The organism is Mesorhizobium sp. M00.F.Ca.ET.216.01.1.1, from assembly GCF_004010325.2.
Classification (GTDB): domain Bacteria; phylum Pseudomonadota; class Alphaproteobacteria; order Rhizobiales; family Rhizobiaceae; genus Mesorhizobium.
The window spans coordinates 229,629-287,062 of the sequence record NZ_SADR02000004.1 but is presented as its reverse complement, the minus strand read 5'-3'; the positions used below and the strand labels follow the sequence as shown (position 1 = coordinate 287,062).

Here is a 57,434-nt window from a genome sequence, read left to right as displayed (position 1 = left end):
ACTCCGCACACCTCTTGCCATGGCTTATCCTCGGTGGTCCGAAAGCTCTCCGATCCCAGGATCCACCAATGCACGCTCTCCGCGTTCTCCTCAGCGGCCTTGATTGCCGTCGTCCGATCGAATTTTGGCTCCAAATCCAGGTCCAAATCGTCATAATCGGCCGCCAGATGATGGACCGGCGCCTCCCACAACAAACTGTCGACAGCCAAAGAGAGACAGCCCTCCGGGATGATACCGCGCCGCCGAAACCCTTCTATGATGGCGAGCCGATAATTAAGCACGTCATCGGGCACCAGGTCATAGTCCGCCGTTATGATTGCCCGGAGAAAATCGCCAAAGCGGACGTCTACTGGCGGCAGGTAGTCGAGGGCGCGGATGCACATTCGCATCACGTGTTCCGCCGCCTTGCTCGCCTCCCGGGTTAATCGTTTGACCAGGTCTGGATGGAGGTTCTGGTCGGGACCAATGCCGGGTCTGATGCCGGCGATTCTGAGCAGATCAGCGGTGCGGTTCTCATAGATCGACAGAAAAGCATCGAAAACGGCCGCCACCAGGACCGCGCCGCGTTCGTGAGGCTCCGTCATGTCGTCGCGCAAGATCACGGGCGCAGCGCCACTGTGATCGTCAATCGCCTCGCGAAGGGCTCCGTCCCGGCCGGTAGCCTCGCCGAACTGCCGGGCGAGGCCGCTGAGGAGGGAGCGGTTGTCGAGGCTACCGCCGTCTTTCGCAATCTGGGCGCTGACTGCTTCCTCAAGCGAAAAATGTGAGAACAGAGCGACGATATCGGCAAAGGCTTCGTGGAACGCCAAGCTGTCTACGCTGGTCGGTTCAGCAAACCGCCGGTGAAGTCCATCCAGGATAGCATGCGTGACCTCGTGAACGATGATGTCATGCGAAAGCGCGGTAAACACCCATTTGGCGCCGGCGCTGTGCGCGGACGTCTGAAAATAGCCGAACAGGAGGGCCTTCTTTTCCCGGCTGTAATAAGCATTGGGCTCGCGAAGGGCATGGGGATAGATACGCAATTTATAGACCGGCTCGTATTTTCGCCCGTTGGGAACGCGACGCGGAGCCCAGAAGACTCTCCTGCCAAGCGCCCGTTCGAAAGTTCGAATAGTCTTCATTGCAACGGCGAACACCATCTGCTGGTGAAAGCGGGGATCGCCTTCCGAGGGGGCCAAGCCGTCCTGAGCCAGGAGGTAGGGGTGATTGAGGTCCACCGGCTCATAAAATTGGCCGCTGACCGGATCGATATCAATAACTTCAAGGTAGTCATTGATGGGGCCGGGCTGAATTTCTTCCTCCCAGCTCTGCTCCCAAGGTATTTTAATTGTTGCAACATTAACGCCTGCAGTCGCAGCCGACGTAGAAGCCTGCGGGTCGAAGGCATAGACCCGCAACCGGCGAACAGGCGGAGCCGTATATTGCCCCGACATGGCATTTCCCCCATCCCTAGTATTTCAAACACTACCGATTGAAATACTTACCGAGATTACACCCTCACTCTATTAGAAACATGCTCGAAACATCGGGTCAATGGCCGGCGCGCTTACAGGCATAAAAAACGGAAAATGTTCTTGCCGTATCGGAATAACCGGAGCACTCGATCACCAGACCCTGCCGGTTTACTTTCTGAAGAACGGTCGCTTTCGGGTCGTCATCACCGGGCTAGCGCGTCGCCGCCCGTCCGCACACTTCTTCTAAACCGTTCGCACTCCTGGGCTGACCTGTAGCATCCCATCTGAACGCTTGTTCAGGACGTTCAAGCCGCTTTATCAATCCCCGAAACCGCAGGCATCGTCTTCCCTAGCTGCTCCGTCGGCGGGTGACGCAGCAAGGCCGTTGATTGCTGGATCAAGGCAAGCCTGGCCACCGGGAGACGACGTAGGGGGGTCATGGCTGAGTTATCGAGTCCGTCGACATCTCAACTGTCAGAAGATGAGCGCGCCAGGATCTCAGACAATCAGCGGCGCGCCAGGCGTGAAAGGGGAAAATGGGGCGATGGCTCAGATCTTATAGTCGGTTTGATCGCCAGTATCCTGATTTTTGGATGCCTCTTTATGTTCGCCAAGAACTACGATGCGAGTAGGCCTGAACTGTTTTACCCATGTCTCCTCAGCGGCACCCTCGGGGCATCCCTTGGATGGGCAGCCGGAATATTCATATCACCTTACGGGGATGGTGAACGCGAAGCGTTTGCCAGCTTAGGAAAGCTCGTTTACGGATTTCTGAGCGGATACGCGTTCAGCAAAATCGATCCTCTGGTCATCGCCCTCCTGAAGCCGGAAGCGGCCGCGACTTCCAGCCCTGCCCTCATCTATGCGACAGTTGCGCTGGTGGCGTTTCTCACAAGCCTTGCACTCACCTACATAAGCCGCTCGTATTGGCGTTAAATGGCGATCCCTCCCGGCGTCACATTTTCCGAGGTGGGCGACATAGCGTTCGTTCATCAACATGATTGGTTGAGCCGGCTGATTGTTATCGGGCAGAAAGCGCTTGGAAGGCACGGGGCCCGATTCTCCCATGTTATGGTCTGTGTCGGTTCCGGGATTTGGGCCGATGCAACGCCAGAAAGCGGCGTGATGATTGCCGCCGAGTCAGCTATTTTCGACAGCTTAGCTCCCGGAGAGTTCCGCATCCTACGTCGACCCTCCATACTTCCGAGAGCGAGGCCAAAGCCGTCATTCAAGAACGCGTTGGACGCCCTCCAGCACGAAATCAGCAAGCAAAGTGCTTGGTTTTATGACTTCTTCTATTTTTGCTATCAGCGATATGACTACCTGCTGGGTTTTTCGCAATACGCGGCAAGTCGAACGTCATTTTGCTCAGATTTGGTCGAGAAGATCTATGCTCGCCGTGCCCCCGGATTGTTACAGGCCGGACGGCGCAACCGCATCTTCCTACAGGACTTATTTGCGATGGCTACAGACGCGAAATTTGATGACATAACTCAAGCGTTTTCCGAAGGCCGCCGGACATTCCCCTCTACCACGGACAAAGAGCGGGTTAAGCACATGCTGAACGTCATGGAATTTCGCCTGGGTGCGGCTTTGGACAACATCGCGGCGCTCGAACAGGGTGAAAGAATAAGGGTCGTTACCAGCAAAATGCCTGGAGGGGATCGTTTACCCCAGACCCCAATCGGTGAATCATTTGGCCCCGCCGAGCAACTCACCTGGAGTACAAAAGCGGCTGCAGTTGCGGCCCGAAAAAGGGTGCAAAAGCTAAAATTAAGGTGGTGAAGCTAAATCCATGGAGCACAAATGGCCCCATGCAGATTAGCCTACCTTGGCATCACGACACGGGCGACGGCATCGCCGACACGGATTCATTGACGCCGTGACGGAAGAAGACAAACCCAGTGTAACGGTCACCCTCAACGGCGACGGCGTGATCGCGCCGGCGCTTCAGGCCATCCGCTTGGCGACTGAAATGGTGGCCGTATGCACGTCAGCGATCGAGGCTACAGATCTCAACGATCTACCTCGGGACGGGTTTTCCGGGCTGAGCTTCGTGCCTCACGCCGATCAAGCCAAGGCCAAGCTAGCTTATCGCGCGTGGATATTGGGGAAGGCGTTTCAGGAACTGGCCAGGGGGCTGAGGGCTACGCTCGAGCAAGCCTACATCTACACGCTTGGTTTGAGGGAAGGACGCAAGGTCGAGACCTGGGGCGAGTTCGAGGACATTTATCTCGCGGCGGAAAAGAAGGCGTCGAGTCTCAATTTTCCAGATTTGCTGCTGGCCGTGCAGGCGCAATTGGCGACGAAGCTCGATTTCTTTGAGGAGTACCGCTCGCTTCAGAGGGCTCGGAACTGTCTGGAACATCGCAATGGCGTTGTAGGTCATATTGACTGCGACGAAGGCGCGGGGGCCCTTAGCCTGAAGTTGCCCCGTTTGAAATGTTCTACCGTCAGCGACGGGGAAGAGATCGAGGTTCACAAGAACCAGTACTTTGAAAAGGGCGCGACGATCAAAATCAAAAGAGACTTGCGTATTCGTGTCTTCGCCTTGGGGGAAACGGTCTCTTTCACCGCGGAGGAATTCAGCGAGATCGCCATGGCGCTTCGCTTGTTCGTCGCCGACATTGCGCCGAAGCTGCCGATTTAGACCACCGGAATGGCGGTGGGTTGTCGGAGTGCATGCCTGCGAGATGGGCCATTCGAACTGGCACTGTGTTCTCCGGATTCCTATATCTAACCGGCGCTATCCCATGGGGACCATGACTGATGAGTGACGATTCTCCCGACTCTCCCAAGCCCATCAAGCTTGAGGACCTTAAGGTAAGCACCGGCAGTGGTGCCAAGCCATTGAGCGAGATTGCAAAAACACTTGCAGGTATTGGGTCACACGTAAATCCTGCTAAAAACTTGGCCATCCGCCTGCAGGAACAGCAAGACAAGTTCAGTGATTTGCTCCGGCCCTCGAAGGAGGCGGAGGCGCTTCGGAAGCGCTTTGAATCGCTCACACAGCCGTCGCCTGCAATGAGGTCCATACTGGATCAGGTGGAAGGCCAAAGGCGACTGCTCGATTCAATCTCGAAGCCGGATGCCGGGGGGCTATTGACCGAGCGAGCTATTTCGGCCCCTAGAATGCCGGATTTCCAGATGCCCAGAAACCCCATTCTGGACACGAATGCGCAGCTGGCAGAAATCGAACGGAAGTTTGAAAGCATGCTGGATGTCATGACAAACGCCGCGCGGATCGGCAACGATATTCAAGCCCAGGCAACGACCTTTATAGGAAAGTTCGAAGAGGCCTCCAGCCAGACCGACAGTTCAGCCAAAAAAGCAATTCTTGTCGGCGTATTTGCGCTCGTGATCGCCACGCTGAGTCCCTTCGCCCCGATGGTCGTTGATTACTTTTCGCCAAATCGCACCGTTCCGGCGATCGAGGCTCTCACGCGGGAGGTGGTTTCTGCCGATCGGGCGGCTAGCGCTGACAACCAGAAACTAATTGAGGCGCTCAAGGAGCGCGACGATCAGGCGACCGGAAGAATTGTCGAGGAAGTTCGCCGCAGGCAGGACGAAACGAATGCCATTCTGCGGGAGCTCATTGAGACCCTGAAAGATCGCAATGTGCCTGCCAACCCCTGAGAACCGGGCTCTGGCGCAAGAGTAGCTCTATGCGAACAGCTCACGGTCTCGGATCTTGAACGGGTCTGTATAGTCCTCAGCCCACCATGGGTCTTCACCGGCCGTAGGCGCCTTTTGCAAGGACGATGTCTTTTTGGCCTCTGCAGCGTCTTCCTGGGTGACGCGGAAATGGTAGTCGTCGAAGATGCGTATCCCTTCGACCATATACGATGTCGCAATTTTTTGGTCGCGGATGAGGAGCAGGTTCTCTCCGTTCTGAAGGTCAGCGGGCTTGCTGAAGTTGTAAGAACCGGTCCACACGCGGGCGTCAGGTGTGTTGAAATCGATTACCAAACTTGTGGTGCAGATTTGGCCCGATGCCGGTGTAAGGTTCGACCTTAAACGGCGTCGGCACGTGTTTGTTGAGGCGAGCGAAATAGACGGGTGCAGTGTTGCCATTGGGCTTATGAACGGTGACACCGGTGTTGTTGTCGGAAATGCCGTAGGTGAAACCGGGCTGTTGGTAGCCGCTTCCACGGCGTCGGTTACAGCACCGCCTGTGATGCTCAGGAAAGCCAGGGAATAGAGGAGGCAGGCCTGGGCCTTTTCGACATCCTGGCCGATTTCCGCAAGGCGGGCACGGGCTGTGTCATGGGGAGAAAAGGTGATGCTGGCATCAATGCCCGCCAAGCCGAGCGGATGCCAGTCGGGTGAGGGACCGTTGGCGAACCCATCCTTTTTCCAATAGGCCTCGAACGCAGCCTTGAGGGGGGCGACGGCTTGAGCGCCCGTTAACAGCAAGGCGTTGTTCGATTGAACATAGAGCCCGCGCCAGCTGAAGTTTGTCGAACCGCAGACGGCGCGCGGGACGGCCGCATCCACGATAATCATCTTATTATGTTGGAGACCTCCCATCCGTTCCCGCTTGACGTTGTCCTCGCCAGCGGAAGCCTTGAGCAGTGTCTCGGACTGGGTCTCACCACTTGTCTTGAGCCCATGCTTATCGCTGTCGTCGATGATCATCCTGAGGCGCGGACCGAGCGCGAACAGGCGGTCCATGATTTCGCTTTCGCTCATGTCGTAGGCGACCATGCTGACCGTTGCGGCAGGATCGGCTACTGCTGCATCCAAAAGCGCAAAGATCTCTTTTCGGGCCTCCAGTCCCATCCATTCGTAGGCATCGTCCGCGTCCGGATGCGTCGGCTTGAACGTGGTGCCCTGAGCGACGCGGGCGGGCAGCAATGTTTTGAGCGGCCCGCGAGCCTGATATTTGTCCACGAATGGTGGCGCTGCCGTCCGACGTTTCCATGCTAGGGCACACATGCGACGGTGAAGCTTGCGCCTCAAACGTGGCCTGTGCGCAGCTGGAGCTTCACCGACCTGGCCCTCGACCGAGCAACGTGAAGCGCGACTTGCGTTCTCGGGTCCCGCTACCATATGTAAAAAGACATACCTGCCATGCATCGCCGCCTGCGGCGTTTTGGTCCGATTGGCCTGTTGACAACTTGCCAAATAATCGTACCCTCAGTGCAACGCGCTGCACGAACGTATTTACTTCATTTTAACGCTGTGCCATAAAAAAGGCAGACGGTGATTCCACCGCCTGCCTTCTGTTTGTGCGTACCTGCGGACGTGGCGCCGTAAGACTGCCCAGACCACAGGTCCGTACCGTTGCAAGTCGGTTCTAGTGCCCCAAGGCTCCATTGACAAGCCACAGGCTAGTTGCCGGCGGCGCGCGCACACGGAAATGATCCGTTGCGTGCCCGTTCCGGCCAACCATAGGAACCGACACAGATGCCTGCAAAACTGACCTTTTCCCCGTGGGCAACGGGGACATGGCGCTGATCAACCTCGACAACAAGCGAAATCGGGCTTGTAGTAGATGATTGCGGCCGCGGCGGCGATGGTCAGCAGATTGAGCACGATGCCATAGGGCTTCAGCGCCAGGAGATTGCGGTAATAGCCGTAGGCGATGTTCTCGTTGAAAAGAATCCGAAATTTCTCGGTGTCGCGGGTGTTCTCGCGCAGCCAGTTGTAGCACTGCACATAGAACGCAGCCGCTTCGTCGGGGTCCTCGACTTCCATGTCGCGCGTCGGCGCCGGCTGCTCGAGCTGCTTGGCGAGGAATTTGCGGTAGCGGTCCTTGGTCCGCTCGTCGAGTGTCTTATCCAGGTGGTTCAGTTCGCGATTTTCCGGTCTCCCGCCGGTCGTCGCGAACAGCTGTCTCTCCTTCCTCTTGCCCAGGCGGCGGGCCACATTCGAGGCAGCGAAGAACAGGACCATGACGGCGAGACCGATGATGGCCTCGGGGAGGCTCGGCTGAACCCAGTTGAAGGCCAGCACAATCAGGACAATGACCGGGGCAATCGCCAGAGCTGCCGGCGCGAGGCGCGCCTTGATGGAGTAGGCGTCGAGGTAATCGTTCATGGCGCGTCCTGATGCATGATGGCATGGTACGTGGCTGGAGTGGCAATGAGAAAGGATGGCCGGCGGCGCTCGCTCCACGGCGACCTGCTTGGCCGTCTTGCGGTCGGTGGGCGAGGGACCTTGTTCGGCGAGGTGGCTGTGCCAGGTACCCACATCAAGCAGCGAGCGGCCGCTTTCCTCGAAACGGGCATCGATCGATTCTTCATGCCCTTCGTTCCAAGCACGAACAGCGTCGGCGTCCTCACGCTGTCTTCTGGCGCCTCGATCAGGTCGACCACCGTGACAGTCTTCATGAGAGAACTGCAGGAGCCGATCAGAAGGCCTCCCGTCTCGACATTGGGAAACCGCGCGGTCTCTTCGCGGATCATGCCGGCGACGTGCGACGACAGACGCAAAGTCCATTCGCTGCCCTCGACCGGGATTTCCAGGAATTTTGACACGGAGAGGCGGCGCCAACTTGTCGATGGGCTATCGGGCTCTGCCACCCCCACGACCAGTTCTCCGCCATCGGCATTGGCGCCGGCGAGGCGCATGAGTTCCTCGGTGGCCATGGCGGTCATCGCCGAAAGGCGCGCGTCGGTCATCGGCATAGTCATGGAGCCGCAGCCTTCCCCGATCTGAATTTGCGTCAGCCCGAACTCGGGATCGAACAACAATGTCCGTTCATAAGGCGTCACGGTCGCGGACAGCACCGCCTGCAGGTCGGCGAGGCTCGGATTGCGGTTGCTTCCCTTATGAAATACGAAACCGCCACGGCCGCGCCCGAAAAGGGCGATCTCCGCCATGCGTGCCGGCAGCTCGGCAGGGCTCACCATTGACAGGGCATCGCGCACCAGGCTCGATGCGGTCGTGTTGAGCAGCGTGCCGGTCCCGGGCGGCGAAATCAGCAGGCGATTGTCCGCACGCTTCAGGCCCCTAACCACGTCAATCAGATGGGCTTCCGGTTTCTGCCCGAGCAGGGCCAGCTCGTCAGACAGTTCAAACGCCTTCGGCCACGGCAGGGGTGGCCGCACGAGGGCGTGCCGGGCCATGTTGTGGGGCCGCAGCTCGTTGCTGTCGGAGACGGCCAAGATCTGGGCGCCGGCACGGGCCAGATGCAGAGCGGTTTTCGATCCGACGCTGCCGCAGCCAACCAGGCTGAATGGCGGATAAGAGGGAGCTGCCGACACGGCGCGGAGAAGCGCGGGCGTCGTGCGACCCAGTTGCTCCATGGCAACGGCGGCTCTCGCGTTGGGCCCTTCGAACAGCGAGGCCCGCTTCTGCGGAGCCGTGATTTCAATCAAGAAGCAACTCGATCGTCGACGCCCGCCCGATCAGCCGAAAAGGTCGCCGCACGCCAAACAAAACGGCGATCGGGAAGGTCGCGTCATCGGTTTTGCCCGCCCAGCGCCGCTGGAGCCTGTCGAGGAATTTCGCAAACTCAACGCCGCAGCCGAAGGCCTCAGCGCGTTGTGCCAAGTCGTCAAGGTTCGCTACCGTCTCAGGCAGCACCGCACTTGTGATGGCGCCATTTGGCGGCCAGATCAGCACCGTCGCGGTGATGCCGCTGTAGCGTCCTTCGCTTTCGGCCTCAAAGGGGAAAGCAGACATGTTGCCGACGGCAGCGGCAAATTCATTGTGCGCCGAGAGGGTGTAGGACCTTTTGCCAGCGAGATCCTTGCCCTTCATGAATTTGGTAGCAAGCCATACCGAGCCGGACTTGTCGGTGATCTGGCTTCGGGCGAAGTCCGCATCGATAATAAGCCGGTCCGGCAGGCCTTGGCGCATCACGGGTTCCCAGCCATGATCCGGATCCATCAAGGTGCCAATTGCTGCGCGACCGAGCCAAACGCCCATCTGGTTGACGATGGCCCCGATGCCGAGTTCGATCAGGCCGTGCTGATTGAAATATTCGTCCTGGTTGCCATCCACAAGACAGGGGGTTGGACACACGTTTTCCGAGCCGGGCGTCAGATGGTGCAGGTTGCGCGGAAAGCCCTTGCGCAGGGTGAAGGTGGGGCACCGCCACGGGTAGTCAGCGCCAAGCAGGACCTCAACGCGTTCGACCGGCAGGACGCCGTTAGGGGCGGTGCCCTTGGCGTGCCAGTGCGTTGGCATCTCCACGGCCAGATCAAGGAACAGGGTCGCCACGTCGTCACCGACGGCGATCAGGCCACAGCGCTGGCATTGCGGAATCTCTGTTGCGACACGCAGAAAGTGTTCCGCGTGCCGCTTCATGTCTGCCGAGGCCATGGCTCAGCCGTGGGATCTGGGCGTCGTCGTCACTCCGGTCACGCCGGCGATCGAGGCGGCCTTTTTCGGGGTCAGCGCCAGCTGCTTGGATGTGCCGACGCCGGTGATGTTGAACTCGACCGGCCCGTCGTGCTCATCGGCATACTCGGTCGTGCAGATGAAGCGTTCGGCCGAGGTGATCGAGACATATTCCCGCTTGGCCCGCTCATGAGGCGGGTTGTCGTCGTCCTTTTTGATGGGCTTGCAGGAGGCGACGATGATGGCGCCGTCACGGGTCTGGGAGAGTGCGTTCCTGGCGTCCTCGGACACCTTGACCTTCTCGCCCATCTCGGACCAGCGGTCGTGGCTCAGGGTGCGCCAGGAGCAGTGGTGCGGCGTCTCCATGACATCGTAGCTGAGCCAGTCCTTGTTACTGTCCTTGTGGCGCTGCCACAGCCGGTCCCAGATGGAGACGTCCGCGTCGCCACCGGTCAGGAAGCGGCAGCGGTCGGCCACGCCGTCGCCGGCGATGGAGAACCGCACGATCGCCGAGGAGTTGTTCTTCTCGAGGACTTCGATCAGCTCCTTGTCGTCTTCGTCGACGTACATCGGCGCCAGCAGGCGGCCTTCGAACTGGCCCGTGTTCACGCGGTCAGCTGCGGTCAGCAGGCCGTCCTGCTTGACCGGGATGTCCGTGAGATCATCGGTCTTGCCGTCTTTATCCTCACCGAGGATCAGGATGCGGTCGCCTGAACCGGTGCCGGTCAGGCCCTTCTCTTTGAACAGCGCGACCCGGCGCCGCGCTTCGGTGGCCCACGCCTTGGCCTCGTCGCAGAGCTTGTGCTGCTTGCTGGCGCGCCGGAACACGATCGGCGACGACCACATTTCGCGGATCAGGATGAGGTTCTCGTCACCCTCCGGGAAATCCTCGGGCGGGCCGAGGTGGAAATGCGTCGTGAGCCCGGTCACGTGGTCGGAATCCGGGTGCGAGAGCAGGAAGGCGTCGACGTAGAGCCGGCCCTTGTCGTCGCGGGAGAGGCGCCTCTTGAGATCCTGGGCAACGTCGTAGGTGTCGTCCTCGGGATCGTCGGCGGCGGCGCGGATGTTGATGTCGACGAGGATCGTTTGCCGAGCTAACCCATGGAAAGCTTGCGGCCCTCGGCATCCTCGCCGCCGTGCATGCGGGCTACCTGATCTTTGCGTCACCAAGCGAGCCACGCTTGACGCCTCGAAGGCATATGCCCGCCAACTCACCCTCAGCTGCGAGACGCTGATGGTGCAGATGAAATCGGCCTGAGCTGCAACGTTCCCTGTGGCGCGCACGAGTGTCGCCAAGCTGTACAGGTTCAGGTTTTTGAGCCAAGCTGGTGCGGAAATTGAAAGCCTGCCCGTGACCGACCGCGAAATCCACCTTTACCTCGATGACAGCGGCAGCCGTGAGCCAGACCGAGAGCCCAGAGAGAAGCGCCGGGACGAAATGGATTATTTCGCCCTCGGCGGCATCCTCATCAACGAGGAAGACGTCGATGAGCTCTATGCCCGCCACAAGGCCTTCTGCCAGAAGCACGGCATCACCTACCCGCTCCACTCCTGGGCGATCCGGGGCGGCCGTGGCGACTTCGGCTGGCTGAAGAAGCCGGAGTCCGCTTTTGAATTCCTGGGAGACTTGCAGGGGATGCTGCTTGGGCTGCCCGTGATCGGCATCGCCGCGGTCATCGACCGACCGGGCTATGTTGCCCGCTACCGCGACCGGTACCGGGACCAGCTCTGGTTCATGTGCAAGACCGCCTACTGCATCCTGATCGAGCGCGCCGCCAAATATGCCCGCAGCCAGGACCGCAAGCTGCGCGTGTTCTTCGAGCGCGCCGGCAAAGCCGAGGACCGCGACCTGGTGGCCTACACGCGGATCCTGAAGACGCAGGGGATGCCGTTCGACGGCGCCAACTCCGCCAGCTACGGGTCGTTAACTGCCGAGGAGTTCAGGGACATCGTGCGCGGGGAGCCCCGCGGCAGAACCAAAGCCACGCCGATGTTGCAGATCGCCGATCTCTACCTCTATCCGATGGCCAAGGGCGGCTATGACCCGTCCTACCGGCCCTACAGGGCCCTGATGGACCACAAGCGTCTCATCGACGCGCACCTGCAGCCCGAGGACCTGGCATCCTGCGGCATCAAATACAGCTGCTTTGAACGGATAAAAAACAAAGACCCGGACTAGCCGGGCCTTCGTTTTGAAAAGTTCGGCTGGCGCCTGGCGCCAACCCCGGAGCGATGCTCACGCCCAAAGTATGGGTATTGACGCTCTCTTTGTCAACACCCCGGGTGAACCTCTGGTCGGGGGGTCCCTATCTTATCGCTTGCATATAGCACGGTTCGTCTGATCGGCACTTCATATTATCAAGTCCTCTTCTTTGGGTGCAGCGCGGTTCCCCGGCCCCTGAATCCAGGGACATAGGCCGGGCGAACCTTGAAACACCCTCCCCCTGAATGCAGAACCGTCCCCAATGCCCTTGCGTCATCACGGGAAACCACCATATCTAGGCGCAGTTCATCACAGGGAGCCTCAGATGGCCCAGCCAGAAACCGCCAAGGCAGACGTCGACAAGCTACGCACCAACGAGAAGAAGTGGACCAAGGCACTCATGGCCACGGGCTGGAGCGCTTTCCCCAACATCATCATCGAGAAGCAGCAGGCTCTCGGCCTCGATGCGCTCGACATGAACATCATCATCCACCTGGTCCAGTACTGGTGGCTGCCCGACAACCTTCCCCACCCCTCGGTCGAAACCATCGCCAAGGCGATCGGGGTGACGCCCCGCACCATTCAGAAACGCATTGCCGCCCTCGAGGCCCTTAAACTTCTTGGCCGGGAGGAACGGCGCAACACGCCCAATGGCAGCATGACGAACCGCTATCATTTCGATGGCCTGATCGAGGCCGCCAAGCCGTTTGCGCTGGAAAAGGCCGCCGAGATCAAGAAGGCGGCCGAGGAGAGATCGAACCGGTTGAAGCGTAAGAAGCCGCAGCTGGTCGTGGACAACGATGCATAGGCAGATCGTGGCGTAGCTCAGAGGATAGAGCGCCTCGCTTTCGACCTGGGTGGTGCGTGACACCGCTATCTAGGGGCGAGGAGGTCCCAGGTTCAAGTCCTGCCGTCACGTCCAAGGCCCACCGGGAGTCGTGCCATGCACGGAGAATCTCAATCGAACGGCGTCATATCGGTCGGGGGCACTTCGACTTGAGACTCCAGAACACCAAAATCAACTGGACTGCATGATCCCAGAATCGGAAGGCGCCACCCCGTTCGGTATTTTCCTGCTCGCCGACTCCTTTTTGCAGGCCGCGAAGGCCGTTGATGCCGGTCGCCGCGGTCTGACGTCGGGACCGACCAGGTTGCTTTGCTACCATGCGTGCGAACTCTTCCTGAAATGCTACCTCCGCAGCGCGGGCCGAGACATTGAGGCTTTGCGGGCCTTGGGGCACAATCTGCACGAGATGGCTGTGGCCGCTCAAGGTTCAGGCCTGGTCCTGCCTGCCAGAACTGTCAGCCAAGCCAAAACTCTGGCCGACAAGAACGATTATGTGCGTGTGCGCTATATGGTGGTTGAAAAGCCCGGAGACATCCGACCGGAAGTTCTGCTGGCGATGACTGAAAGCATCCGAGAGAGCGTCAGGCTGGCGCTCGGCATGGATCCGCTCGGCAACCCACACCCTTAAGCGCGCCGCCCCAGCGAACTATTCTTTTCGTCAGGCCCCGCTTTTTTCGGTGTCTCGCCCACGAAGACGCCCGGTCGGTCCATGCGAAGGAGTACGGCGCAAGGGAATACGCCGATTGGCGCCTCCGGACTGACGAATTCCAGGCCGACCTGCACCGCCGTGGCGTGCCGTCAGGCCGATCGCCTGGTAGCCCGGCGTTTGTCCGCTTCCGTAGGCAATCTCTGCTACAGTTCTCCCATGTCCCTGTTCTCCCATCTCGATCCGTATCTGCTCAACCCAGCCAACGATCCACTGGTGTTCGACGCCACGCTGGCAGGCCACGGGAGCTACACGACGGAACATTTCGTCTTGCGCCTCAGTCCCCGCGCCCATGAGCTTGTCGACGCGCTCACCCAGCGCGACACCGAGGGTCATGACGCAGCCGAACTGTACCAAGCCTACTCGACCTATCTGCACGAAACCGTGCATTGGTGGCAGCACATGGGGTCCACTGCGGGACTCATCCTCAGCCTGGCGTACCCGGCGCAAATCTATGGCAGCATGACGTCTCTTCAGACCTTTGCGCGGGGCGCCGGCGTCGCCAAACCTGTAAAGGCTTGGGCGCACAGGGCGATGCTCGACGGTCGGACGCACTCTGATCCGGTGCTCGCCGCCGCCAATATTGCCGTCAACAACGCGCTCGACATCAAGTTCTACAAGCAACTTGCCTGGTCGCCGAAGTCGATCCTCTCGCTGGAGCAAACGCCCTATTTTCAGAGCGTCGGGCACAGCTACCTCAAAACCTATGGTGAGATCGTCCACGCGATCAACGGGTCCTGTGACTTCGCGGAAGGGCAATTTCCCGACCCCGGTCGCTGGGATGCACAATTCCTCAAACTTCAACTCAGCCGGATTGAAGGCTTCCATCGCGGTGCGCGCCCACCTTACGCCGACATCGGCATCCAGCAGATATTCGAAGGCCAGGCCCGCTTTTGCCAAATTCAGTATTTGGCATCGTCAGGCGGTCCCGAGCTGCTTCAGACGTATCGCGAGCAAGGCTACTTTGCGCCCGTCTATGTCGACTCGTTTGAACTGTTCCTGGTGCTTACTGGGACAGAATGGCCCGAACGGTATGACAGCCCGATCGTCGGCCTGTTTCTGCTGATCTGCGATCTGGCAATCAACCCGACGAGGGGGTTTCCGCTCGACATCGAGTTCTTCGAGGACTTTATCCGCGACGTTGATCCTGGCGCGCGCTTCACAAGACTTTGCCTGGCCGCAGCCGAAACCCCCGAGCTCGCCCAGGCGGTGCAAAATTTCTCCGCTCAGGAGTATGAGCACGTCGCGGCGCGACTGAGCGAGCGATGCGGATACGATGATCCGCGGACGGGACTTGCTGCCGTGGTCGGGCTGCTCGGCGACAAGGGCCCTGTCGATGCCCTGATGGAGGAGCATCGTACGTTCAACTATGCCGGTGTGAACATGCCTGTCCGGGTCCTGGTCTCGCACTTCATCGCTTTTTGCCGAGACAAGCAGCGCAGTCCCGAATTTTTCTGTTGGCCGGGCATCTGGATGGCGGGAGACAACTTCAACCCTGAGGCCGGATCGCTGTTCGTCACCCATCTGTCCCTCTTCCAGGACAGAGGTGACACCGAGCAGATCTTTCCTCGCGCCGTGCGCGGCCGGAGCCCCGAAAACATCAAGAAACTGGTCAACACCTTCTTTGGCGGAATGCTCGTGTTCGATCTCGCCCTGCAATGGGTCCTCGAGCCGGGACCTTTCCGCTACGATTTCAAATGGCTTACCGGGAAATCCGAAAATGCTGCACTGATCGCCTTGGCGAGCGACAGTTCGCGCAGTACTACGGCCCGGATCCTGACACCTGCACTCTGATCGACTCGCCTGTTCCCTGAGGGTCCCGACGAGCGCCTAGCCACATGCCGGAGGTGCAGGCACCGGCCGGCATGCCAGCCGTGGGGGGTGTGACGCGCCCCCGTCCTGACCCAAGTAACGACATGCGAGATGGCGATGCTTGCCTTTCACCGTGTCTTACGTACAATGTCCGTACGATATGGATTCGGTACGGACTTGATTGGAGGTAGAAATGGTGAAAACCGAGCGATTCGAGCTCAGGCTCGATGAAAGCACGATTGACCGGATCGATGCTTGGCGGGGAGAGCAGCGTGACCTCCCTTCGCGGGCAGAGGCCATCCGCACCTTGGTGTATACTGGGCTTGAGGCTGGTCGGCGCAAGGCCTTCCGGCCGACCAGCTCTGAAAAACTGATCATGTGGATGCTAGCCGAAGTCCTGCGCCAGCATAAAGGCTACGAGGACATGAAGTCAGTCGAGTTGATTCAGAGCGCCATCTACGGAGGCCATTTCTGGGGCCTGGAATGGGAAATGTCGGGCATCTTTCACGATGAGGTCGACGACCCCGAGGCGCTCGACTTCGTGGTCGACACGATGGCGATGTGGCGAGCCATTGAATGGGGATATGAGAAGCTCAGTCCCGAAGACAGGCAGCGCGTCGAGGACCAGGTGAAGTACTGGGGGAAAAACCCCAAGTTTGACGGCTTCGACGGGAACGAAGAGGGACGCTACATGTCGATGGCCAAATTCATGGTCGAAAAGCTCGGGCGCTTTGAGGAGTTCAGGGACAGATCCCTGAACGCTCACGCCAACACGGTGTCGACTTATCGCGAGATGCTGCAGAAATATGCCGAAATCGAGGCCCGCCGCGGTTCGCCGGCATACAGGCGTGCCGGCCAGTTGCTCAACGCCGACGAGCTCATCGAGCTCCTCAAGCTCCGGTAGCGAATGGTGCAGAGTCGCTGGCCACGATAAGCTCGGGTCGGCGTGGAATCGTCAGTTTGCGGACCGTTCCAAAACTGCCTTTAGATTATTCAAAATGGCGCGCCGCATCTCCTCGGCGCCCAGGCCCACAACGTCGCCAAGCATGCGAACGGCCTCGTCCACGCCGCCCGGCGTGACGGGGGAACCATCTACCTCCACGAAGGGACCATCCGTCTCCGTGAGCAGCCGGTCGAGCGGCAAGGTCCCGAGGAGAGCCACTGACCGCTCGGACCTGAACATGGCCTGGTTGACGGAAAAATAGCACCCGAGAGCCGCAGCCCGCCGCGCGTCTGCGACCGATCCGCTGAACCAGTGCAGCACCACCTTGCCACTGCCCTTGGGAAGCAGCTCCTCGATGTGGTCGAGAACCTTCGACGCCGTGCGGACGCTATGCACGGAGAGGATCTTGTCCCCCGCCCTCTGGCAGGAGGTTAGAATACGCCTGAAGACGTCGACTTGACGATCGATCGAGCGGTAGTGTGCGGGGCTCGCATCGAGACCGACTTCGCCGACATACCTCGTCTCGGGCAACAGCGCCTCGAACAGGGGCAGTTCGGTCCAGCGCTGCTCGGCAAGATGCGGGTGAATGCCGAGCCCAATGCGCACAAACTCGGCGCCCTTTGCAAGGTTCATGTTCTGCCTGAACGCCTTCGGCGTCGTCGTCACCGCGAGCGTCGCCACCTTAGCCTCTTCGCAGGCTCTTATAGCCGCGGCCGGATCTGGATACAGGTCCAGGTGACTGTGGAAATCGACGAGGCGTGGTGCAGACATGCTCAGCTAGGCTTCGCCCTGACGGGTTCGAGGAAATGGGCCACTTCCTGCATCCCTCGCACGAAGACGTCAACATAGTCGTCAATCTCGGACGGCTCGTCGGTCAGCGGACCGGGGATGCGCGCGAGGGCCTTTGCGGCCCGCGGATTCCGCCGTAACCGCTCCGCCATCAGCTGAAACGACCTCACATGTTCGCCCTCGGCCTCGAGCGTATCGAGACGACGCGCCGCCAAATCCTTCACCACATAGGGTGTCGTATCCGACTCGTTCGCGTCCAGGCCGGCTGCCAGGGATGCTCTGCGGATCAGACAGGGGACGCACGTTCCGCAGTGCTGCGGTGGCAGGCCTCTGTAGCGGGCTTTCGCCGGCGAGGAACACGACATCGACGAGGGAATGGCCCGTCGCAACAGCGCCGGATCCTCGCAATCCCTGACCATCTGACCCTTGGTCACGTGGCGATAGGGGTTTTCCAGACGCCGGGCGATGCCAAGCCCCCGCATCAACTCGTTGAAGCGCGCCATGTAGAATGGGTGAGTGGTGCGGGTGCTGAGCGAACCGAGGCGGAGCGGGTCGAGGGGTACGTTGAGGCCGATCAGGCCGTTCTCGGGCACGCGGACCGGGGCGTCAGACGTCAGCCCCGAAGCCGCCAAAATGGCCAACGCGAAAAACAGGAAGGATCTCCCCCTCTGGCTGTTTTCCACCTCGCCGGTGTCGACATGGTTGCGGTCGAAGCCGAGGCGCGCCCGCAGGGACAACGGCTCGTTTGTTTTGTAATTCTTGCGCAGCAAGTCCAGCAGCAACGTCTGCGCCTTGCTCGTCTCCGAATCCCAGTAATGGCTCACCAGAAGCGGCTTCCCGCCCCCGGCCAGGAAATCCAACGCCCCGACGAGACTGTCCAGACCGCCGGAGAACAGACACACTTCGTCCGGCTCGGCGAGGCCCAGCGACGGCCGCGCCGTTGCGATCGTCGCAAAGGGTGCGGGCCGTGCCCTGAACACGATACGCCAATGGTCGCCCGTCAAGAACCTGAGAGTGCGGGCGAGCAACGCTCCCTGCGCCGCCCACAAGTCAGGCTCACGCACCGGCACCACTAGGTCCAGCTCCCGGGTCCAGCCGTCCTGTGCATTCGCGGAGCGCGAGACGCGGGTGTCGGCCGCGTTGACCATGGCGGCGACGATGACGAGGTCGATCGCGGTTTCCGTCCGCCGGAGACCGAGGTCGGCCAACGTCTGCAGCGCGTTGCCGATGCCGTAATCGAGCCGCTTGTTCGCGGCCACGAACTGGACCGTCACCGGCGTCGCGTCCGGCTGGACGACCGGCACGGCCCCGTTATCCGCCGCACCCAGGCGGCCGACAAACACGAAACGTCTCATGCGCTATCCCCCAGGATGCGGATCAGTTCGAAGGACTGCTCGTAGATGGCCTGGACGAAGGCCTCGACGCCCGCGTAGGGAACTGACGCCAGCGTGCCGCCCGCAGCCGCGAAGCGATCGCGGACGGTGCCCTGGATGAAGTCGTGCAGCGTCCTCTGAATGATCTCGACCGCGGCAACGTCGGTCGGGAGCCGTATGGACCTGCCCCCGATCTCGTTGAACAGCTTGGTCTCGATCGAGCGTGCGAGCGCACCGGTGAACACGGCGTCCAGCACGTCGGGCGTGGCGCCATCGAAAGGCAGATCTCCCGCCGCGCCGAGCTCGCCCACGGTCTCGAGCATCGCGTTCCTCGCAATGGCCTCATCAATCGTCCCGCCGTCAGGGCACAGGAGGTCCGTGAGGGCGAGGAAGACGTCGGCTATCGGGGCGCCGACGAGGCTCTGCAGGTTGAAGAACCGCAGAGCCGCAGCCGGGCCGTTCTGCGCCACCTGACCCAACAGCTGTCCCAGGCCAGTCATCACCCTGCGGGACGGCGCCATGGCACGGGCAGCGTTGCGTGCACCGCCCATGGCTCTGACGTACTTGCCGGCGGCGCGCCTCAGGTCCCTGCCGCCACCCCCGCGCGAGCGGGCCGCACGGGAGAAATCCGAGCGAGCGGAGCCGAGTGGCTTGCCCGCCGCCGGTGACGCCAGCGGGGGCAGCGGCTGTGGCACGGGAACCGGGTTCGGCGGTGTGCCCGACGGGGCAGGAACCGGAGTTGCTCCGGGCTGCCCCGGCGGGGCGGGCACGGGAAGCGGTGTCGGAAGGGGCGGGGCCGACGGGGTCGACGCGGCGACGTCGTCCACCCAGGTTGGGAGCAGCGCCCGGGGGGAACTGGGCTTGGTGCCGGAGGTTCCCATGTTACTTTCTCTTCGACTTCGGGTTCAGCTGCAGCGACGCGACGACGCTCAGTGGCTTGTTCGAGGTCTGCGTTGCCCACTCTCCCACGAGCTCGGCGAACTCTTGCGCCTGCGGACCCTCAACCGCCACACCCCAGCCGCTAACCACCCACCCGCCGATCTTGCTCACCGGCAGTCGTCCGAGGAATGCAACCAGCGGTTCGCGCAGTTCCGGCCGGTCTCCGCAAAGGCGCGCCAGACCCTCGGCCGCCGGCGGCCGTTTGCCGAGATCTTCGGTCTGATCAATCTTCGTCACGAGGCCCTGGAACACCCGGTTGGCATCTTCGGGCGTGAGCGCAGCCACCTCGGCCTTCGTCACCTGCGTGACGCCGAGAGTCGACGTCGCCAGCCGCTCGATCATGGCTTCCACGGGGCCGCCGGCGACACCGATGCCGGCGGACGTCCTGCGGTCGCGGCTGACAAACACGTAGGGCCGCAGGTCGATGCCGTTCAGCGGCGGGGTGATCGCCGCCCAGCGCTTGACCCACTCGATGTTGGGCCAGTCGGCCATGGGATCATCATCGGCGTCCTTGCCACCCTTCGAGGTCACCTTCCGCTCGAGGATCGAGATGGTCTTGGAGCCGTCAGCGGACGCGTCGCGGGCGATCGCGTTGAACAGTTCCGGGGCGAATCGCTCCGCCAACATCAGCTTGGCCAAGACGGATTGCTTGATATCGTCCTGGAAGCCGCGCTCGCTGGCGATCTCGACGCGCAGGGCCATGGTGTTGACGAAGCGTTTGATCTGCCGGGGATTGCCGTGGGCGCCCTCGGTTAGGATCGGCGTAATCTCCGCCGCAAGCTGCAGGGCGGCATCCAGATCGGAGGGTATGGACCCCAGCCTCGCCTTGATTTTGTCTCGGTCGAAGCCGGTGCCCAGCCAGGGCCGCTGCAAGGCCTTGCGCGCCACCTCGAGCAGGCTCTTGAACTCCACCGAACTGTCGCTGACGCCGGAGGCCAGATAGAGCAGCAAGGTGAGATAGACCAAGGTCTCCGACGCGCCAAGTGCCGGCATGCGGAACGGAACCTGGATCAGTTTTTCCAAGTAGTTGCGCGCGTAGCTTGTAGGCCCCGCCGCCGCCGGGAGATCGGGAAAGTGGTTGCGCACGGCATATTCAATCATGCCCTCGTCAGCGGCGATGACGAACGCCGCGTTCGGCACGAACAAGAACAGGCGGATAGCCTCCAGCGTGGCGATCGCCGTCTGCGGGAGGCATCGATCGAGGTCGTCGATCAAGACGATCAGCCGGTCGACCTTGGCGCGCTCCAGCAGCTCCTCGAAGTCTTCGCGAAAGGCGTGCATCCGTTGCGGCGTCGTCTCGGAAGGTGCGGCCTCCTTAAAATGCTCCGCCGCACCGTCCATGACCTTGTTGAACACGTCGCCGGTCAGGTAGGCCTTGGGATCGCTAATCACCTTGCCCGCGATCGAACCAATCCCCTGGATCAGGTCCGGACCGGGGATCCCGGTCGCCATGGTGAACGCCAGGCTGCCTGCGGTGCGGGCGGCCTTCATCCAGTTGACGGCCTTCAGGACGTCCCAGGCCTTGTCCGCCACCTTGGCGATCCCGGACCTCTCCTTGAGGAGGGCTGCGACGATCGTCTCGATCAGCACCGCCTTCGCGTCGTCGTATCCCTCAAACAGCCAGCCGTTGAACCGGACACACAGGGTGTCTGTCTGTCCCTTGAATGCCGACTCAATCATCAGCAGCGTGCTGGATTTGCCCGCTCCCCAGTCGCCGTGCAACCCGATCGTCAACGGTTCCTTCGACTTCTGCCTGATCAGCTTGACGACCGTTTTAGCGACCGTCTCGTAATACAGGTAGTCGATGGCGGTTTCATTATCCGCGATAATCACGAAATCCCCTCCCCCAAACCCTGGGTATCCTTGCCGTTATAACAGAGTTCAGAATTGCAATCTGTCTCTCGCAATAACCCCCAAAGCACTGAGAGACATGCGCAACCCGCTATTTCGGTCGGCTCAGCAATTAGAAGCGCCGTCTCATGATTTGTCTAGGATTTTTCTTGGGATGATTTGCTTATCCAGGGTCCGTCCGGCGGCTTAAATAGCACTCTCGATGGATACAACTTCACACCAGGCAGCGCGCCTGCGAGTGACCCATCATTCACCGCCACCGGCGTTTTTGGCTCTCCAGAACGGCTCGCGCCGATCAGCGGAGCAAAACCCCATCGATGTGGATGTTCCGTACAATCTTGACCCAGCCGGGGTTCATGCGAACACCGCTGCCGAGATGCGAACGTAGGAAATCCGCCACCTCATCCAAACTGGAGAGGTGGGCTGGATGCACGTTAGATCCAAAGTGATGGCAGGCAAAGTAGCCATCAGAACCGGGCTCGGCCCACGCGGTTACCAAACCGCCAATGACACGTTCAATACGAGCTACAGGCATATTTCCCCCCACCATTTTCTAGGCAACGCCCCACGCCCGACAGCGTCTCCTCACGTCATCTCGCGAACCCCGGTCGTAGATCCTGTTGAGGACGCCGCGAACTGCGGCCACCGGCCAGGCAGCGTATTATTCATCAGTGCCGACGCTAAGCATGCTCTTCCTCGTCGTTGTATAATCCTGGCATGATATCACCTGCGAGTAGCTTCTCCTTCGAGAGCAGTCCAGCGTCCTCGAGGGCTTCGAAATCCGGCAGGTCGCGCAGCGTGTCGAGCCCGAACTCCAGCAGGAATTCTTTTGTCGTCACATAGGTGTAGGGCGCGCCCGGCGTTGGGCTGCGCGGACCGGAAGCGATCAGGCCGGCACCGCGCAGATGACCAATAAAATCGCGACTGATCTCGTTGCCGAAGAAAGACGACAGTTCGGCGCGGGTGATCGGCTGGAAGTAGCCGATGCACATCAGCACCAAAACCTCCGACTGCGTAAGGTCGGCCGTCTTCCCACTTCCACCTACAGCAGCACGGATGGCGTCTGCATAGGCAGGCCGGGTCAAATGTTTCCAGCCGCCGGCGACCGAAACCAGATCGTAAGGGCGGCCGCGCAGCTCCTCGCGGATGTCGTCGATGAGAAGATCAATGCTGCAGCTTTTCCCGACGATGCGGGCGAGCATTTCGCGGTCGACCGGCTCGCTAGCGGCGAAGATCGTTGCTTCGACCCGGTGCATCCATTCACGCCAACGCGCTTCCGGCGGCAGATGATCCAGTTCCCGGTCAAACAGCTGGTCAGCTGATCGACGGTCATCTGGCCGGCTCCCTCCTCGCCTACGTGCACTCTCCGCCATTGTCTTCACAGCCCGTAGATGCGGAAGGTAGCGCGGCCGGACAATTCACGCACGGCACCGAGCTCGACCAGCCGGTCGAACAGGCGGCGCAGGCCGCGATCGCTCATGCCGGCGCTTTGTTCTGAGGCGACGATCGCGTCGTCAGAGAGCAGCTTTTTCCACGACGACGTCCGCCGCCTTGGCCCTGAGTTTCGGCGCAACCGCAAGCAGCCGGTCCGCCCGGCGCTCAAGTTCGGCGAAAAGATCAATGGCGCGCAGCGCAGCGCGCGCCTGCGCGGCCAGCAGGCTTTTGGCCCAATCGGCTTCCGTTTCGGCGCCGGCAGCCAGAGCGGCAGTCACTGGTCGACGCGCCCGGCACGTACCCACAACTAAGGTCGCTTTGGCGCCCAACAAAGGGATTGCATGTGTCCAGCCTAGCCGCTGCGCGAGCAAGACATCGGCAAGCCAGGCTCCGAGAACGCGCCGGAGGCCGTAACGCTCCGCGGCCGCGAAGGCCCCGACCAGCGTTTCGACCGTGCCGGTGTTGGCGGCAAGCTGTCGCAGATCGTCCGTCAGATCGCTGACCGCCTCATCGTTGAGCGTGAGACCTAGATCTTCCAGCACCGCCGCGACATTTTTCTCCGTTAGCAGATCGTCCGCTGGCCGAGATGCCAGCCGCCGCCAAGCAAGAAAGAAAAGGCCGGCGGGACCGACATTGCCGCCCGGTCTTGTGAGCAATACGGCATCGCGCAAGGCCGCTTCGTCCTCGACGCGCCCTGCCTGCCGTGCCGTGACCGCAGCCGCCGAAAGCGCCAGGCGCTGCCGCCAGGCGCCGGCCCACCGCTCCTGCCGGCGGACCACCGCATCGAGCGCGCCGATGGCGGCGCCGGCCGTGACTGCAATGTCCTCGATGCCTTGTCCCGCAACCGTTTGGGTGTCGAGGGCGGCCCCGCGCAACCCAGGTCGGCACCGTTGCCATCGGTGCGATCGAAGAGGCGCCGCCAAGCACGCCACGGCGAGACAGAGAGGGGTTGGGTCGCAGAATCATCGCAAGCACGATGAGTCATGACGGCGCTTTTAGCAATCTATTTGCGCAGAAAGCGCTGTGCTTGTCGGCATCATAAAACGAATGATAATGTTGCCTTATCAGTCGTTTAACTCTTCACGAGTTCGTCCCTGCTAACAAGTAAGTCTCGACAGGGCACCTTTTTGCGCAGCCGGACGAAATTCCGTTCGGTCATGTCACGAAACGCTCGGCCCGCTCCTCTGCCGGCCGATGGTCAACGAAATCCCCTCCCCTAGCTGCGGTTGATCTCGGGGTCGTAGAAGCTGGCGCTGCTGACGCCCGACTTCAGATTGTCGGGAACGATCAGCCGGGGAACGCCTCCGAAGAAACGAAACATCCGGACATGCGAGCCGATCCAGTCCGGGAGCGTTTGCGTCCAAGTTGCCTCCGCAAAGGTGAAGCTGGATGCGCCGAGCACTGCCACGAAGATCTCTGCCTCGCGGATCTCACCGGTCTTGCGATCAACAATCGGGATCTTCTTGCCGGAATAGTCGACGAAGACCTTGTCGCCGGCCGCATGCTCCTGGCGCATCATCGGCGAAAGCCGCTGCTCGAAACTGCGAAAGAGTTCGCAGAAGCGGCTAATATGTTCGGCATAACACTTCACCTGTTATGTTGCGGCCAAATTTATGTTGCGTCTCCGGGGGATGAGCCAAGGATGTCAGTGATTTCCTTGGCCCAAGCCGCCACATAAGAAGAACGGCGATGGTAGTTCGCTACAGGGCTTTCAGGAATGCCATTAATGACGGCAGAGATCGCTGCCGTGGGGGCTCTTTCAAGCCGCTGACTTCAACCTTGGCCAACGCCTTTGCCTTCATTTCCAGATCAACCTCGGCGTAGATGTGCGTGGTGTCCAACGACACATGGCCGAGCCAGGCGCGGATCGTGTCGATATCGACGCCGGCACGCAGGAGGTGGACGGCTGTCGTGTGACGAATCGTATGGGGCTGACGCGCTTCGTGGCCACGGCCTGACGCGCTTCGTGGCCACGGTCGGCACGGTTTTTCTCGCCATGGCGGCATATTGCGTCACGACGCGGTGTATTCCGAACCGTGTCAAAGGTTCCTTCATCCGCCCCAGAAAGACTGCATCGCTCCTATCCCGATCGGTCACGAGGCGAGCCAGCGATATCGCACGACGACGCGACACTTGAGCGGCTGCTGTTTGGCCGTGCCGGTCGTCCGCCGCAAGACCTAAGCGAACCGAACTTTGCGCTGATCGCCAGGGAGTTGAAGCGCAAGGGGGTGACGCTGACGCTGTTGTGGCAGGAGTATCGCGCCGCCAACCCCGACGGCTACGGCTACACCTGGTTCTGCGAGCACTTCGCCGCTTTCGAGCGCCGGACGAGCGCGACATTCCGCAACCGGCATGCGGCGGGCGCGGTGATGCAGACGGACTATGCCGGGCAGACGGTGCCGGTGATCGATCCGGCGACCGGCATCATTTACCCGGCGCACATTTTTGTCGCGGTGCTGGGCGCCTCCAATCTGACCTTCGCCTTTGCCAGCTCCAGCCAGAAGCTGCCGGACTGGATCGAGGGCCAGGTGCGAGCGCTCGCCTTCTTCGGCGGCGTCACCAGAGCGATCGTGTGCGACAACCTGAAGGCCGGTGTCGTCAAGACGCTGTGGTTCGAGCCGACGCTGAACGCGACCTTTGCCGCGATGGCCGAGCATTACGACACCACCATCCTGCCGACCCGCAGCCGCAAGCCGCGCGACAAGGGCAAGGTCGAAGGCGCGGTGCTGATTGTCGAGCGCTGGATTCTGGCGCGGCTGAGGAACCGATCCTTCTTCTCGATCGCCGAGCTCAACGCGGCGATCGCCGAACTGCTCGAGGAGCTGAACAACCGGCCGATGCGCCATGTCGGCCAAAGCCGCCGCGAACTGTTCGGGGAGATCGAGCGGCTGCCTTGAAGCCGCTGCCGGCGGCACCGTTCGAATACGCCGAGTGGAAGTCGGCGAAGGTCCATCCTGACTACCATGTCGAGGTCGACAAGACCTTTTACTCGGTGCCGCACCGGCTGATCGGGCGCACCGTCGAGGTGCGGCTCACGCATCGAGTGGTCGAGATCTTCCACGATCACCAGCGTGTCGCCAGCCATGTCCGTCGCTCACAGCGTTCCGGCCATGTCACCGTCAACGAACACATGCCCAAGGCGCACCAGCGCTACGCCAACACCACGCCGGCCAGCCTGATCAGCAGGGCGGCCAGGATCGGCCCCAACGCCGCCATCCTGGTCGAGCGCATGATGCGCGACCGGCCGCATCCGGAACAGGGATATCGCTCGGCCATGGGCATCCTGTCGCTGGCGCCGCGCTATGGGCCGGAGCGTCTCGATGCCGCCTGCGAGCGGGCGCTGCTGATCAACGCGATCGCCTACTCCTCCGTCACCGCCATCCTCAAAGCCGGCCTCGACCGGGCCAGCTCCGCAGAACCGGCAAAGCCGACACCCCAGACGCCAACATCCGCGGCTCCACCTATTACCGTGAAGGAAAAAGAAAGAATGCTGACGAACCCTACCCTCGACCAGATGCAGGCCCTCGGTCTGGCCGGCATGGCTGCCGCCTGGCGCGAACTGGCCGAACGCAACAACGCCAACGAACTCAGCCGTGACGAGTGGCTCGGCCTGATGCTCGACCGCGAGGTCGCCATGCGGGCCGACAAGCGCGTCCGGAACCGGCTCGCCTCAGCCAGGCTGCGCTTTCCCGAAGCCTGCATCGAGGACATCGACTTTGCCGCGCCGCGCGGACTCGACCGGCGCAGCACCATGGCGCTCGCCCAGGGCAAATGGCTGAAAACTCGTGAGAACCTGATCGTCACCGGCCAGACCGGAACCGGCAAGTCGTGGCTGGCCTGCGCCTTCGGACGGCAAGCGGCACGGCTCGATCATTCCGTGCTCTATGTGCGCGTGCCGCGCCTGTTCGAGGATTTGGCGCTCGCTCGTCTCGATGGCCGCTTCCCACGCCTCATCGACAAACTCACCCGCGCGCAACTGCTCATCCTCATGACTTCGGAACTCACAGCCTCACCGACCAACAGCGCTTCCATCTGTTCGAAATCGTCGAGGAACGCTATCGCCGCAAATCCACCCTGATCACCGCCCAGCTCCAGGGCGACGCGGGCCTTCCGTAACGAGACGAGCAGCCGCTCCAGTAGGACTTCATCCAATTCGGATGCTAGGCCCGAAACGCCGGTCGTGCTCAACGATCCGGTCCTGTATCGACACTACGGTTTCATAACGAGCTACAAGGCTCGTGAGGACTTCCTGATGATCGGAGGTCATACGCTGCCCGTTCTGGGCAAGGAGCGGGCATCAAGCTTAAGGCGTTCATAAAGAACGGCCTCATCGAACTCGCCGTCCGAGAACAGTGCCATTACGCTCACGCTCAGGCGCTCCGCCTGCATGCTACTAACGGAGATACCTGCCTCGGCGCAGACACGATCAAAGACCTGCTTCAACAAAGCCAGGTCGCTGGGATAGGCAATGCCACTCATTGAGCTGGTGTTACTGACCATAGCTGTTCCTCCCATTAGGGCGGAAGGGTGGCCGTCGCTCAACGGCGATGCCACATGTAAATCGCCGATGGAAGCAGGCTACTCCGATTCATGCGGAGAGTCTGGGAAAGGGCTGCTAGAGTTCTGCTCACCGAAGTCGCGCCTCCCGAGACAGAACCCAAGCAGCGATCCTTGGTCAATTCCAAGATATCAAGAGTTGGAAACGTACCAAACAGAGGATGGGGATGTTTGGTATTCAGTGAGGCGCTTTCTATGGACACGCTCAAGTGGCTTCTCAGCTGCTGAACTGCGGCATGCACTAAATCGCCACCTGTGTTCCGATCTCGACGACGCGTCCGGTCGGGATCTGGAAATATTCCGTTGCGTCGGCCGCCGTGCGCGCCAGCCCGATGAACAGCTTGTCCTGCCAGACCGGCATGCCGGAATTGGGCGAGGCCTTGAGCGAGCGCCGCGACAGGAAGAAAGAGGTCGTCATGATGTCGAACTTCCAGCCCTGCTTGCGGCAGATCGCCAGCGCGCGCGGGATATTGGGCTGCTCCATATAGCCGAAGGTCAGCGTCACCCGCATGAACAGCTCGTTGATCGTTTCCATCTTGACCCGGTCACTGTCGGGCACGACGGGTTGTTGCGCCGTCACCACCGAGAGGATGACATTCTGTTCGTGCAGCACCTTGTAGTGCTTCAGGCTGTGCATCAACGCGGTCGGCGCGCTGGCGGGATCGCTGGTCAGGAACACGGCCGTACCGGACATCAGCTGCGGTTTCCTCTTCAACAGATTGCCTGCAAGGGAATCGAGCGGAATCTCGTTCCTGCGCGTCTTGTCGAATAGATACCTGGTGCCTCTTATCCAAGTCCACATGGTCATCACGATCACTGCGGCAATGGCAAGCGAGGCCCAGCCGCCTTCGAATACCTTGACGATGTTGGCTGCAAAGAAGCCGGTATCGATGAAGACGAACACCGCCATTAAGGCTATCGCGACGCCGAGCGGCCATTTCCAGATGCGCGTCATGACGACATAAAGCAGTATGTTCGTCACCAGCATGTTGCCTGTCACCGAAATGCCGTAGGCCGAGGCAAGCTTGCTGGATTCGCCAAAGCCGACCACCAGCAGCATCACCACGAGCGCCAGTAGCATGTTGACGCGCGGCATATAGATCTGGCCGGATTGTCTTTCCGACGTATGCAGGATTTCCAGGCGCGGCAGCATGTTGAGCTGCACTGCTTGCCTGGTCAGCGAGAAAGCGCCGGAGATCACCGCCTGGCTGGCGATCACGGTCGCCGCCGTCGCCAGCACCACCATCGGGATAAGCATCCGGCCTTCGTTCATCTCGAAGAAGGGATGACCGACGACACCGCCATTCGCCAGCACGAAGGCGCCTTGCCCGACATAGTTGAGCAACAGGCAAGGAAACACGATGGCCAGCCAGGCAAGCACGATCGGCTTGCGCCCGAAATGGCCGAGGTCGGCATAGAGCGCCTCAGCGCCGGTGACGGCGAGAAAAACCGCACCAACCGTGACGAAGGCGACTTCGGGCGAGTTGATCAGGAATGACACGATATAATGCGGGCTGATTGCCAGCAGGATTTCCGGGTCGTCCATGATGTGGTTGAGGCCGGAAAGGCCGATGGCCAGGAACCACAGCGCGGTAACGGGCCCGAACACCAATCCTACGCCGCCGGTGCCAAACCGCTGTACCGCAAACACGACCGCCAGAATGGCCAGTGTCAGCGGCACCACATAGGGCTGGAAGGTCGGCGTGACGACATTCATACCTTCGACCGCCGACAGCACCGAGATCGCCGGCGTAATGACTGCGTCGCCGAAAAAAAGCGCCGCGCCGACAATGCCGATGCCGAGGATCACCGCCGAGCGCGTCGGGAAACTGTTGCGCGCCAGCGCCATCAGCGACAGCACCCCGCCCTCGCCGCGATTGTCGGCACGGAGCACGAACATGATGTATTTGATGGTGACGGTGATCGTCAGCGACCAGATGATCAGCGAGAGTACGCCGAGGATGTCGCCACGGTTGGCGACGTTGCCACCGGCCGATGCGTGCAACGCCTCTCGGAATGCATAGATCGGGCTGGTGCCGATATCGCCGTAAACCACGCCCAACGCGCCCAGCATCAGCACCTTGGTGCTGTGCTGCTCGACCTCAGAATGGCTCGATTGTTCGACAGGTTCTGCCTCGTTACCAGCATTGGTAAGGGCCATGGACGACACTCCCATAAGCGGGCGGTGCTCTACGCTTGCTGCACTGCAATATCAAGTGCCGTCACGTAATGTCTGCGTCTCGGTATTGCCTATCGCTCGTCGGCTTCGCAGACTCGTCAGCCCCGAAGCGGCTTGGGAATTTTTGCGAGACTACGCTGAAGCTCCGGGAGCAACGATGCCCCGAGCCAGTATCGGATTAGGTCGATGCTCGGGCGCGCGAGCTCAGATGCCGAGAGCTTAAATTAACGCTGTAGCCGTGTAACAGACTGTGTAACAAATGCCGCGAAAAGTTCAATATTTTCAAGGACGTAAGCGTCAAGTCGAAAGACGCTCTCGCCGCCATCTTCAAGTGGTAAGGGCGATCAGATCTCGGGGAAATTGGAGGCAGCAGCGGACCTGCGACTTGCTCAACGCTCCGCTTCTGAGATAAGGTTGGGATGCGATGGCATTGAGCGAATAGAGCGATTTCCGGGAACCGAACCAATCCACAGAAATATTTTGTTGGTATTTTTGTTGGCTATCCCTGCTCTTGTGTGGGCGTCAACTATTTGGAAACAAAGCCAGATTTCCTTCGCTTCGAATCCGCCTCTGGGCACCACTTTTTACAATAACTTCAGCAACTGCGGTCCCAAGCCTCTGCGCGACAGGGCGCATCAGGCAAATTGCTCTGGTGACCAAAAGAATAGTTCGATGCGGTCGCCAAGCAGCTTGCGAAGGTGACTTGCGGCGATTTCGCCGAAGGCCCCGAAGGTGCCGATGCCCGCTGCCTCCACGGGTGTCGCGATGCCGAAGAAGATGACACGTCGCCGCCGCGCAATTGAGCCGACTGGCAAGACCTGTTTTGAGCTGCGCAACGAAACGCCAGCGTGGAAGGAACACGGCTGGCAGGCAGTAACTCGACGGACGTCAGAGACTGCAGCGCCATGATGCGTCGGCCCGTTGCGAACTGACCACGGCGCATGGCATGTGTCGCTGCCGAGCTTCCCCGAATGCCGACGCAAGACCATGACGCTACGACCGCCATCGAACATCGCCCGACAATCCTCCTCAGCCGGGGTCAGCCTTTGTCGTGCGCTGTCGAAACTTGGCCTGTGTTCACGCAAGCAGGCCGAGCTGCTGGTCGCCGAAGGGCGCGTGCGGGTCGGTGGCAAGGTTATCCGCAATGGCTCGGTGCGCGTCGATCCCGGCCGCGACCGGATCACGGTCGACGACCGGCGCGTCGTTGCCGAGCGCAAGGTCTACCTGATGATCAACAAGCCGCGCGGGCTGGTCACCACCCGCGACGACCCGCAGGATCGCGGCACCGTCTATGACTGTCTAACGGGGCTCGACCTGCCTTTCGTGTCGCCGGTCGGCCGCCTCGACAAGGCCAGCGAAGGCCTGCTTTTGATGACCAACGACACGCGCTGGGCGAATGGCCTGCTCGATCCTTCCTCGCACGTCGCCAAGACCTATCACGTGCAGATCGGCGCGCTGCGCGACGAGGCGATGCTGGCGCGGTTTCGCGCCGGCGTGACGGTCGACGGCGAGTTGCTGACGGCTCGGTCGATCGAGATCCTGCGCAGCGGCACCCGCACCGCCTGGCTCGAAATCGTGCTCGACGAGGGTCGCAACCGCCATATCCGTCGCCTGTTTGGCGCCTATGATGTCGAGGTGCTGCGGCTTGTGCGGGTTGCGATCGGCTCCTTGCAGCTCGGCGATCTCGCCAAGGGCAAGGCACGGCACCTGACGGCCGACGAACTGGCACTGTTTGCTTGAGCGGAACCTGACGTGCACCACCTGGAGAGCGGCCCGGACAATCTGGCTCCAGCTATCTCTGGTTCCACCCGCGGATAACCGGTTCGGCCAGGTCATGCTCGTAGCCGATTATGCTCAGGCTTGCGGTGTCCAGGACAAGCAACGCGCCGTCTTCGGGCGCAAGGCCGAGCCAGCGCGCCGCCAGCACCCTGAGGAAATGCGCGCTTGAAAACAGCAGCACGCTACCGCCGTTGCCGCGGAGCTGCCCAATGATCGCATCGGCCCGCGCGCCGACATCGGCTGCCGTCTCGCCACCGGGACAGCCGTCGCGAAACAGCCGCCAGCCAGGGCGCTCGGCGAGGATCTGCTTCGTGGTCAGCCCCTCATAGGCGCCGTAGTCCCACTCCGCCAGGTCGGCCTTCCTCGTGCCGGTCGCACCGAAGCCGGCCAGCAGGCAGGTGTTCAAGGCGCGCTGCGACGGGCTCGACCAGACAGCCGAAAATGACAGGCCGTTGAGGCGGTGCGCCATTGCGCGTGCGGCAGCTTCACCCGCAGCCGTTAGCGGTATGTCGGTGCGGCCGGTGTGTTTTCCCGACGCGCTCCATTCCGTTTCGCCATGGCGAACCAGGTAGATCTCGGGAAACAAGCTGCCCATTCGCAAGCCTTTCGATTTGTAGAGCTGCCGAGGAAGACCGGCTTGACGCCAGCCGAGCGTACGCGGCGATTGGCAAGAAGAACAGGCCGCAGCCGGTTTCCCGGCTGCGGCCTGCGTAGTGTTGCTGCCTGAGAGTCTTGTTGCCTGAAGGAGTCTTGGAGCCTGAGCGATCAGGCGGGCTGAAGTCCCGGCAGCGACAGGTCGGCCTCCTCCGGCAAGGCGCCGGCCATCGCGGCCGCGAACTTGGTCTGGTCGAGCTCCTTTTCCCAACGTGCGACAACCACGGTCGCAACCGCATTGCCGATGAAGTTGGTCAGCGCGCGGCACTCCGACATGAAGCGGTCGACGCCGAGGATCAGCGCCATGCCGGCAACCGGCACCGAGGGCACGACTGACAGCGTTGCCGCCAGCGTGATGAAGCCGGCGCCGGTGATGCCGGCGGCACCCTTGGAGCTCAGCATGGCAACGGCGAGCAGCAGTAGCTGGTCGCCGTAGGTGAGCGGCGTGTCGGTCGCCTGCGCGATGAACAATGCGGCAAGCGTCATGTAGATGTTGGTGCCGTCGAGGTTGAAGGAATAACCGGTCGGGATGACCAGCCCGACCACCGAGCGGTTGCAGCCGGCGCGTTCCATCTTGGCCATCAGGCCAGGCAGTGCCGCTTCCGAGGACGAGGTGCCGAGAACCAGCAGCAGCTCTTCCTTGATGTAGCGGATCAGCGCCAGGATCGAGAAGCCGTTGTAGCGGGCAACGGCGCCGAGCACCACCAGCACGAACAGCAGCGCGGTCAGGTAGAACGTGCCGATCAGCATGGCGAGATTGGCGATCGAGCCGATGCCGTATTTGCCGATGGTGAAGGCCATCGCGCCGAAGGCGCCGATGGGCGCGGCCTTCATCAGGATTGCGACGAGGCGGAAGATCGGCGTGGTCAGTGCCTGCAGGAAATCGACGACCGGGCGGCCGCGATCGCCGACGAGTGCAAGAGCGACGCCGAACAGCACCGAAAAGAACAGCACCTGCAGGATATCGCCCTGGGCGAAGGCGCCGGTGATGGTGTCGGGGATGATGTTCATCAGGAAGCCGACGATGGTTGTGTCATGCGCCTTCTCGGCAAAGGCCGTCACCTTCGTGGTGTCGAGCGTAGCCGGATTGATGTGCATGCCGGCGCCCGGCTGGATGATGTTGGAGACGACGAGACCGACGACAAGCGCCAGCGTCGAGAACACCAGGAAATAGATCATCGCCTTGCCGGCGACGCGGCCGACCTTCTGCAGGTCGGAAACACCGGCGATGCCGGTCGCCACCGTCAGGAAGATCACCGGCGCGATCACCATCTTCACCAGCTTGATGAAGGCGTCGCCGAACGGCTTCATCGCCGCGCCGGTTTCGGGATAGAAATGACCGAGCAGGACGCCGGCGGCGATCGCCACCAGGACCTGTACATAAAGATGCCGATAGAAGGGTACCTTGCCGCGCGTTTCGGCGGCAGCGAATGCTGTCTGCATGACGTCCTCCATTAAGCCCCGATCGAAAGCTCGACCTCCCGGAGCAACTGCGTTGACCTCCAGCAGCCTCGCGACTGCTGGACTCCCATGTGCAACGGCCGTGCCAGATCACCCCGAATGGCTATTCGGCATTGATTTTATTGATTATTCTTGATGGCAGACGGTCGTTTCTTCGACGGGAAGTGCGATTATTCGCATGAGTCGAATTGTGCTTTGTGCGAAATCATGCACAGATGAGCGATGCTGCAACGCCCTGCCGCTGCCTTGTCGTGGACGCCGGAGCAACTCGGCAGGCGGGCGCGCCGTGCCTGGCTGCTGTTCGCGGCCATCGCGCTTCTGGTCGTAGCGGCGGCGCTCTATGGCGCCGGCCTCTATGGCCGCACCACCGAAGTCGGAGCGCTGGCGGCGCAGGGACGCACCGATGCCAATCTGAAAGTGGCGCTGCTGCGCGCCGTGCTTGAAAACCCGCGCGCCCTGCCCCTGCTGCTGTCGCAGGACCAGCAGGTGCATGACGCCCTGGTGCAACGCAGTGCAGCGGCAATCGATGTGCTGAACCGCAAGCTCGAGGGGCTGGTCTCCGGCACCAAGGCTTCGGTGCTCTATGTCACCGGCACCAGCGGCCTGGCGATCGCCTCCAGCAACTGGCGCGAGCCAAGCAGCTTTGTCGGCAACGACTACGGGTTCCGTGCTTATTTCTCAGGCGCCATGCAGGCCGGAACCGCCGAATATTTCGCGCTCGGCAACGTCAGCAAGCGTCCTGGCCTTTACATCTCGCGGCGCGTCGGCAGCGCCGCCGTGCCGCTCGGTGTCGTCGTCGTCAAGATGGAGTTCGACCAGCTCGAGGCCGATTGGCACGAGGCGAACCGCCCGGCCTATGTCAGCGACGAACATGGCGTCGTCCTGATCACCAGCGTGCCGTCGTGGCGCTTCATGACGACGGCGCCGCTGGCCGGACCGGAACAAACCGCGATCCGCGACAGCCAGCAGTTCGGCGACGCGCCGCTGATGCCGTTGCCGATCGCGCGCCCACAGGCGTTGAGCCCAGATGTGACGATCGTCCATGCCGTGACGCCTGGCGGCAGCGATGCGGAGTATCTCAGGCTTTCCACAGCGGTGCCGTCGACGCCATGGCGGCTCGACTATCTGGTTCCCGCCGAAGCGCCGATCGCCGCTGCGGTCCGTGAAATGCGGCTGCTGGCGCTGGGCGCCGTCATCCCGCTGCTCGGCCTTGCCGCGTATCTGTTATGGCGCCGGCAGTCCGCACAGATGCGCATCGCCGCCGAACAGGCGGCGCGCACCGAGCTTGAACGCCGCGTCGTCGAACGGACCGAGGACCTGAGCCGCGCCCGCGACCGGCTGCAGGCCGAGATCGCCGGTCATCGCAGCACGGAAGCCAAGCTGCAGGTGGTGCAGCAGGACCTAGTCCAGGCCAATCGCCTTGCCATCCTTGGCCAGGTCGCCGCCGGCGTCGCGCACGAGATCAACCAGCCGGTCGCCACCATACGTGCCTATGCCGACAATGCCCGCGTCTTCCTCGACAGGAAGCAGACCTCGCCGGTCGAGGAAAACCTCGGCGCCATCGCCGCGCTGACGGAGCGCATCGGCACCATCACCGAGGAACTGAAGGCCTTTGCCCGCAAGGGCCGCACCGCGGCCGAACCGGTCGAGTTGCGCGGCGTCATCGAAGGTGCCGTGGTTCTGCTCAGAAGTCGCTTTGCCGGCCGGCTCGACGCGCTGGCCATCACGCTGCCGCCGCCAGACCTCAAGGTCATGGGAAACCGGGTCCGGCTCGAACAGGTGCTGATCAACCTATTCCAGAACGCGCTCGAGGCGCTGGACGGGCGCGACGACGCCAGGGTGCAGGTTTCGGCAGAAGAGACGGCCGACGGCGTCACGGTCAACGTCTCTGACAACGGGCCGGGCATTCCGCCAGGGATTCTCAAGTCGCTGTTCACGCCGTTCAACACCTCCAAGGAAAAAGGCCTCGGCCTTGGCCTCGTCATCTCGAAGGACATCGTCGCCGATTATGGCGGACGCATCGAGGTTTCGAGCGACGACAGCGGCACACGTTTCACCATCCACCTTTCAAAACCGGCCAAGGCAGCATGACGAGCGACGAAGCAGCTCCCGTCATCCTGATCGATGACGACAGCGATCTCTTGAAAGCCACCGCGCAGACGCTGGAGCTTGCCGGCTTTGCGGTATCGGGCTTTTCAGTGGCGTCCGATGCACTAGCCGCTCTCGATGTGAGGTTTGCCGGCGTGGTTGTGTCCGATATCCGCATGCCTGAGATCGACGGCCTGCAGCTTTTCGATCGCATTCTGCGGCTGGATGCCGACATTCCCGTCATCCTCGTCACCGGGCATGGCGACATCGCGATGGCGGTCAAGGCGATGAAGGACGGCGTCTACGACTTCATCACCAAGCCCTTCGCTGCCGACCGGCTGGTGCAAAGTGTCCGGAGGGCAGCGGAAAAGCGCCGTCTAGTGATGGAGAACCGGGCCTTGCGCGAGGCAACCGAGCAGGCGCAGGAGGGCCTGCCGCTGATCGGCCAGACACCGGCGATGGAAAGGCTGCGCCGGACGCTGCGGCAGATCGCCGACACCGATGTCGACGTGCTGGTGACCGGCGAGACCGGATCCGGCAAGGAGGTGGTGGCCAGCCTGCTGCATCGTTGGAGCCGCCGCGCCAAGGGCAATTTCGTCGCGCTGAACTGCGGTACGCTGCCGGAGACGGTGATCGAGAGCGAATTGTTCGGCCACGAGGCGGGCGCCTTCACCGGCGCGCAGAAGAAGCGGATCGGCCGCATCGAGCATGCCAGCGGCGGCACGCTGTTCCTCGACGAGATCGAAAGCATGCCGCCGTCGACCCAGGTACAGATGCTGCGGGTGCTGGAAATGCGCGAGGTCACGCCGCTCGGCACCAACGAGTTGCGGCCCGTGGACCTGCGCGTCGTCGCAGCCGCCAAGGTCGACCTCGGCGACCCGCGCCAGCGCGGCGCCTTCCGCGAGGATCTCTATTACCGCCTCAACGTGGTGACGATTTCCATCCCGCCGCTGCGCGAGCGCCGCGACGACGCCGCCCTGCTGTTCTTCTATTTCGCCGAGCGCGCCGCGGCCCGCTTCCACCGTCCGGTGCCGGCCGTGCCGGCCGCCGTCCATCGCCATCTGCAGGACCATGACTGGCCGGGCAATGTGCGCGAACTGGCGCACTTCGCCGAGCGCTTCGTTTTAGGCCTTGAAGAAGGAACACAGGCGCCGGACCCTGTCCCGACGGCGGATGCAGCCATGCCGCTGCCCGAGCGCCTGGAGCGTTACGAGGCCGACATCATCCGCGAGACGCTCGGCCGCAATGACGGCGACGTCAGGCGCACGATCGAGGCGCTGGGGATTCCGCGCAAGACGTTTTATGACAAGCTGCAGCGCCACGGCATCGTGCGCAGCGATTTTTCCAGATAGTGGAACCGGGAGCATGCCGCGACTTGAAGCCAGGCCAAAAAAACAGTGGCGAGTCAGCATCAGAAGGTGTTGAAGACCGCATCGAGCGCCTTCAAGGAGGCGCGATGTGGTTGCGCTCGGCAAGTCTTGATGATTTGTTGCCGGTTAGCGGAGAATGAATGATGCGAGAACCCGTCGGTCAAGATGAATATGGGGAATATGGGTCGACCAGCCCCTTCGATCCGGACGACCTGTCGAGGTTGAACCAGATCGGTCCGGGCGTGGCGAGCAACGATTTCGAGAAATACGCGGTGGCCGTGATCATCGTGTTCGGCGCCCTCATCATCGGTGGGCTGATGGCCGCCTCGATGGCTTTCGGGCACCGCAATGGCTTCCTTTACGCACTCGGCGGCGCCACGGCGGCCTGGATATCGGGAAACGCGCTTTTGCTCGACCGGCCCCGCATCTACGCGCTGTTCGTCGGCATTGCGGCCGTGCTGCTGATTGCGTCCACCATAACGCTGGTCATCTGACTGGGTCTGCCGATATTCAGGTGATGCCGGGCTGACCTGACTCTCACCAGACCCGGGGCGTACGAAATCTAATATCCAAGCGCCTCGCCGGAAGCGGCACGGCTGTCGATGGCGCCGTTGTAGCGGGCGCCGCCGCCCTTCTGGATTTCCGCCAGGCTCTTGCCGCCAACCAGGATACCGGCCGCCTGGCCCCAGGTCGCATCGCCGAGATCGAGGTGGTAGCCCATGCCGGCAAGCAGTTTTTCGGTATCCGGCGACAGGCCATAGGGCTCGATATAGACCTTGTCGGGCAGCCATTGGTGATGGATGCGCGGCGCATCGATCGCCTCCTGGATGTTCATGCCGTGATCGACGACGTTGACGATCGCTTCCAGCGTGATGGTGATGATGCGCGAGCCGCCGGGGCTGCCGATGATCATGAACGGCTTGCCGTCCCTGGCGACGATGGTCGGGCTCATCGACGACAGCGGCGTCTTTCTCGGCTCGATGGCGTTGGCCTCGCCCTGGACCAGGCCGTAGAGATTGGGCACGCCGGGCTTCTGGGTGAAATCGTCCATCTCGTTGTTGAGCAGGATGCCGGTGCCGTCGGCAACGACGCCTGCGCCGAACGAGCCGTTCAGCGTGTAGGTCACCGCAACCGCGTTGCCGTCATTGTCGATGATCGAATAATGCGTCGTCTCCTTGCTCTCGCCAAAGCCCTTTGGCATCAGGTCTTGAGATACGCCGGCCTGGAACGGATCGATCTTTTCGCGGATATCCCTGGCATAGGCCTTGTCGAGCAGCTTTGAGACCGGGTTGTCGACGAAGTCGGGATCGCCGAGCGCCGAATTCCTGTCGACATAGGCATGGCGCATCGCCTCGACCATGATGTGGACCGTCTCGGCCGAGCCGGCGCCGAGATAGGACAGCGGGTAGCCTTCCAGCACGTTGAGGATTTCGCAGATGATGACACCGCCGGAACTTGGCGGTGGCGAGGACGTGATCTCATAGCCGCGATAGCTGCAGGTCACCGGCTTGAGCTCGCGGACCACGTATCGTTCGAAATCCGCCTTGGCCAGAATGCCGCCCTTCTCGCCGCTCGCCTTGACGATGGCATCGGCGATGGCTCCCTTGTAGAAGGCGTCCGGGCCTTGTTCTGAAATGGTATTGAGCGAGGCCGCAAGGTCGGCCTGGATGATCCGATCGCCGACGGTGTAAGGTTTGCCGTCCGGCTTGAGGAAGATGGCGGCCGCCGCCGGGTCCTTCGCCAAGCGCTCGGCGCCGCCCTGGAGTGAGGCTGCATCGCCGGACCCTAGCACAAACCCGTCTCTGGCGTAGCGGATGGCCGGCGCCATCAACTGCTGCCGCGTCAGCGTGCCGTATTTCTCCCGCGCGGTCTCGAAGCCGGCCACCGAGCCCGGCACGCCGACCGCGAGATAGCCATCGAGGCTGGCGCCCTTCACCGGCTTGCCGTCCTTGTCGAGATACATGGTCTTGGTCGAGGCAAGCGGTGCGCGCTCGCGGAAATCGAGGAAGGTCGAGCGGCCATCCTTGAAACGGATGGTCATGAAGCCGCCACCGCCGATATTGCCGGCGGTCGGATAGACGACAGCCAGCGCGTAGCCGACGGCGACCGCGGCATCGACGGCATTGCCGCCTCTCTTCAGGACATCGACACCGACTTCCGAGGCCAGGCGCTGGGCGGTCACCACCATGCCGTGCTCGCCCTTCGCCGGCTGCGGCGAGGCGGCGAAGATAGTCGTCAGCGGCGTAAAGGCGAAGGTAAGCGAGAGGCTGAGGGCGATCAGTGTCCGGCGGGTGAGGTGCATGGCCATTCTCCGAGGGCGTTGGTGCGCCTAGAAGAGCCTGCGGAGGTGATCGAGTCCACTACCAATGAGACGACCGGCACCGGTGGCACTCAAATGGCGCCAAGCCGGGTGAACAAGATATCAAACAATCCCGCCGCCACCGCTGGCGACCGCTGGCCGCTCTGCCGCGACTTTCGCCCGGTAGCCGGCGGCCCGGTAGGCGGCGACCGGATCGATGGCGCCCCCCGTGTTCAGCCGCGCCATGGCGAGGATCGGCTCGACATCGGTGCGGTAGGCGATCTTCAGCGTCTGCGTCGCCATCAGGGCATCATTGGCGTCCTGGAATTCTGCCAGTGCCTTACGATCGACCAGCAGCGCCTGCGCATGGGCGCGCTGTACCTCGACCGCCGACAGCATCAGGCTTTCGATCGGGTCGGTGACATTGTGGCTCTGGTCGAGCATGTGGGCCGGATCAAAACCTTCGGCGCCGGAAAGCTCGGCATCGACCAGTTCATTGAAAACCAGGAACAGCCGGTAGGGATCGATCGAGCCGGCGTCGAGGTCGTCGTCGCCATATTTCGAATCGTTGAAGTGGAAGCCCCCGAGCTTCTTGAACTGGATAAGCCGCGACACGATCATCTCGATGTTGACGTTGGGCGCATGATGGCCAAGGTCGACTAGGCAGAAGGCCTTGTCGCCCAATTCCTTGGCGATGATGTAGTTGGTGCCCCAATCCTGCACGACAGTCGAATAGAAAGCCGGTTCGTACATCTTGTGCTCGGTGAACAGTTTCCAGTCGTCCGGCAGCCCGGAGTAGATCTCCTTCATGGCGTCGAGATAGCGCTCGAATGCCTTGGCGAAATTGACCTGGCCGGGGAAATTCGAGCCGTCGCCGATCCACACCGTCAATGCCTTGGAGCCCAGCGTCTTGCCGATCTCTATGCATTCGAGATTGTGCTCGACCGCCTGCCGGCGCGTGCCGGCATCGGCATGGGACAGCGAGCCGAATTTATAGGAAAGCTTCTGGTCTTTCGCATCGGAGAAGGTGTTGGAGTTCATGGCGTCGAAGCCGAGGCCGAAGCGGGATGCGGCCTGTTTCAGCCGGTTCGGGTCGGCCTTGTCCCACGGAATGTGCAGTGAGACTGTCGGCGTCGCCTGCGTCAATTGCCGGATGACAGCGCAGTCCTCGATCTTGTCGAAAATGTCGCGTGGCTCGCCGGGTCCGGGAAAGCGGGCGAAGCGGGTGCCGCCGGTGCCGACGCCCCAGGACGGGATGGCAACGGCGAATTCTTCGACCTTGTCGCGAATGGCGTCGATGGCGATGCCGCGACGGTCGAGGCGCTCGCCCAGCGATTGATAGTCGCGCTCGAGGTCGGCCTTGCGCGCCGCGTTGTGGCGGTCGACGAGGTCGGCGGAGATGATGGTTTCGGACATAGTTCCTCCCAATATGGTCGGCCGGCGCTGCCCCTCATCCGCCTGCGGCGCAGGCGCCCCCTGATCGACTAGCGCGTAAAACTCTGGGCGTTGCCCGCGTCGACATTAATGATGTTGCCGGTCGACTTGGCAGACATATCTGAGGCGAAGAAATAGATCGCCTCGGCGATGTCTTCGGGGAACACCGAACGCTTCAGCATCGAGCGCGAGCGGTAATGCTCCTCCAGGTCGTCGGTCGACATCTTGTAGGCGGCGGCACGCTGTTCCTTCCACTCGCCTGTCCAAATCTTCGAGCCCCGCAGCACTGCATCCGGATTGACGACGTTGACCCGGATCTGCGCTTCCGCGCCCTCCAGCGCCAGGCAGCGCGCCAGGTGGATCTCGGCGGCCTTGGCCGTGCAGTAGGCGGCGGCATTGGGTGATGCGGCGAGACCGTTCTTGGAGGCGACGAAGACAACATTGCCACCGATTTTTTGCGCGCGGAACAACCGGAATGCTTCCCTGGAAACGAGGAAGTAGCCGGTCGACAGGATGTCCATGTTCTTGTTCCACAGCGCCAGCGTGGTCTCCTCGATCGGCGCCGAGGACGCCAGGCCGGCATTCGACACCAGAATGTCGATGCCGCCGAACTCGACTGCCGTCTCGGCAAAACCTGAGATCACCTGGTCCTCGGCGGTGACGTTGATGACCACCGGCCGGACGAAGTCCTTGCCGTAGGCCTTGGCCAGTTCGTCATTGGCGCTGGCAAGGGCGGTCTCGTCGATGTCGGCCAGCACAACGCAAGCGCCTTCGCGCAGCAGCCGGTTGGCGGTCGCGCGGCCGATGCCGCCGGCGCCGCCGGTGACCAGTGCGATCTGGCCGGCCAAGGCTTTCGGCTTCGGCAAGCGCTGCAGCTTTGCTTCCTCGAGCAGCCAGTATTCGATGTCGAAGGCTTCCTGCTCGGGCAGGCCGACATAGGTCGAGACCGTCGAGGCGCCGCGCATGACATTGATGGCGTTGACGTAGAATTCGCCTGAAATACGCGCCGTCGCCTTGTCGCTGGCGAAGGTGAACATGCCGACGCCCGGCATCAGATAGACCACGGCATTGGGATCGCGCATAGGTGGCGAATCGGCGTGCTTGCAGCGGTCGTAATAGGCCTGATAGCCGGCACGATAGGCGGCCACGTCGTCTGTGAGACGCGTGATGACGGCATCAACATCGGGATTCTTCGGGTCGAATTCGATCACCAGCGGCCGGATCTTGGTGCGCAGGAAATGGTCCGGACAGGACGTGCCGAGGGCCGCCAACGGACGCAAATCCCTGGAATTGACGAATTCGAGCACAGCAGGCGAATCGTCGAAATGGCCAAGCTTGTGGCTTTTCTCCGAGATCAGGCCGCGGATCCTCGGCATCAGTTTTGCCGCCACGGCGCGCCGGGCGGCTGCGTCGAGCGACTTGACCACTTCGCCACTGAAGATCGGCTTGCCTTTGGACTTGCGCTCGAACCAGTCGATCGCCTGGTTGATCACCGAGATCGTCGTCTCGTAGCTTTCTTTCGGCGTGTCGCCCCAGGTGAACAGGCCGTGGCTTGCCAGCACGACACCCTTGGCCTCAGGGTTTTCAAAGCAGAATTTTTCCAGCCACAGGCCGAGCTCGAAGCCCGGACGCTTCCATGGCAGCCAGCCGATCGCGTCGCCGAAGATCTCTTTCGTCAGCGCCTTCGAATCCTTGGCGGCGGCAATGGCGATGATAGCGTCGGGATGCATATGATCGACATGAGGCTTCGGCACGAAGGCGTGCAGCGGCGTGTCGATCGAGGCGGCGCGCGGATTGAGGTTGAAGGTGCAATGGGACAGATAGCCCACCATCTCGTCCTCATGCTCGGGGCCGCGATAGAGACCTTTCAGCGCGCGCAGCTTGTCCATGTAAAGGGTGGCGAAGCCGTCGAGCTTGATCGAGGCGCTGTCGCCGCCCGAACCCTTCACCCACAGCACTTCGACGCTCTCGCCCGTCAGCGGATCCTTCCGCCGGATCTTGGACGAGGTGTTGCCGCCGCCATAGTTGGTGACGCGCTTGTCGGAGCCGAGAACGTTCGAGCGATAGACCAGAAGTTCCGGCTCGCTCATCGCTTGGGCCTTGGCATCATCCCAAAGGTTGGCGAGGCGCGTGCTGGAGCGCTTGTCGAGCATAGGTATCCTCCCTTGAGACACGCAAACGGCGCGGTCCCTTTGGTCTGAATTTCTACGCAAGCGGCGGCGTTGTCAATCACAAACGATCAATATCAATCATATTGCATTGCACAATGAAATTATCTGATTGGAAATGATTGACACTGCGCGTTTTGGGTGCCTAGATGCTCGGGCAGGGAGGAACCATGCACGAGAAAGAGCGCCACAGGATCATTCTGTCGGCCGTCCAGGAAAAACCTGTGGTGACGGTGCAGGAGATGGTCGACCTGACGGATTCGTCCGAGGCGACGATCCGGCGCGACATCGCGGCATTGCATGTGCAAAAGCGCCTGCGCCGCGTGCGTGGCGGCGCCGAGGCAATCTCCCCGCCGCAGTTCATCGGCCTTGCCGGCCGGCCTTTCTCCGTCAACGAAGCGCTCAACGCCGCGCAGAAGCGGGCGATCGCACGGGAAGCGGTGGAACTGTGCAAGGATGGCGAGCCGATCATCATCAACGGCGGCACCACCACCTTCCAGATGGTGCATTTCCTGACCGGCCGTCGCATGCCGATCTTCACCAATTCCTTCCCGATCGCCGAGCACCTGCTCAAACACTCCAAGAACACGGTGATGCTGTCGGGCGGCACCATCTACCGCGAGCAGAACATCATCCTGTCGCCCTTCGATAATGACGTGACGCGCAATTTCTATGCGCGCCGCATGTTCATGGGCGCGCAAGGGCTTGGTCCGCTTGGCCTGATGGAAGGCGATCCGCTGCTGATCCAGGCCGAGCAGAAGCTGATCGACCAGGCCGACGAGCTGGTGGTGCTGGTCGATTCGTCGAAGTTCCGCAAACGCTCCAGCCTGATCCTGTGCGGCCTGTCGCGCATCGCGACGGTCGTCACCGACGACGGCATCGAGGACCGCGAGGCCAAGATGCTCGAGACCGCGGGCGTGGCGCTGGTTGTCGCCCGCAAACCGGCAAGCAACAGGGAAGAATCTTCGCTGCAGGCCTGAGACGAACTCACGCGCGCAGCGGCGATGGAATGCAACGCTCAAGGGAGGATATTCGATGAGCATTTTGAGGAAACTGATGGTGATGGCGGCGCTTTCGGCCGCCATGTTCGTGAACGCTGCCTATGCCGATAACGTCAAGATCGCTTTGGTGGTGAAGTCGCTTGGCAACGGCTTCTTCGATGCCGCCAACAAGGGCGCCGAAGAGGCGGCCAAGGAACTCGGCGATGTCGACATCATCTATACCGGCCCGACCAAGGCGACCGCCGAAGCGCAGATCGAAGTGGTCAATTCGCTGATCGCCCAGAAGGTCGATGCCATCGCCATTTCGGCCAATGACGCCGATGCCCTGGTGCCGGCGCTGAAGAAGGCGATGGACCGCGGCATCACCGTGATCTCGTGGGATTCGGGCGTGGCGCCCGAGGGCCGCCAACTGCACCTCAACCCATCCGACACCGGCCTGATCGGCGAGACCATCATCAAGCTTGCCGCCGACTACCTGCCGGAAGGCGGCGAAGTCGCCATCCTGTCGGCTTCGTCCACCGCGACCAACCAGAACGCCTGGATCGACGCTGCCAAGAAGGTGCTGCCGGAGAAATTCCCGAAGATCAAGCTCGTGGCCACCGTCTATGGCGATGACGACTCGGCCAAGAGCACGGACGAGGCCAAGGGCCTGCTGAAGTCCTATCCGAACCTCAAGGCGATCATCGCACCGACCACGGTCGGCGTCGTTGCCGCAGCCCAGGTGGTGACCGACGAAGGCCTGATCGGCAAGGTAAACGTCACCGGGCTGGCGCTGCCGTCCGAGTTCAAGAAGTTCATCGACAACGGCGCCAGCCAGGCGGTCGCGCTGTGGAACCCCATCGACCTCGGCTATTCGGCCGTCTACCTCGCCCATGATCTGGCGGTGAAGAAGGAAGAAGCTAAACCTGGCGCGACGCTGTCGATCGGCCGCGTCGGCAAGGTTACGCTCGACGATACCAACTCGGCTGCGATGGCTCCGCCCTTCCAGTTCGACAAGACGAACATCGAAAAGTTCTCCAAGATCTATTGATCCTGGAGCCCCTCGAGCTGGCGCGGCGGGGCTCAGCTCCCGCCGCGACTTTAAAAACGGACCTTACTTCAGGGCCTGATACAAGTATGGACACGACAGCCCAACCTAATTTGGCAGAGGAGCAGCCTTTGCCTTCAGTTCCGCGGCTGACGCTATCCGGCATCAGCAAAAGCTTTCCCGGCGTGCGCGCGCTGCATGATGTCAGCCTGTCGCTCTATCCCGGCCAGGTGACCGCGCTGATCGGTGAGAACGGCGCCGGCAAGTCGACGCTGGTCAAGATCATGACCGGCATCTACCAGCCCGATTCAGGTTCGATCAGCATCGACGACCAGCCCGTCACCTTGCCCAGCGCCCATGCCGCTTTCGGGCACGGCATCACCGCCATCCACCAGGAAACCGTGCTGTTCGATGATCTCACCGTCGCCGAAAACATCATTCTCGGCCATGCACCTCGAACGCGCTTCGGCACCATCGACTGGCGCACCATGCGCAAGAACGCGAAGGAAGTGCTGGGCACAATGGGCGCCAGCCACATCGACGCCGACGCGCGGCTGAAGGACCTCGGCATCGCCAACAAGCACCTCGTGGCCGTCGCGCGCGCCATGTCGATCGACGCGCAGATCGTCATCATGGACGAGCCGACCGCAGCACTTTCGATGAAGGAGATCGAAGAGCTTTTCCTGCTCATCGAATTCCTGAAGAGCGAAGGCAAGGCGATCCTGTTCATCAGCCACAAGTTCGACGAGATCTATCGCATTGCCGACCGCTATACGGTGTTCCGCGACGGCGAGATGGTCGGCGAAGGGCTGATCAAGGATGCCGGCCAGAGCCAGATCGTGCGCATGATGGTCGGCCGCGCCGTGGACCATATCTTTCCACAGCGCAAGGCCGAGATCGGCGCGCCGGTGCTTTCCGTCTCCGGCCTGTCGCACCCGACCGAGTTCGACGACATCGGCTTCGAACTGCACAGAGGCGAGATCCTCGGCTTCTACGGCCTTGTTGGCGCCGGCCGCAGCGAGGTGATGCAGGCGATATCAGGCATCACCCGCACCAGCAGCGGCACGATCACGCTGGACGGCAAACCGATCGCGCCGAAGTCTGCGGCGGATTCGATAGAGGCCGGCATCGTCTACGTGCCGGAAGAGCGCGGCAAGCAGGGCGTGGTGATCGGCCTGCCGATCTTCCAGAATGTCTCGCTCCCTTCGCTCAGGCGCACGTCCAAGTCAGGCATGTTGCGGCTCGCCGAGGAGTTCGCGCTGGCCCGCTCCTACACCGAGCGGCTGGACCTGCGCGCCTCCTCGCTCAGCCAGGACGTCGGCACGCTGTCGGGCGGCAACCAGCAGAAGATCGTCATTGCCAAATGGCTGGCGACTGCGCCCAGGGTGATCATCCTCGACGAGCCGACCAAGGGCATTGACATCGGCTCCAAAGCCGCCGTGCACGGTTTCATGGCCGAGCTGGTCGCGCAAGGCTTGTCGGTGATCATGGTGTCGTCCGAGCTGCCCGAGATCCTCGGCATGTCCGACCGCGTCGTCGTCATGCGCGAAGGCCGCATCGCTTCGGTCTACGACAACAAGGGGCTCGACGCCGAAACGCTAGTCAGGACAGCAGCGGGGATCGCGGAATGAAGGCTTTCCTCAGATATCGTGAAGTCTGGCTGCTCGCGGCAATCGTCGTGCTGATCGGGCTTATCTCGACGCGCTTTCCAGGCTTTTCCGACCCGGCCAATCTGCGCCAGGTATTCAACGACACCTCGATCCTGATGATCCTGGCTCTGGGTCAGATGGTGGTGATCCTGACCCGCTCTATCGATCTGTCGATGGCTTCCAACCTCTGCTTCACCGGCATGGTGGTGGCGATGCTGAACGCCGCGCATCCGGCAATCCCGATCCCGCTGCTGATCGTCGCGGCGCTTCTGGTAGGACTGGCGCTCGGCGCCATCAACGGCCTCCTGGTGTGGCGGCTGAACATCCCGTCGATCGTGGTGACGCTTGGCACGCTCACCATCTATCGCGGCGCCACCTTCGTCATTTCCGGCGGCGCCTGGGTCAATGCCGACCAGATGAGCCCAGCCTTCATCGGCCTGCAGCGCGCGGCGCTCCTCGGCATTCCGGTGCTGTCGTGGATCGCCGTACTGGTCATCGCGCTGTTCTTCCTGCTGATGACGCGTACCGCGCTCGGCCGCTCGATCTACGCCATCGGCGTCAATCCGACCGCGTCGGTCTATGCCGGCATCGATGTCGGCCGTACCAAGTTCATCGTCTTCTGCCTCTCTGGAATGATCGGAGGTCTCTGCGGCTACCTGTGGATCTCGCGTTACGTCATCGCCTCGGTCGAGGTCGCCAACGGCTACGAACTCAACATCATCGCCGCCTGCGTCATCGGCGGCATCTCGATTGCCGGCGGCATCGGCTCGGTCGGCGGTGCTGTGCTCGGCGCGCTGTTCCTCGGTATCATCTCCAACGCACTGCCGGTCATCAACATCTCGCCCTTCTGGCAGATGGCGATTTCCGGCAGTGCCATCATCCTGGCCGTGGTGCTCAACGCGCGCGGTGAACGCCGACAGGGCCGCATCATCCTCAGAAAGGCGGAAGCGGCATGACCGACACCCCTGCCCCACGCCATATTCCCGATCGGCTCGACAAGCCGCTCAGTTCGGCGATCTTTTCCTGGGAGGCGTTACTGGTCGCGGTGGCGGTCGCCATCTTTGCGATCAACAGCTTTGCCTCGCCCTACTTCCTCGACCCATGGTCGCTGTCGGATCTGACCTTCAACTTCACCGAAAAGGCGCTGATCGCGCTCGCCATGGCGCTGCTGATCATTTCCGGTGAGATCGACTTGTCGGTTGCCGCCATCATTGCGCTGGCCTCGACGATGATGGGCATGGCGGTGCAGGCCGGCGCCGGCATGCCGGCGCTGGTGGCGATCGGCATCGTCGTCGGTCTCGGCTGCGGCGCTTTCAACGGGCTGCTCGTCACCAGGCTGGGCCTGCCATCGATTGTCGTCACCATCGGCACGATGAGCCTGTTTCGCGGCATCGCCTTCATCATTCTCGGCGACCAGTCCTACAAGGGCTATCCCTCAAGTTTCGCCTTCTTCGGCCAAGGTTACGTCTGGTGGGTGGTGTCGTTCGAACTGGCGCTGTTTCTCGTTGCAGCTGTCATCTACTGGTTCGTGCTGCACCGGACGAGTTTCGGCCGCCGGGTCTTTGCCATCGGCAACAACCCGGTCGCGGCGCAGTTTTCCGGTGTGCGCGTCGATCGCATCAAATTCATCCTGTTCTGCCTGACCGGCCTGATGTCGGGCATCGCTTCGGTGCTGATCACCTCGCGGCTCGGCTCGACCCGGCCGTCGATCGCGCAAGGTTACGAATTGGAGGTCATCACAATGGTGGTGCTCGGCGGCGTCAGCATACTGGGCGGCGCTGGCAGCATAGGGGGCGTGGTGCTCGCAGCCTTCATCATGGGGCTGGTGACGTTCGGCCTCGGCCTGCTCAACGTGCCCGGCATCGTCATGTCGATCTTCATCGGCCTGCTGCTGATCATTGTCATCGCGCTGCCGATCGTCTGGCGGCGGCTGCGCCGGGAGCGCTTCGCCTGATGGCCGAGAAATATGCGTTCAAGATGAAGCTCAAGCCCGGCATGAGGGCCGAATACAAAAAGCGCCACGACGAAATCTGGCCATCGCTGGTTGCGCTGCTGAAGCAGGCCGGCGTCTCCGACTATTCGATCCATCTCGACGAAGAGACAAATATCCTGTTCGGCGTGCTGTGGCGGCATGACGGCCACGGCATGGACGATCTGCCGAAGCATCCGGTGATGCAGCGATGGTGGGCATACATGGCCGACATCATGGAGACGAAGCCGGACAACGAGCCGGTGGCGGTGCCGCTGGAAACCGTGTTCCATATGGAATGACTGATATCCGCCACGTCGCCGTCATCGATATCGGCAAGACCAATGCCAAGGTGGCGCTGGTCGATCTCGCATCCATGCGCGAGGCCACGTTGCGCCGCGTGGCGAACGCACCCGCCGCTGACGGCCGCTATCCGCACCACGATGTCGAGCGATTGTGGACCTTCATCCTTGGCAGCCTCGCCGAGATCAATCGCGAGCAGCGTATCGACGCGATATCGATCACTACGCATGGCGCGACGGCGGTGCTGGTGGACGCAGCCGGCCAACTGGCGCTGCCGGTCCTGGACTATGAGTTCGATGGGCCGGATAGTTTTGCAGCGGACTATGACGAGATTCGCCCAGCCTTCACTGAGACAGGCACGCCGCGCCTGCCGGTCGGCCTCAATCTCGGCGCGCAGTTGTTCTGGCAGCAAAGGAGTTTCCCGGCAGAGTTCGCCAAGGCCGCAGCGATTCTCATGTATCCGCAATACTGGGCCTTGCGGCTGACCGGCCGCGCCGCCAACGAGGTGACCTCGCTCGGCTGCCATACGGATCTATGGAATCCGTGGAAAGCTGATTTCTCGTCGCTGGTCGACAAGATGCAATGGCGTCGGCTGATGATGCCGGTGAGGCCAGCGAAAGACCGCCTCGGCACAATCCTGCCCGCGCTTGCCCGGCAAACCGGGCTCGATCCGCAAACGCCGGTGTTTTGCGGCCTGCACGATTCCAACGCCTCGCTGCTGCCGCATCTGCTGTCTGACAAGCCGCCTTTCTCCGTCGTCTCGACCGGCACCTGGGTGGTGTCTATGGCGGTCGGCGGCAGGCAAATTACGCTTGATCCGGCACGTGACACGCTGGTCAATGTCAACGCGCTCGGCGACCCCGTTCCGTCCGCGCGCTTCATGGGCGGCCGCGAGTTTTCCGTGTTGACGGAAGGCCGATCGGAAGACTGGACCGAAGCGGATGTCGCCACAGTGCTCGCTCGCAAGGCATCCCTGCTGCCCTCGACCCAACAAGGCTCGGGGCCGTTTCCGCACCACACCGCCGCATGGCTCAATGCCGACGGCATCAACACCGGCCAGCGCTTTGCCGCCATCTCTTTCTACCTGGCACTGACGACCGCCACCTGCCTCGACCTGATCGGCGCCGACGGCCCGGCCATCGTCGAGGGGCCGTTCGCCCGCAACCGGCTTTTTGTCAGCATGCTGGCGACGGCGACGGCGCGCGTCGTCATTGCGTCCGAGGCTGCGACCGGCACCAGTATCGGCGCTGCCTTGCTGGCGTCGGATCATCGCCTTGCCCAGGGCAAAGGCGAAAAGACCGATCCGCCGGCCGATCCGGCGTGGGCGAATTATGCGCGCTCCTGGCGCGCGGCTGTCGATGCCCGCAGTTGACGTTGTAGCTACAGAATCCGCTTGCCGAAGGCGGACATGACGAAGTTGACCGTTTCCGTCGCCAGCCGCGGTTCGAAGTCGGGTGTCAGGCCGGAAATATCCATCGACAGCAGCCCGCCGGAGAGCGCTATCGCCTCCATCGCCTGATGCGTTTCGCGCACGGTGAGACCGCCGGAGCCTGCCGGCCAGCCGGCGAATTCGGTCACATCAGGCGAATAGCTGACATGGAAGCCTTGCGTGCCGGAGGAGGCGATGTGGATGGCTTCACGCATCACGTCGCGCATACCCGTGGCGTCGATATCGGTCATGGTGAAGGCCGATAGCCGCGAATCCTTCAGCACCCGCGCCTCGGCCGGATCGGCATGACGCAGGCCGACGATGACGACGTTTTCCGGCGACAGCTGCGGCTGCAGCGCGCCTGGCTTGTGATCGAGGCCAAGCGCTCGCGCCAGCACTGAGGACTCGGCCAGGTCGATGCCGTCTTCGTCTTCGGGCATCAGCGCGGCGATGGAATCGATCCAGATCAGGCCGAAAGAGTGCGTTGCCCGTGCCGTCGCTGTCAGCGCCTTGTGGGCGATGCGGCGATCGCCACCGGCGGTAAAGCGGATCAAGCCGGAAGGCGGCCGTTCGATATCTGCCAGTTCGATCACATCGAAATTCATCGCCTCCAGCCGCGCACCGGTCGCTTCCCTGGCCAGTATGCCGGCCGCGGCCGGCTCGGCCGTGATCGACACCATCTTGCGGCCGGAGAAATCCGCGACGTCATGCATCGGGGCCTTTTCGACATATTCCGAAGTCATAGCCATCAGCATGGCGCCATAGCTCATGCGAAAGCCGACGCGGTCGCCGACGGCAGGCGGCGGGTCGGCGTCGGTCACGTCGAGAAGCAGATGGTCGCTGGAGGCGCCGAGCACCCGAACGCCCTTGGCGATAGGCGTCAGCCCTTCGATCAGCACGTCCTCACGGCCGATATTGGCGATGGCGCGCAACCTGTCACCCTCGTCGGCAAACACCGGCTGGTTGCCGAAAGCGTCGTAGCCGGATTCGCCGATCGGCCGCGACGGCTTCAGCTTGACCTCGATGATGTCGCTGGTCAGGCGGCAGGCGTCCGGTTCGAGTTCTTCCCACGGCGCCTCGCGGAAGGTTTCGACACCGCCCTGCAAGATCGCCTCGCCAACCCGCAGATTGTTGATGCCGACGGGCAGCCTGCCTTCCAGCAAGAGCGGCAGCGACGATGAGGCGCCGCCGGAGATCCAGTCCAGCCTTGCGCCGGACAGACGCTCTGTCTTGTAGGCATGGGCGACCAGTTGCCCGAGGTTTTCTTCCGTCGGCATGATGGCGCCGAAGCAGCCCAGATTGGTGCCGATGCCGGCGATGCGCACGCCCTTGAGTGCCAGTATCTGTTCGACCGTCGACACGAGATCGTTCGGCCAGATGCCTTCCCGGAGGTCGCCGAGATCGATCATCAGCATGATGTCGTGGACCCGACCCATGCGCTCGGCGATGCGCGATATCTCGCGGATGATGGCAAGCTCGGATTGCAGGCTGATGTCGACGCTGCGCACCACTTCCTCGACGCGAGCAACCGGCGGGCTGCGCAGCAGCATGATCGGGGCGGTGATGCCGCTGTCGCGCAGCCTGCGGATGTTTTCGAAGCGCGATTCGGCGATGCCGGCGACACCGCCGCGCAGCATGGCGCGCGCCACCTGCGGCATGCCGCAGGTGCCCTTGGTGACGCCGAAAATCTTAATACCGGACAGCGCGCAGCGTTCGACGATCGTGCGTGCGTTGCGCTCGATGCGGCCGAGGTCGATGGCGACTTGCGGTCCGGACATTGCCTAGTTCCTGTAGACCAGCCCTTGCGGATCGATCTCCGGCTTGCGGCCGGCCACCACATCGGCGAGAAATTTTCCGGAGCCGCAGGCCATGGTCCAGCCGACATGACCGTGGCCGGTGTCGAGATAGAGGTTTCTATAGCGCGCCTGGCCGATGACCGGCACCGAATTCGGCATCATCGGCCGCAAGCCGGCCCAGAGCTCGGCCTTGTTCTCATCGAAAGCACCGGGAAAGAGTTCCTTGCCGGTCTTGAACATCGCCGCGAAATCGCTCGGCCGGTGGCTGCGGTCGAAGCCGGTGAATTCGGCCGTCGAGGCCAGCCGCAGCCGGTTGCCGAGCCTGGAATAACCGATCAGCCGATCCTCGTCGGCGCCGCCCATTGTCGGCCCCTTGCTCTCGTCCTCCAGCGGCACGGTCGCGGTGTAACCCTTGACCGGATAGACCGGCAGATCGATGCCGTAGCGGCGGCCGAGCAGGCCGCTTTCCGGCCCCATCGAGATCACCACGGCGTCGCCGGTGACCGGGCCGGCCGAGGTAATCACCGCGCGCACATGATCGCCCTCGATGTCGAGGCCTTCGACAGTGGTGTTGTAGAGAAATCGGACGCCGAGTTTGTCGGCGGCGTAGGCTGCCAGATTTTCCACGAACTGCCGGGAATCGCCGGTCTGGTCGATCGGCGAATAGACGCCGCCGGCGATCTTCTCCCTGGCGCCGGCAAGGCCGGGCTCGAGCTCGACCAGACGGTCGCGGCCGACGATCTCGATCGGCAGGCCATGCTTGGCGAGATAGCGGTAATTGTCGGCGCCGCTATCAAGGCTCTGCTGCGTGCGGAAGAAGTAGAGAATACCCTTCTTGCGCTCGTCATAGTGAATGCCGGTGTCGGCCGAGAGCGCATTGGTGCAGTCGCGGGAATAGAGCGCCAGGCGCAGCTTGATGTCGGTGTTGGCGCGCAGGCGCGCATGCGTGCATTGGCGCAGGAAACGCAGGCTCCAGGCGAGAAAATAGGGATCGAAGCGCAGCCGCACCTTGATGCCGAGATCGTGATTGTAGAGCGCACGCAGAAACGTCTTCAGCGCGGCAGGCGAAGCCCAGGCGGTGGCGTCGCCGGGCGACACCAGGCCGGCATTCGACTGGCTAGTGCCACGCGCCGCTGCCGGATGGCGCTCGATCACGGTCACCTCGTGGCCGTCGCTTGCCAGATAATAGGCGGCCGCCGTTCCGACGACGCCAGCCCCAAGCACCACGATCTTCATGCCGCTTCCCCAAAGGATTTAATACGGCCGGAGCGCCTCCACGCTCCGCCGTGAAGCCCTTCAATAGCGCTTCTGCGCTTGATCTACGAGCCCATCGATCTCAGCTGCGCGCCGAATTCTTGCTGGTCAGGATGCGCTCCCAGGCCAGCGCGTCGGCAACGATCAGGTCGAGGTCATCACGCTGTGGCGTCCAGCCGAGTTCGCTGCGGGCGAGTTCTGAATTGGCGACCACGGCCGCCGCGTCGCCGGGGCGACGCTCACCCGTCCGCACCTCGAAGTCGTGGCCAAAGGTGCGGCGAACACTGTCGATGACTTCGAGCACCGAATAGCCGTGGCTGTAGCCGCAATTGGCGACCAGGCTTTGCCCCCCGGCGCGCAACCGCTGAAGGGCCAGTCGATGCGCCGCAGCCAGGTCGCTGACGTGGATATAGTCGCGCATGCAGGTGCCGTCCGGCGTCGGATAGTCTGTGCCGAACACCTGCATGAACGGTCGCTTGCCGAGCGCCGTCTCGGCGGCAACCTTGATCAGATGCGTGGCGCCGGGGGTCGACTGGCCGGTGCGCCCCTTCGGATCGGCGCCGGCGACGTTGAAGTATCGCAGCACCGTATAGCGCAGCCCATGGGCGATCGCCGCGTCGCGCAGCATCCATTCGCTCATCAGCTTGGACAGGCCGTAGGGTGATTCCGGCGCAAGGCGGGCGTCCTCGCGCACCGGCTCAAGCCCGGCACCGCCATAGACGGCGGCGGTCGAGGAAAAGATGAAATTGGGCACGCCTTCGCGCACCGCGGTTTCGATCAGCGTGCGCGTCTTGCAGGTGTTGTTCTCGTAGTAGCCGAGGGGGTCGGCGACCGATTCTGGAACGACGATGGAGCCGGCGAAATGGATGATCGCGTCGACCTTGTTGTCACGGATGATCGAGCCGACCAATTCCTTGTCGGCAACATCGCCGACGACGAGCTTTGCCTCGGGCGCCACCGCCCATTCAAAGCCGGTCGAAAGCCGGTCGAGAACGACCACGCTGTCGCCCGCATCCAGCAACTCCCAGACCATATGGCTGCCGATATACCCGGCACCGCCTGTCACCAAAACCGTCATCCGCGTCCTCGCTGTTCATGATTTATCGGGAACTGTCTCAACAGCCGCCTTACTGAAAAGGCCACCGAAAGACCATTAGAGCTTACGGTTACCGGTTCCTCGGGCGTGTGGCATCGTCCTGAAACAAAATTGATCCACATCAAGGGAATAGGCCACGAACCGTGGTCGTTAGGAACAGGCTTGGGGCGTGGCATTTTGACCAAAAAGGCCAGGTGGACGCCGATTGGGGCAATGATTATGATCCCACGCAAAAATTGGGAAGGTGACATGAATTACCAGCGGTTCTTCGAAGATGCGATCGACCAGCTCCATGCAGAGCGGCGCTATCGTATCTTCGCCGACCTCGAGCGCATCGTGGGAAAATTTCCGCGAGCCATTTGGCGCTCTAACGGCCGCGCCCAGGAAATCACCGTCTGGTGCTCCAACGACTATCTCGGCATGGGCCAGCATCCCGACGTCATCGCCGCGTTCAAGAACGCAGCCGGCAAGATGGGATCCGGCGCCGGCGGCACCCGCAATATCTCCGGCACCAGCAATCCACTGGTCGAGCTTGAACTGGAACTTGCCGACCTGCACGGCAAGGAAGCGGGGCTGGTCTTCACCTCCGGCTTCGTCTCCAACGAGGCGTCGATCTCGACCATTGCACGGCTCTTGCCCAACTGCCTGATCATCTCGGACGAATTGAACCACGCCTCGATGATCGAAGGCGTGCGGCGCTCGGGCGCCGAGAAGAAGATCTTCCGCCACAATGACGTCGCCCATCTCGAAAGCCTGCTGCAGGCGGCGGGCCGCGAGCGCGCCAAGCTGATCGTGTTCGAGAGCGTCTATTCGATGGACGGCGACATCGCGCCAATCAAGCAGATCGTCGAACTCGCCGAGCGCTACAACGCCATGACCTATATCGACGAGGTCCATGCCGTCGGCATGTACGGACCGCGCGGCGGCGGCATCACCGAACGTGAAGGGCTGGCTGATCGCATCGACATCATCGAAGGCACGCTGGCTAAGGCGTTCGGCACCCTCGGCGGCTACATCACCGGCAACAGTGCGGTGATAGACGCCGTGCGCTCCTATGCGCCGGGCTTCATCTTCACCACGGCGCTGCCGCCGGCCATCGCCGCCGCCGCCACCACGTCCATCCGCCATCTGAAGCACTCGCAGGCCGAGCGCGACGCGCAGCAGCGCCAGGCGACGCGGACGAAAGAGGTTCTTGGTGCTGCCGGCCTGCCGGTGATGGAGTCCCCCACTCACATCGTGCCAGTGCTGGTCGGCGACCCCGAGCTCTGCAAGATGGCCAGCGACCGCCTGCTTGGCGTCCATGGTCTCTACATCCAGCCCATCAACTATCCGACGGTGCCGCGCGGCACCGAGCGGCTGCGCATCACGCCGACGCCGTTCCATTCGGATCAGTTGATCGCGGAACTTCAAGACGCCCTGGTCGAGACCTGGGATGCTTTGGGCATACCCTATGGCTCGGCTGGCCGGCCTGCCGTGGCTGAAAGCGACCGCGTCATCCCGTTGCTGGTGCCGAAGTCCGGCGGCTGAAGCCGCCGCCTGCTCAAACAGTCTTAATCCACTTTGCCAGACGGTGCGCCGCTTCCTCGAGTTGGTCGAGGCGGCGGTGGAAACACAGCCTGAGCAAAGCTTCGCCGCCGGGGCCGAAGGCGGTGCCGGGCGCCAACCCGACATTGGCTTGGTCGACAATGTCGAAGGCTGCCGCGCGTGAATCAGTGATGCCGTCGACGGCGAAGAACAGGTAGAACGCGCCCTGCGGCACGGTGAACCGCGCATGGCCTGTCTCGGCGAGGATGCCGCAGACCAGGTCTCGCGCCGCCCTCGCCCGCTCCACCTGCTCGACGATGAAGGCATCGCCTTCGTCGAGGGCGACGACGGCACCGCGCTGCATGAACTGGGCAACGCCCGACGTCGAGTACTGGACCAGGTTCTCGAAAACCTGCTGCAAGGCGGGATGGGTCTTGATCCAGCCGATGCGCCAGCCGGTCATCGCCCAGTTCTTGGAGAAGCTGTTGACGAACAGGATGCGGTCCTCGTCGGCCATGATATCGATGAAGGAGGGCGCACGGCCATGGCCGTAGTGGAACAGCGAATAGATCTCGTCGGCGATGATCCACAGGCCCCTTTCGCGGGCAAGGTCGAGAATCGCCTGCAGCGTCTCCCTGTCGGCGGTCCAGCCGGTCGGGTTGGAGGGCGTGTTGACAAACAGCGCCTTAGTGCGCGGCGTGATCGCCGCTGCGATCTTGCCGACGTCGCAGGACCAGCCATTGCCAGACTGGTCGAGCGTGACCGCAACCGGCACAGCGCCCGCGACACCAGCGGCAGCGGCGAAATTCGGCCATGCTGGCGACAGGTAGACGACCTCGTCGCCCGTGCCGGCGACCGCGTCGAGCGCCAGCTGGATGGCGTGCATGCCGGAGCCGGTGACGATGAATTCTTCCTCGGCAAAGCTCTTGCCGAAATGCCTGTCGTAGTAGCGGGCGAGCGCCTGCCGCAATTCGGGAATGCCTTTCTGCCAGGTATAGAAGGTCTCGCCGCCGGCCAGCGCCCGGGCAGCGGCATCGGTGATGAAGGCGGGCGTCGGCAGATCGCCCTCGCCGGCCCAGAGCGGGATCATGCCGTCGCGTCCGCGGCCGCGGTTCATGACGGCGACAATGCCGCTTTCGGGCGCGGCCCGGGCTTCGGCGCGCAGATTTTCGATCAGGGTCATGGATAGGTCCGTTTTCGCCTGCTGGACTGCTAGCCTGTTTTACGACAGGCGAAAACAGAAAACCCCGGCCGCGAACGACCGGGGTCTTGGTCCAGAAATCTGCCCTTGCGCTATTTTTTGGCGAGGAGATCGCGAATTTCGGTGAGCAGGGCGACATCGGCGGGTGGCGCCGCTGCGGGCGCCGCAGGCTTCTCGGCCTCCAGCCGCCTGCGCAGCGTGTTCACCGCCTTGACCATCAGGAAGATGATGAAGGCGAGGATGAGGAAATTCAGCACCACGGTGATGAAGCTGCCATAGGCGAAAACAGCGCCCTGTTTCTTGGCGTCGGCCAGGGATGTGGCGTTAACGGCAGAGGACAGGGCAAAGAAGTAGTTGTTGAAGTCCAGCCCACCAAGAATTGCGCCGATGATCGGCATGATGATGTCGTTGACCAGCGAATCGACAATCTTGCCGAAGGCGGCGCCGATGATGACGCCGACCGCCAAGTCCATCACGTTACCCCTGGAAATGAACTCCTGGAATTCTTTCAGCATTCGACCCTCCTTGCCATGACGGGCCGTGCCGTCGT

The 57,434-nt window shown here is 62.1% G+C and carries 48 protein-coding genes, 1 tRNA gene and 4 pseudogenes (1 of these 53 only partly in view); 24 read left to right on the top strand and 29 right to left on the bottom strand.

Going from position 1 to position 57,434, the window contains the following annotated elements; translation table 11 throughout:
* A protein-coding gene (locus tag EN859_RS08115; RefSeq protein ID WP_091600490.1) for a hypothetical protein crosses the window boundary here: on the bottom strand, positions 1 to 1,436 show its 5' portion. Its footprint begins 466 nt before the window's first position; 1,436 of the gene's 1,902 nt are visible here — the first part of the coding sequence; its start codon is at positions 1,434 to 1,436; the stop codon falls past the left edge of the window.
* Positions 1,437 to 2,060: 624 nt separating this feature from the next.
* On the opposite strand from EN859_RS08115, the gene EN859_RS08110 reads away from it, so the two are divergent.
* From EN859_RS08110 to EN859_RS08095, 4 genes are all read left to right on the top strand, one after another.
* Positions 2,061 to 2,393, top strand: coding sequence for a hypothetical protein (locus tag EN859_RS08110; RefSeq protein WP_091600491.1), 333 nt, complete (start codon positions 2,061 to 2,063; stop codon positions 2,391 to 2,393).
* Positions 2,394 to 3,242, top strand: coding sequence for a hypothetical protein (locus EN859_RS08105; RefSeq protein WP_126089953.1), 849 nt, complete (start codon positions 2,394 to 2,396; stop codon positions 3,240 to 3,242).
* Between the two features lie 97 nt (positions 3,243 to 3,339).
* On the top strand, positions 3,340 to 4,107 hold the full coding sequence (locus tag EN859_RS08100; protein WP_091600493.1) for a hypothetical protein: 768 nt from the start codon (positions 3,340 to 3,342) through the stop codon (positions 4,105 to 4,107).
* 119 nt (positions 4,108 to 4,226) lie between these two features.
* Positions 4,227 to 5,093, top strand: a complete 867-nt coding sequence (locus EN859_RS08095; RefSeq protein WP_091600494.1) for a hypothetical protein — start codon at positions 4,227 to 4,229, stop codon at positions 5,091 to 5,093.
* 27 nt (positions 5,094 to 5,120) lie between these two features.
* Here EN859_RS08095 and EN859_RS08090 read toward each other — a convergent pair whose 3' ends face one another.
* From EN859_RS08090 to EN859_RS08070, 5 genes are all read right to left on the bottom strand, one after another.
* The gene (locus tag EN859_RS08090) at positions 5,121 to 6,350 is read right to left on the bottom strand and encodes a phospholipase D-like domain-containing protein (RefSeq protein WP_189350325.1); all 1,230 of its coding nucleotides are present in this window, start codon (positions 6,348 to 6,350) and stop codon (positions 5,121 to 5,123) included.
* A gap of 567 nt (positions 6,351 to 6,917) precedes the next feature.
* Entirely contained in the window at positions 6,918 to 7,499 is a 582-nt protein-coding gene (locus tag EN859_RS08085) for a hypothetical protein (RefSeq protein ID WP_126089955.1), read from the bottom strand.
* Positions 7,496 to 8,782 carry a hypothetical protein gene (locus tag EN859_RS08080; RefSeq protein ID WP_126089956.1) on the bottom strand — a complete coding sequence of 429 codons (1,287 nt, stop codon included), beginning with the start codon at positions 8,780 to 8,782 and terminating at the stop codon, positions 7,496 to 7,498. Before EN859_RS08080 ends, EN859_RS08085 begins: the two co-directional genes overlap by 4 nt.
* A complete protein-coding gene (locus EN859_RS08075) occupies positions 8,775 to 9,731 on the bottom strand; it encodes a hypothetical protein (protein ID WP_091600498.1) in 957 nt (318 codons plus the stop codon). Before EN859_RS08075 ends, EN859_RS08080 begins: the two co-directional genes overlap by 8 nt.
* Positions 9,732 to 9,734: 3 nt before the next feature.
* A complete protein-coding gene (locus EN859_RS08070) occupies positions 9,735 to 10,916 on the bottom strand; it encodes a metallohydrolase (RefSeq protein WP_245525508.1) in 1,182 nt (393 codons plus the stop codon).
* 184 nt (positions 10,917 to 11,100) lie between these two features.
* Between EN859_RS08070 and EN859_RS08065 the strand changes: the two genes are divergently transcribed.
* The 6 genes from EN859_RS08065 to EN859_RS08040 all read left to right on the top strand — a co-directional run bounded on the left by EN859_RS08065 (position 11,101) and on the right by EN859_RS08040 (position 16,221).
* Entirely contained in the window at positions 11,101 to 11,928 is an 828-nt protein-coding gene (locus EN859_RS08065) for a DUF3800 domain-containing protein (RefSeq protein ID WP_091600501.1), read from the top strand.
* Between the two features lie 349 nt (positions 11,929 to 12,277).
* Positions 12,278 to 12,760: a helix-turn-helix domain-containing protein gene (locus EN859_RS08060; protein WP_126037961.1), complete on the top strand. Its 483-nt coding sequence runs from the start codon at positions 12,278 to 12,280 to the stop codon at positions 12,758 to 12,760.
* Between the two features lie 6 nt (positions 12,761 to 12,766).
* A tRNA-OTHER gene (locus EN859_RS08055) sits at positions 12,767 to 12,874 on the top strand.
* 109 nt (positions 12,875 to 12,983) lie between these two features.
* Positions 12,984 to 13,427, top strand: a complete 444-nt coding sequence (locus EN859_RS08050) for a hypothetical protein (protein WP_091600259.1) — start codon at positions 12,984 to 12,986, stop codon at positions 13,425 to 13,427.
* A 237-nt stretch (positions 13,428 to 13,664) separates the two neighbouring features.
* Positions 13,665 to 15,299, top strand: a complete 1,635-nt coding sequence (locus EN859_RS08045; RefSeq protein WP_091600258.1) for a hypothetical protein — start codon at positions 13,665 to 13,667, stop codon at positions 15,297 to 15,299.
* Positions 15,300 to 15,510: 211 nt separating this feature from the next.
* Positions 15,511 to 16,221: a YfbU family protein gene (locus EN859_RS08040; protein ID WP_091600257.1), complete on the top strand. Its 711-nt coding sequence runs from the start codon at positions 15,511 to 15,513 to the stop codon at positions 16,219 to 16,221.
* Between the two features lie 51 nt (positions 16,222 to 16,272).
* On the opposite strand, the gene qatD is transcribed toward EN859_RS08040, so the two are convergent.
* The 10 genes and pseudogenes from qatD to EN859_RS39110 form a co-directional block, all read right to left on the bottom strand.
* The gene (qatD, locus tag EN859_RS08035) at positions 16,273 to 17,031 is read right to left on the bottom strand and encodes a Qat anti-phage system TatD family nuclease QatD (protein WP_126089957.1); all 759 of its coding nucleotides are present in this window, start codon (positions 17,029 to 17,031) and stop codon (positions 16,273 to 16,275) included.
* A gap of 2 nt (positions 17,032 to 17,033) precedes the next feature.
* Positions 17,034 to 18,404, bottom strand: a complete 1,371-nt coding sequence (gene qatC / locus EN859_RS08030) for a Qat anti-phage system QueC-like protein QatC (protein WP_091600255.1) — start codon at positions 18,402 to 18,404, stop codon at positions 17,034 to 17,036.
* Entirely contained in the window at positions 18,401 to 18,973 is a 573-nt protein-coding gene (gene qatB / locus EN859_RS08025; RefSeq protein ID WP_126089958.1) for a Qat anti-phage system associated protein QatB, read from the bottom strand. The genes qatC and qatB overlap by 4 nt, the downstream gene beginning before the upstream one ends.
* 331 nt (positions 18,974 to 19,304) lie before the next feature.
* Positions 19,305 to 21,194, bottom strand: a complete 1,890-nt coding sequence (qatA, locus tag EN859_RS08020; RefSeq protein WP_091600253.1) for a Qat anti-phage system ATPase QatA — start codon at positions 21,192 to 21,194, stop codon at positions 19,305 to 19,307.
* A 698-nt stretch (positions 21,195 to 21,892) separates the two neighbouring features.
* Complete coding sequence (locus EN859_RS08015) at positions 21,893 to 22,585, bottom strand: SMC-Scp complex subunit ScpB (protein ID WP_091600266.1); 693 nt, start codon at positions 22,583 to 22,585, stop codon at positions 21,893 to 21,895.
* Positions 22,586 to 22,590: 5 nt separating this feature from the next.
* Positions 22,591 to 22,692 carry a DUF1403 family protein gene (locus EN859_RS40445; protein ID WP_329608780.1) on the bottom strand — a complete coding sequence of 34 codons (102 nt, stop codon included), beginning with the start codon at positions 22,690 to 22,692 and terminating at the stop codon, positions 22,591 to 22,593.
* 34 nt (positions 22,693 to 22,726) lie between these two features.
* Positions 22,727 to 23,521: a DUF1403 family protein gene (locus EN859_RS08010; protein ID WP_329608779.1), complete on the bottom strand. Its 795-nt coding sequence runs from the start codon at positions 23,519 to 23,521 to the stop codon at positions 22,727 to 22,729.
* Positions 23,522 to 23,865: 344 nt separating this feature from the next.
* A pseudogene (locus EN859_RS08005) lies at positions 23,866 to 24,213 on the bottom strand (IS21 family transposase); the annotation flags it as partial.
* 133 nt (positions 24,214 to 24,346) lie between these two features.
* Positions 24,347 to 24,487 (bottom strand): hypothetical protein, encoded by a 141-nt coding sequence (locus EN859_RS39115; RefSeq protein ID WP_236473399.1) that lies wholly within the window; start codon positions 24,485 to 24,487, stop codon positions 24,347 to 24,349.
* A 27-nt stretch (positions 24,488 to 24,514) separates the two neighbouring features.
* Positions 24,515 to 24,652 (bottom strand): annotated as a pseudogene (locus EN859_RS39110) (hypothetical protein); the annotation flags it as partial.
* A 63-nt stretch (positions 24,653 to 24,715) separates the two neighbouring features.
* On the opposite strand from EN859_RS39110, the pseudogene istA reads away from it, so the two are divergent.
* Together istA and EN859_RS07990 are read left to right on the top strand one after the other, a co-directional pair.
* A pseudogene (gene istA / locus EN859_RS07995) lies at positions 24,716 to 26,117 on the top strand (IS21 family transposase); the annotation flags it as partial.
* A gap of 16 nt (positions 26,118 to 26,133) precedes the next feature.
* Positions 26,134 to 26,735 (top strand): annotated as a pseudogene (locus tag EN859_RS07990) (ATP-binding protein); the annotation flags it as partial.
* Positions 26,736 to 26,909: 174 nt separating this feature from the next.
* Here the strand turns inward: EN859_RS07990 and EN859_RS07985 are convergent.
* The 3 genes from EN859_RS07985 to EN859_RS07975 all read right to left on the bottom strand — a co-directional run bounded on the left by EN859_RS07985 (position 26,910) and on the right by EN859_RS07975 (position 30,395).
* On the bottom strand, positions 26,910 to 27,146 hold the full coding sequence (locus tag EN859_RS07985; RefSeq protein WP_091600251.1) for a hypothetical protein: 237 nt from the start codon (positions 27,144 to 27,146) through the stop codon (positions 26,910 to 26,912).
* A 298-nt stretch (positions 27,147 to 27,444) separates the two neighbouring features.
* Positions 27,445 to 29,364 (bottom strand): potassium transporter Kup, encoded by a 1,920-nt coding sequence (locus tag EN859_RS07980; protein ID WP_091600265.1) that lies wholly within the window; start codon positions 29,362 to 29,364, stop codon positions 27,445 to 27,447.
* Between the two features lie 653 nt (positions 29,365 to 30,017).
* Entirely contained in the window at positions 30,018 to 30,395 is a 378-nt protein-coding gene (locus EN859_RS07975) for a hypothetical protein (protein ID WP_127852661.1), read from the bottom strand.
* Between EN859_RS07975 and EN859_RS07970 the strand changes: the two genes are divergently transcribed.
* Positions 30,370 to 31,122, top strand: a complete 753-nt coding sequence (locus tag EN859_RS07970) for a pseudouridine synthase (RefSeq protein WP_127852662.1) — start codon at positions 30,370 to 30,372, stop codon at positions 31,120 to 31,122. The two genes, EN859_RS07975 and EN859_RS07970, sit on opposite strands and share 26 nt — an antisense overlap.
* A 52-nt stretch (positions 31,123 to 31,174) precedes the next feature.
* Here the strand turns inward: EN859_RS07970 and EN859_RS07965 are convergent, their stop codons facing one another.
* On the bottom strand, positions 31,175 to 31,756 hold the full coding sequence (locus EN859_RS07965; RefSeq protein WP_127852663.1) for a histidine phosphatase family protein: 582 nt from the start codon (positions 31,754 to 31,756) through the stop codon (positions 31,175 to 31,177).
* A 170-nt stretch (positions 31,757 to 31,926) separates the two neighbouring features.
* Complete coding sequence (locus EN859_RS07960) at positions 31,927 to 33,270, bottom strand: dicarboxylate/amino acid:cation symporter (protein ID WP_127852664.1); 1,344 nt, start codon at positions 33,268 to 33,270, stop codon at positions 31,927 to 31,929.
* A 228-nt stretch (positions 33,271 to 33,498) separates the two neighbouring features.
* On the opposite strand from EN859_RS07960, the gene EN859_RS07955 reads away from it, so the two are divergent.
* The 3 genes from EN859_RS07955 (at position 33,499) to EN859_RS07945 (ending at position 37,228) form a co-directional block, all read left to right on the top strand.
* On the top strand, positions 33,499 to 35,367 hold the full coding sequence (locus tag EN859_RS07955) for a sensor histidine kinase (protein ID WP_127852665.1): 1,869 nt from the start codon (positions 33,499 to 33,501) through the stop codon (positions 35,365 to 35,367).
* Positions 35,364 to 36,716, top strand: coding sequence for a sigma-54 dependent transcriptional regulator (locus tag EN859_RS07950; RefSeq protein WP_127852666.1), 1,353 nt, complete (start codon positions 35,364 to 35,366; stop codon positions 36,714 to 36,716). The genes EN859_RS07955 and EN859_RS07950 overlap by 4 nt, the downstream gene beginning before the upstream one ends.
* A gap of 158 nt (positions 36,717 to 36,874) precedes the next feature.
* Entirely contained in the window at positions 36,875 to 37,228 is a 354-nt protein-coding gene (locus tag EN859_RS07945) for a hypothetical protein (RefSeq protein ID WP_245525505.1), read from the top strand.
* Between the two features lie 68 nt (positions 37,229 to 37,296).
* Here EN859_RS07945 and ggt read toward each other — a convergent pair whose 3' ends face one another.
* The 3 genes from ggt to EN859_RS07930 form a co-directional block, all read right to left on the bottom strand.
* Positions 37,297 to 39,036 (bottom strand): gamma-glutamyltransferase, encoded by a 1,740-nt coding sequence (ggt, locus tag EN859_RS07940; RefSeq protein WP_127852667.1) that lies wholly within the window; start codon positions 39,034 to 39,036, stop codon positions 37,297 to 37,299.
* Positions 39,037 to 39,156: 120 nt separating this feature from the next.
* Positions 39,157 to 40,449, bottom strand: a complete 1,293-nt coding sequence (gene rhaI / locus EN859_RS07935) for an L-rhamnose catabolism isomerase (protein WP_127852668.1) — start codon at positions 40,447 to 40,449, stop codon at positions 39,157 to 39,159.
* 68 nt (positions 40,450 to 40,517) lie between these two features.
* Complete coding sequence (locus EN859_RS07930) at positions 40,518 to 42,620, bottom strand: bifunctional rhamnulose-1-phosphate aldolase/short-chain dehydrogenase (RefSeq protein ID WP_127852669.1); 2,103 nt, start codon at positions 42,618 to 42,620, stop codon at positions 40,518 to 40,520.
* A 185-nt stretch (positions 42,621 to 42,805) separates the two neighbouring features.
* Here EN859_RS07930 and EN859_RS07925 point away from each other — a divergent pair, with 185 nt between their 5' ends.
* The 7 genes from EN859_RS07925 (at position 42,806) to EN859_RS07895 (ending at position 49,956) form a co-directional block, all read left to right on the top strand.
* Positions 42,806 to 43,615 (top strand): DeoR/GlpR family DNA-binding transcription regulator, encoded by an 810-nt coding sequence (locus tag EN859_RS07925; protein ID WP_127852670.1) that lies wholly within the window; start codon positions 42,806 to 42,808, stop codon positions 43,613 to 43,615.
* A gap of 55 nt (positions 43,616 to 43,670) precedes the next feature.
* Positions 43,671 to 44,666, top strand: coding sequence for a rhamnose ABC transporter substrate-binding protein (gene rhaS, locus EN859_RS07920; protein WP_127852671.1), 996 nt, complete (start codon positions 43,671 to 43,673; stop codon positions 44,664 to 44,666).
* Positions 44,667 to 44,752: 86 nt separating this feature from the next.
* Positions 44,753 to 46,294 (top strand): sugar ABC transporter ATP-binding protein, encoded by a 1,542-nt coding sequence (locus EN859_RS07915; RefSeq protein WP_127852672.1) that lies wholly within the window; start codon positions 44,753 to 44,755, stop codon positions 46,292 to 46,294.
* A complete protein-coding gene (locus EN859_RS07910) occupies positions 46,291 to 47,268 on the top strand; it encodes an ABC transporter permease (protein WP_127852673.1) in 978 nt (325 codons plus the stop codon). The genes EN859_RS07915 and EN859_RS07910 overlap by 4 nt, the downstream gene beginning before the upstream one ends.
* Complete coding sequence (locus EN859_RS07905) at positions 47,265 to 48,266, top strand: ABC transporter permease (protein ID WP_127852674.1); 1,002 nt, start codon at positions 47,265 to 47,267, stop codon at positions 48,264 to 48,266. The genes EN859_RS07910 and EN859_RS07905 overlap by 4 nt, the downstream gene beginning before the upstream one ends.
* Positions 48,266 to 48,583 (top strand): L-rhamnose mutarotase, encoded by a 318-nt coding sequence (rhaM, locus tag EN859_RS07900; protein WP_127852675.1) that lies wholly within the window; start codon positions 48,266 to 48,268, stop codon positions 48,581 to 48,583. Before EN859_RS07905 ends, rhaM begins: the two co-directional genes overlap by 1 nt.
* Positions 48,580 to 49,956 (top strand): FGGY-family carbohydrate kinase, encoded by a 1,377-nt coding sequence (locus EN859_RS07895; protein ID WP_127852676.1) that lies wholly within the window; start codon positions 48,580 to 48,582, stop codon positions 49,954 to 49,956. The genes rhaM and EN859_RS07895 overlap by 4 nt, the downstream gene beginning before the upstream one ends.
* Before the next feature lie 8 nt (positions 49,957 to 49,964).
* On the opposite strand, the gene EN859_RS07890 is transcribed toward EN859_RS07895, so the two are convergent.
* From EN859_RS07890 to galE, 3 genes are all read right to left on the bottom strand, one after another.
* A complete protein-coding gene (locus tag EN859_RS07890; RefSeq protein WP_127852677.1) occupies positions 49,965 to 51,791 on the bottom strand; it encodes an alanine racemase in 1,827 nt (608 codons plus the stop codon).
* Between the two features lie 3 nt (positions 51,792 to 51,794).
* Entirely contained in the window at positions 51,795 to 53,045 is a 1,251-nt protein-coding gene (locus EN859_RS07885) for a D-amino acid dehydrogenase (protein WP_127852678.1), read from the bottom strand.
* A 100-nt stretch (positions 53,046 to 53,145) separates the two neighbouring features.
* On the bottom strand, positions 53,146 to 54,141 hold the full coding sequence (gene galE / locus EN859_RS07880) for a UDP-glucose 4-epimerase GalE (RefSeq protein WP_127852679.1): 996 nt from the start codon (positions 54,139 to 54,141) through the stop codon (positions 53,146 to 53,148).
* A 267-nt stretch (positions 54,142 to 54,408) separates the two neighbouring features.
* Here galE and hemA point away from each other — a divergent pair, with 267 nt between their 5' ends.
* Positions 54,409 to 55,686 carry a 5-aminolevulinate synthase gene (hemA, locus tag EN859_RS07875; protein ID WP_127852680.1) on the top strand — a complete coding sequence of 426 codons (1,278 nt, stop codon included), beginning with the start codon at positions 54,409 to 54,411 and terminating at the stop codon, positions 55,684 to 55,686.
* Positions 55,687 to 55,699: 13 nt separating this feature from the next.
* On the opposite strand, the gene EN859_RS07870 is transcribed toward hemA, so the two are convergent.
* Both EN859_RS07870 and mscL read right to left on the bottom strand, forming a co-directional pair.
* Positions 55,700 to 56,866, bottom strand: a complete 1,167-nt coding sequence (locus EN859_RS07870) for a pyridoxal phosphate-dependent aminotransferase (protein ID WP_127852681.1) — start codon at positions 56,864 to 56,866, stop codon at positions 55,700 to 55,702.
* 110 nt (positions 56,867 to 56,976) lie between these two features.
* Positions 56,977 to 57,399: a large conductance mechanosensitive channel protein MscL gene (gene mscL, locus EN859_RS07865; protein WP_127852682.1), complete on the bottom strand. Its 423-nt coding sequence runs from the start codon at positions 57,397 to 57,399 to the stop codon at positions 56,977 to 56,979.
* Positions 57,400 to 57,434: the final 35 nt, after the last annotated feature.

Excerpts from the sequence above, each read along its gene's own strand:
- EN859_RS08110 (WP_091600491.1), top strand. The coding sequence starts at position 2,061 with ATGTTCGCCAAGAACTACGATGCGAGTAGGCCTGAACTGTTTTACCCA.
- EN859_RS08105 (WP_126089953.1), top strand. The coding sequence starts at position 2,394 with ATGGCGATCCCTCCCGGCGTCACATTTTCCGAGGTGGGCGACATAGCG.
- EN859_RS08095 (WP_091600494.1), top strand. The coding sequence starts at position 4,227 with ATGAGTGACGATTCTCCCGACTCTCCCAAGCCCATCAAGCTTGAGGAC.
- EN859_RS08085 (WP_126089955.1), bottom strand. The coding sequence starts at position 7,499 with ATGAACGATTACCTCGACGCCTACTCCATCAAGGCGCGCCTCGCGCCG.
- EN859_RS08075 (WP_091600498.1), bottom strand. The coding sequence starts at position 9,731 with ATGGCCTCGGCAGACATGAAGCGGCACGCGGAACACTTTCTGCGTGTC.
- EN859_RS08060 (WP_126037961.1), top strand. The coding sequence starts at position 12,278 with ATGGCCCAGCCAGAAACCGCCAAGGCAGACGTCGACAAGCTACGCACC.
- EN859_RS08050 (WP_091600259.1), top strand. The coding sequence starts at position 12,984 with ATGATCCCAGAATCGGAAGGCGCCACCCCGTTCGGTATTTTCCTGCTC.
- EN859_RS08045 (WP_091600258.1), top strand. The coding sequence starts at position 13,665 with ATGTCCCTGTTCTCCCATCTCGATCCGTATCTGCTCAACCCAGCCAAC.
- EN859_RS08040 (WP_091600257.1), top strand. The coding sequence starts at position 15,511 with ATGGTGAAAACCGAGCGATTCGAGCTCAGGCTCGATGAAAGCACGATT.
- qatD (WP_126089957.1), bottom strand. The coding sequence starts at position 17,031 with ATGTCTGCACCACGCCTCGTCGATTTCCACAGTCACCTGGACCTGTAT.
- qatC (WP_091600255.1), bottom strand. The coding sequence starts at position 18,404 with ATGAGACGTTTCGTGTTTGTCGGCCGCCTGGGTGCGGCGGATAACGGG.
- qatB (WP_126089958.1), bottom strand. The coding sequence starts at position 18,973 with ATGGGCGGTGCACGCAACGCTGCCCGTGCCATGGCGCCGTCCCGCAGG.
- EN859_RS08015 (WP_091600266.1), bottom strand. The coding sequence starts at position 22,585 with ATGGCGGAGAGTGCACGTAGGCGAGGAGGGAGCCGGCCAGATGACCGT.
- EN859_RS40445 (WP_329608780.1), bottom strand. The coding sequence starts at position 22,692 with ATGAGCGATCGCGGCCTGCGCCGCCTGTTCGACCGGCTGGTCGAGCTC.
- EN859_RS07985 (WP_091600251.1), bottom strand. The coding sequence starts at position 27,146 with ATGGTCAGTAACACCAGCTCAATGAGTGGCATTGCCTATCCCAGCGAC.
- EN859_RS07980 (WP_091600265.1), bottom strand. The coding sequence starts at position 29,364 with ATGGCCCTTACCAATGCTGGTAACGAGGCAGAACCTGTCGAACAATCG.
- EN859_RS07970 (WP_127852662.1), top strand. The coding sequence starts at position 30,370 with ATGACGCTACGACCGCCATCGAACATCGCCCGACAATCCTCCTCAGCC.
- EN859_RS07975 (WP_127852661.1), bottom strand. The coding sequence starts at position 30,395 with ATGTTCGATGGCGGTCGTAGCGTCATGGTCTTGCGTCGGCATTCGGGG.
- EN859_RS07965 (WP_127852663.1), bottom strand. The coding sequence starts at position 31,756 with ATGGGCAGCTTGTTTCCCGAGATCTACCTGGTTCGCCATGGCGAAACG.
- EN859_RS07960 (WP_127852664.1), bottom strand. The coding sequence starts at position 33,270 with ATGGAGGACGTCATGCAGACAGCATTCGCTGCCGCCGAAACGCGCGGC.
- EN859_RS07955 (WP_127852665.1), top strand. The coding sequence starts at position 33,499 with ATGCTGCAACGCCCTGCCGCTGCCTTGTCGTGGACGCCGGAGCAACTC.
- EN859_RS07950 (WP_127852666.1), top strand. The coding sequence starts at position 35,364 with ATGACGAGCGACGAAGCAGCTCCCGTCATCCTGATCGATGACGACAGC.
- EN859_RS07945 (WP_245525505.1), top strand. The coding sequence starts at position 36,875 with ATGATGCGAGAACCCGTCGGTCAAGATGAATATGGGGAATATGGGTCG.
- ggt (WP_127852667.1), bottom strand. The coding sequence starts at position 39,036 with ATGCACCTCACCCGCCGGACACTGATCGCCCTCAGCCTCTCGCTTACC.
- rhaI (WP_127852668.1), bottom strand. The coding sequence starts at position 40,449 with ATGTCCGAAACCATCATCTCCGCCGACCTCGTCGACCGCCACAACGCG.
- EN859_RS07930 (WP_127852669.1), bottom strand. The coding sequence starts at position 42,620 with ATGCTCGACAAGCGCTCCAGCACGCGCCTCGCCAACCTTTGGGATGAT.
- EN859_RS07925 (WP_127852670.1), top strand. The coding sequence starts at position 42,806 with ATGCACGAGAAAGAGCGCCACAGGATCATTCTGTCGGCCGTCCAGGAA.
- rhaS (WP_127852671.1), top strand. The coding sequence starts at position 43,671 with ATGAGCATTTTGAGGAAACTGATGGTGATGGCGGCGCTTTCGGCCGCC.
- EN859_RS07915 (WP_127852672.1), top strand. The coding sequence starts at position 44,753 with ATGGACACGACAGCCCAACCTAATTTGGCAGAGGAGCAGCCTTTGCCT.
- EN859_RS07910 (WP_127852673.1), top strand. The coding sequence starts at position 46,291 with ATGAAGGCTTTCCTCAGATATCGTGAAGTCTGGCTGCTCGCGGCAATC.
- EN859_RS07905 (WP_127852674.1), top strand. The coding sequence starts at position 47,265 with ATGACCGACACCCCTGCCCCACGCCATATTCCCGATCGGCTCGACAAG.
- rhaM (WP_127852675.1), top strand. The coding sequence starts at position 48,266 with ATGGCCGAGAAATATGCGTTCAAGATGAAGCTCAAGCCCGGCATGAGG.
- EN859_RS07895 (WP_127852676.1), top strand. The coding sequence starts at position 48,580 with ATGACTGATATCCGCCACGTCGCCGTCATCGATATCGGCAAGACCAAT.
- EN859_RS07890 (WP_127852677.1), bottom strand. The coding sequence starts at position 51,791 with ATGTCCGGACCGCAAGTCGCCATCGACCTCGGCCGCATCGAGCGCAAC.
- EN859_RS07885 (WP_127852678.1), bottom strand. The coding sequence starts at position 53,045 with ATGAAGATCGTGGTGCTTGGGGCTGGCGTCGTCGGAACGGCGGCCGCC.
- galE (WP_127852679.1), bottom strand. The coding sequence starts at position 54,141 with ATGACGGTTTTGGTGACAGGCGGTGCCGGGTATATCGGCAGCCATATG.
- hemA (WP_127852680.1), top strand. The coding sequence starts at position 54,409 with ATGAATTACCAGCGGTTCTTCGAAGATGCGATCGACCAGCTCCATGCA.
- EN859_RS07870 (WP_127852681.1), bottom strand. The coding sequence starts at position 56,866 with ATGACCCTGATCGAAAATCTGCGCGCCGAAGCCCGGGCCGCGCCCGAA.
- mscL (WP_127852682.1), bottom strand. The coding sequence starts at position 57,399 with ATGCTGAAAGAATTCCAGGAGTTCATTTCCAGGGGTAACGTGATGGAC.